The following is a 50,047-nucleotide window of genomic DNA, read 5'->3' on the forward strand; positions in this document are numbered from 1 at the left end:
CGCCGAGCGACGGCGCAATCTGACCGTCTCTCGGCGAAGAAGCCGTCATTCGACGAGCTCGCCGATCTCCATCCACCGCTCCTCGAGCGCTTCGCGCTCGGCATGTATGGCGCGCAACTGACCGTCCAGCTCGGTGGCTCGCACCGGGTCGGTCGCGGCCTCGACCAGGGCGGAGTGCAACTTCTCCTCCTGGGTCGCCAGCTTGCTCAGGCTTCGCTCGATCCGGGCCATCTCCTTGCGGGCCTCGCGTTGCTCAGCAGCGCTGCTGACCGGGCCGCGGCTCGTCGGCGCCGACGGTGCTGCGGCAGCGGATTGCTTTGCGGCAGCGTGCAATTCAAGGTATTGCTCGACACCGCCCGGCAGCTCGCGCAGCTTGCCGTCGCCGAGCAACGCGATCTGCCGGTCACACATCCGCTCCAGCAGGTAGCGGTCGTGCGACACCACGACGAGCGTGCCGGCCCAGCCGTCGAGCACGTCCTCCAGGGACGTCAACGTCTCGATGTCGAGGTCGTTGGTCGGCTCGTCCAGCAGCAGCACGTTGGGCTCGGTCATCAGCAGCCGCAGGATCTGCAACCGGCGACGCTCACCACCGGACAGGTCACCGACCCGCGTCTGCTGCCGCGGCCCGGAGAAGCCGAGTCGCTTCGCCAGCGAGGACGCCGAGACCTCCTTGCCGCCGAGCATGATGAAGCTCTTGACCTCGGTGATGGCGTCGATGACCCGCATGCCGTCGTACTTGTCGAGCTCGCGTACCTCCTGGGTCAGGAACGCCAGCTCGACGGTCCTGCCCTGCTTGCGCTTGCCCGCGTCCAACGGCCGGCTGCCCTCGATCGCCCGCAGCACGGTCGACTTGCCGGCACCGTTGACGCCGACGATGCCGGTCCGCTCCCCCGGCGCCAGGCGCCAGGTCTGCTTGTCCAGCAGCTTGCGATCACCCAGCTGCACGGTGGCGTCGATCAGGTCGATGACGTCCTTGCCGAGGCGCGTGGTCGCGAAGCGAACCAACTCCACCTCGTCGCGTGGGTCGGGCTCGTTCTTGATCAGCTCGTTCGCGGCGTCGATCCGGAAGCGCGGTTTCGAGGTGCGCGCCGGCGGCCCGCGGCGCAACCAGGCGAGTTCCTTGCGCAGCAGGTTCTGCCGCCGGTCCTCGGTCGCCGCCGCGATGCGCGCTCGCTCGTTCTTGGCCAGCACGTATGCCGCATAGCCGCCGTCATACTGCTCGACCCGGCCGTCGACGACCTCCCAGGTGCGATCGGCGACCGCGTCGAGGAACCACCGGTCGTGGGTGATCGTGACGAACGCGTTGTCCGGCCGCGCGCGGCGTTGCACCAGATGGTCGGCGAGCCACTGCACACCCTCCACGTCCAGGTGGTTGGTCGGCTCGTCCAGGAAGAGCAGGTCGGGATCGTCGATCAGCAGCTTCGCCAGCGCGATCCGCCGGCGCTCGCCGCCGGACTTGGTGCCGACGACCGCGTCCGGGCCGCCCATCGCGGTGAAACCGACTCCACCCAGCAGCCCGCCGAGGATGTCGCGCACCCGGGGGTCGCCCGCCCATTCGTGCTCGGCGCGATCGCCGAGCGTGGCGTCGCGCACCGTCGCCCCGGCGTCGAGTCGGTCGTCCTGACTGAGCATGCCCAGAGTCAGGCCGCCGACGTTCGTGACGCGTCCCGAATCGATCGGCTGCGTCCCGGCGAGCACCCGCAGCAGCGTCGACTTGCCACCGCCGTTGCGCCCGACGACGCCGATGCGGTCGCCGGTGCCGACACCGAGCGAGACACCGTCGAGCACTTGGTTGGTGCCGAGGGCAAGCGAAATGCTCTCAGCAGCAATGAGATTGGGCATCAGGTCACAATCGATCGAGTATGGCGGGAGGACGTGTCAGCGGGAGCGCACGTCATGCACGACGTGCGCTCCGTGCACCGGACCGGTGGCGCTGACGACTTCGTCGCAGATGGTGCTCGCGGTGAGTCCGACCATCAGGTCGAGTGCGGAGTTGCGGTCGGCGCAGAGGAAGGCGACGGTCGGGCCGGAGCCGGACACGAGCGCGGCGAGGGCACCGTTGTCGAGGCCGGTGGTCATGGTGTCGGTGAGCCGCGGCATCAACGAGCAGGCGGCATCCTGCAGGTCGTTGTGCAGGTTGTCGGCCAGCGCGTCGACGTCACCGGCCCGCAGCGCCGCCATCAGGTTCGAGTTCGGGGCCGGCTCGGGCACCACCTGCCCCTCGCGCAGCCGGTCGCACTCGGCATAGACCGCAGGCGTCGACAGGCCGTCGTGGTGCAACGCGAAGACCCACTCGAAGGTGCCCCTGCTGAGCACGGGCACCAGGTGCTCGCCGCGCTGCGAGCCGATCGCGGTGCCGCCCTCCAGCGCGAAGGGGACGTCGCTGCCCAATTCGGCCGCCATCTCCTGCAACTCGCGCGGGCTGAATCCCGTCTCCCAGAGCGCGTCGACCGCGACGAGCGCCGCGGCGGCGTCGGCGGAACCGCCCGCCATACCGCCGGCGACCGGGATGTTCTTGGCGACCTCGATCGCCAATTTCTCATCGGTGCCCACCCGGCGGGCGATCAGCCGGGCCGCACGCATCGCGAGATTGGTCCCGTCGTCCGGCACAACACCCGCACCCATGCCCGTGGTCGTCACCGACCAGCTCTCGGCCGGTCGCACCGTCACATGGTCGACCAGGTCGACAGCGTGGAAAACCGTTGACAGAGAATGATATCCGTCGTCCTCAAGCGGTCCGATGCGCAGCTCAAGGTTGACCTTGGCGGGCACCCGGACCGTGACCGGAGCCGAGGACGTCACTTCCATGCCCGTCACCCTATGCGTTCGTCAGTCGGCGGGTCGTGCCTCCCCGTCGACTGACTCACCTGTGCCGGATCCGGCGGACTCGTCCGCTGCTCCGCGATCGCCGCGAACTGCCCGATCGTGAGGCGTTCGCCGCGCAGCGACGGGTCGATGCCGGCTGCACGGAGCATCCGCTCGGCCTCGACCGGTGAGCCGGCCCACCCCGCGAGCGCCGCCCGCAACGTCTTGCGCCGTGCCGCGAAGGCCGCGTCCACACACGCGAAGACGTCCTTGCGAGCGGCGGTGGTTGTCGGCGGCTCGCGATGGGTCATCGACACCAGACCCGAGTCGACGTTCGGCGCCGGCCAAAAGACGTTGCGCCCGACACGGTCGGCGAGGCGCACGTCGGCATACCAGGCGGCCTTGACACTGGGGACGCCGTAGACCTTGTTGCCGGGTGTCGCGGCGAGCCGCTCGGCGACCTCCAGTTGCACCATGACCAGCACCCGGCGCAGCGTCGGAAAGCGCTCCAGGAAGGACAGCACCACCGGCACGGCCACGTTGTAGGGCAGGTTGGCGACCAGCGCGACGGGCTGCGGGTCGGGCAGCTCGGTCAGCGTCATCGCGTCCTGCTGCACGACGTCGAGCCGGCCGGCCAGCTGCGGCGCGAGGTCGCCGACCGTGAGCGGCAACTGCGTCGCCAGCCGCGGATCGATCTCGACCGCGGTCACGTGTGCGGCCGCCTCGAGCAGCGGAAGGGTCAGCGACCCCAGGCCGGGGCCGACCTCGACGACGCTCTCGTCGGGGCCGACCCCGGCCAGCCGCACGATCTTGCGCACCGTGTTGGGGTCGATGACGAAGTTCTGCCCCCACTGTTTGGTCGGCCGCAGCTCGAGGCGCTCGGCCAACGCGCGCACCCGTGGGGCGGTGAGCAGGGTCGCGGCGTCGTCGGTCACCCGCCCGACATTAGCCGCAATCGCTCAGCGGGCTGCCATCCGTCAGGACCGCAACGACGCGATGGGCGAGTAGTGGCTGGCGTCGCCCTTGCGGATCGAACTCCGCACGCCGTCCACGCTGACCGGCACCTCGCCGGCGAGGGTGATGCGGTGCAGCCGGCGGTGCTGCTGGTCGTCGTAGTCGTCGACCGCGTAGTGCTGGGTCGCCTGGTTGTCCCAGATGGCCAGGTCGCCCAGACGCCAGTTCCACCGGACGGTGTTGTCCAGCCGGATGACGTGCCGCTGCAGGAGCCGGAACAGGTCCCGCGAGTCGTCGCCCGACAGGCCGACGAAGTGCCGGACGAAGTGGCCCAGCAGCAGGGTGCGCTCGCCGGTGACCGGGTGGACACGCACCACGGGGTGCTCGGTCTCGAACTCGAGGTGCCGGAACTCCTCGCGGTATGCCGTCTCCTTGACATCGACACCACCGAGTCGCTTCTCGTCGTGCTCGGCGGCGTAGTCGTAGAGGTTCGAGTGGACCGCCCAGAGTCGGTCGACGAGCGCTTTGAGCGCCGGGTGGAGCTGTGCATAGGCGCGAGTCGTGTTGGCCCACACCGTTGTTCCGCCGTATGGCGGGAGCTCGATCGCCCGCAGCAGCGACGCCGACGGGATGCGGTCGACGAATGTCACGTCGGTGTGCCAACTGTTGGCCTTGCTGTGGTCGGAGTCGATCGGCAGCACGGCGTCACCGTCGCCGGAGACCGTCGGATGCGGTTTCGTCGGCGTGCCCAGCAGCGACGCGAACGCACGCTGGTCCGCGTCGTCGACGTGCTGGTCGCGGAAGAAGATCACCTGATGGGCTGCGAGCGCCTGCTTGATCTCGGCGATCTGTGCCGCGGGCACGTCGCCGCCGATCGTGACACCGCCGATCTGCGCTCCGATGTGTGCGCCGACCTGGCGCACGGTGATCTGGTCGTAGCCCGGCAGGGGCGCCGCATGGGTGGCGATGGTGTCGGTGGTGAGTGCGTCGAGCTGGATGGTCATGGTGTTCCCTTCTGATCTTTGCGGTGGTTGGGGTGTTCGGTGTTCCCGGGCTCAGGTGCGCCAGCGGGAGAAGCGGCGCTCGACGAGGACGAGCAGGTGGTTGAACGCCAGGCCGATGACCGAGATGGTGACGATGCCGGCATACATCTGCGGGATCTGGAAGTTGTTCTGCGAGGCGATGATCAGGTAGCCGAGACCGGCCTTGGCGCCGACGAATTCGCTGGTGACCAGGACGAGCATCGACACCGCGCCGGCCAGCCGGACGCCGGTGAAGATCGCCGGTGCCGCCGCGGGCAGGATCACCTTGAGGAAGAGCTTGCGGCTGGACAGCCCCAGCGACCGGGCCGACCGGATCAGCATCGGGTCGACGTCCCGGGCACCGCTGATGGTGTTGTAGAGGACGGTCCAGAAGCAGGCGTAGGCGATGATCATGATCTTGGAGAAGTCGCCGATGCCCAGGATCAGCGTGAACACCGGCAGCAGCGCAACGGCCGCGGTGTTGAGGAAGATGATCAGCAGCGGGTTGAGGATCTCCGACAGGGTGCGATACCAGGCGATCAGCAGGCCGAGCGGTATGCCGGTCACGATCGCGATCGCGAAACCGGCGAGCGACCGGTGCAGGCTCGCCGAGATGTCGGTCCACAGCACGCCGGAGCCGATGAGGTCACGCAGCGCCTGCAGCACCGAGGTGAACGGCGGCAGGAACGCCTCCTCCACCCAGCCCAGCTTCGGAGCGATCTGCCACAGGACGAGGAAGACGACGATCGCGATGCTGCGCTTGGCAACCTTCCCGGCGCCGCGCCCGATCGCTGCCACTCGACGCGGCCGGCGCCTGGGAAGCGGTATGACGGGGGCCGGCGCCGCCGAGTCGCGCTCGTCCGACAGCCGCGTCGCGCCGGTGGTGAGGGTCTGGCTCATGACGCCGCCCCCGCGATGGCGACGGTGTGCTGGCTTCGGGCGACCTCGTCCTGCAACAGCTTCCAGATCTCGTGCCGCTGCTCCACGAACGCAGGACTCGAGCGGCGGTCCTCGGCAGCTGCTGCTCCCGACGAGCCGGTGACGTGATCGGCGTCGTGGTGGCCGTCGTGCTGGATTTCGACGATCTCCTTGATCCGGCCCGGGCGCGACGTCATCACCGCGACGCGCTGACTCAGGTAGACCGCTTCCTCGATGGCGTGGGTGATGAAGACGATGGTGGTGCCGGTGCGCCGCCAGATCCCGAGCAGATCGTCCTGGAGCGCCTCGCGGGTCTGCGCGTCGAGCGCTGCATACGGCTCGTCCATGAGGAGCACACCCGGCTCGTACGCGAGGCTGCGGGCGATGGCGACCCGCTGCTTCATACCGCCGGACAGCTCGTGCGGGTAGCGGTCGGCGAACGCGGAGAGGCCGACGAGTTCCAGCATCTCGCGGGCCCGCTCGGCTCGCTCGCGACGCGGAATCCTCTTCTCCTCCAGGCCGAATTCGATGTTCGCCTGCGCCGTTCGCCACGGGAAGAGTGCGTACTGCTGGAAGACCACACCGCGGTCGAGCCCCGGCCCGGTGACGGGCCGGCCGTCGAGGGTGACCTCGCCGGTGGTCGGCGTGGTGAGCCCGGCGACGAGGTCGAGCAGCGTCGACTTCCCGCAACCACTGGGGCCGACCAGACTGATGAACTGTCCTGCCGGCACGTCGAGAGTCACGTCATCGAGGGCGACGAACCTGCCACCGGTGGCCCGGTCCGGGAAGGTCTGGGTGAGGTGCTTGATGCTGATGGCACTGGTCATGCGGTTCACTTCCCCGTCTTCGCGTAGGGGTTGAATTCGTTGGTGTAGAGCTTCGAAGAGGCGGGCACCGTCTGCACCGAGCCGGTCGCGAGCAGCCAGCTCTTCCAGTGGGCGAAGTCCTTGTCGGCGATCACGCCGTGCTGCGCAGGAATTCCCGAACTCAGCCAGTACTTGATGCTGGTGGTGTCCTCGTTGCTCCGCTTGCGCGCGTTGATGATCTTGGTGAACTCGGCGAGGACCTTCTTGCGAGGAGTGGTCGTCTCCCACTCGATCGCCCTGGCCACCCCCGCGGTGAACGCGCGGACGGCGTCCGGGTGCTTCTCGAGGAAGTCGGTCCGGAAGACGTACTGGCCGCCGTTGAACGGCCCGTACTCGTCCAGTTGGGTGAACAACGGGCGGATCCCGCCGTGTGCGAGGGCGAGCTGCTGGAACTGTCCGGAGAGCGACGCGACGTCGATCTGGTGGTGTCGCAGGGCGTTCTCGATGTTGGGCGGCGGCAACGGCACGAGCTCGACCTTCTTGATCTGCCCGGCCGACAGCCCGGCCGTGCGGAGCTGGTTGAAGATGTCCGCTTCGTTCTGGCCACCCAGGGTGTTGACGCCGACCTTCTTGCCGATCAGCTGCTTGGCGCTCGTGAGCGGGCTCCCCTTGAGGACGTAGTAGCCGGTGAACGACTTCGCGTCGCCGCCGTAGTAGTTGATGACCGCCTTGATCGGTGCACCGGAGCTGACCAGCTTCTCGACGGCGCCGCCGAACGCTCCACCGAAGTCGGTCTGGCCGGTCGCGGCGGACTGGATGTCCTGCGGGCCGCTGGTGGTGTTGCCGACCCAGTCGAGCTTGACCTTGCCGTCGAAGTAGCCGAGCGCGTCGGCCAGCTCCGGCAGCGTCACCTGATCGTTCCAGCCCTGGTAGCGCAACGCCGGGACACCGCCGCCGGCCGCTCCCCCGGAGGTGGTGCAGCCGGTCACGACTGCCGTCGCGGCGGCGGCCAGGACTGCGAGCACGAGGCGGGCGCGTTTCGGGCTGCGCAACCGGCCCACATGGTCTGTCGTGGAGGGGCGTTTCACGGGAATTTCCTTCGGATTGTTGGAGATCGGTATGCCGCGCTCAGTTGCCCGCGGCAAGGGGGAGGTCGGTGCGGTAGACGCTCTCGGGCCGCGACAGCCCGTAGTGGTCGCGCAAGGTGGCGCCGGAGTATTCGGTGCGGAACAGGCCGCGGTCCTGCAGGATCGGCACGACCTGGGAGATGAAGGCGTCGAGCAGCTGGGGGTAGAGCGGCGGCATCACGTTGAACCCGTCCGCCGCGCCGTTCTCGAACCACTCCTGGATGGTGTCGGCGATCTGCGTGGGCGTGCCGTGCACGACGTTGTGGCCGCGGCCGCCGGCGAGCCGGTGCAGCAGCTCGCGCAGTGTGGGGCGGTCCCGCTCGACGATGTTCGCGACGACCTGCTTGCGGCTGCGGCTGTTGTCGAGCACGCTCCCGGCACCGCCGAAGATCTCCGCCGGCACCCGCTCGTCGAGTTCGAGATGCCGAAGGGAGACGCCGGCGAACTTCTCCAGCTGGGTCAGGCCGAAGGCCGGGACCGTCAGGCTGTTGAAGTGGTCGTGGAGGTCCTTGGCCTCCTGTGCGGTGTCCGCGATGAACGGGCTGATGCCGGGCAGCACGAGCACTCCGTCGGGGTCGCGGCCCAGCGATCGGGCCTTGCCCTTGATGTCGGCGTAGAACGCCTGCGCATCACCGAGCGTCTGGTGCGCGGTGAAGATTGCCTCGGCGTTGCGCGCGGCGAAGGCACGACCCTCGTTCGACGAGCCGGCCTGGACGTAGACCGGCCGGCCCTGCGGTGAGCGCGGCGCGTTGAACGGCCCCTTGACCCTCAAATGCGTTCCGACGTGGTCGATCTCGTGCACCTTGGTGGTGTCGAGGTAGTCGCCCGAGGCGCGATCGGCGATGACGGCATCGTCCTCCCAGCTGTCCCAGAGCTTCGTGACGACGTCGATGAACTCCTGGGCGCGGCCGTAGCGTTCCTCGTTGCTCGGCACCGCCTCGAGTCCGAAGTTGCGGGCGGCGTCCTGGCTGAAGGTGGTCACGATGTTCCAGCCGGCGCGGCCGCCGGAGATCCGGTCGAGACTGGCGAAGAGCCGCGCGAGGTTGTACGGCTCGTAGAACGTCGTCGAGGCGGTGGAGATCAGCCCGATCTTCTCGGTCACCGTCGCGATGGCGGTCAGCAGCGTGATCGGTTCGAACTGGTTGCTCGGCCGGTGGCCGGTGCCGTACCAGGCCGGGCCGTCCGCGAGGAAGACCGCGTCGAGCTTCGCGGTCTCCGCCCGGCGGGCGATCTCCTGGTAGAACGCGATGTCGTCGATGCGATCCAGCGCGCTGTCCGGATGACGCCACGAGGCCTCGTGGTGACCGGTGTCGTGCAGGAAGGCGTTCAGGCGCAGTTGACGGTTGCGGGTCACGAGCACTCCTCGATGGCGAGCTAGAACGTTTATTTATTCTTTGAGTAACTTAGGGTTATGTCTCTGGGCGACCAAAGCGGTTGCCGCATCGTGGAAGGACACTCAGCCGACGCGGTCCAGGACCTGGATCCGCTTGCCCACCTCGGTCGCCGCATGCCGCAGCGGAGGCAGCACCCGCACCGCCAGTTCGTCGGTCAGCCGCTTGCTGCGCGCCCGCACCCCGAGCGCGGCGACGACGCCGCCGCTCCCCAGCACCGGCACGGCGATCTCGCGCACACCGTCGACCCGTTCCGCATCGGCGGAGGCGAATCCACGCCGCCGCACCTCGGCAAGCTGGGCGACCAGCTCGGCATACGAGGTGGAAGTCCGGGCGGTGAAGGACTCCAGCTCGCCGAGCCGGCGCACGGCCGCGGCGGGCCCCTCGGGGGAGAACGCCAGCAGCACCTTGCCCATCGCGGTCGCGTGCAACGGCTCGCGCTCGGCCGGCAGCTGGCACGCAGAATGCTCGACGGGCGGCCTCGCCGACGCGACCCGAACCACCGTCGAGCGACCCTGCACCCCCAGGCTCACGGCGAGCCCGACGCCGGCGGCCACGGCATACAGCTGCGGCATGACCTCATCGACTGCCGAGTCCGAGCGGTGTACGAGAGCCTGAACGCGCGGTCCGACCCGGTAGGCATCGGCATCCCGAACCAGGTAGCCATTGCGGCACAGCGCTCCCACGATCCGGTGCGTGGTGCTCAACGGCAGCCCCGACTCCGTGGCCAGGTCGGTCAGCCCCAGAGCCCTATCGCCCTCGAACCGGCCGAGGACCGCCAGCGCCCTGTCGATGGCCTGCGAGCCCGATCTGGTCGTGCCGGACATGGACTTCCTCACCGTTCGTCGCGTCGCGAAATGACGTGAGGGGCCCGCGGCCTCCGGCCGAGCCGACAACCGGAGCGCTGCGGGCACCATCGCGCTTATGGACTCCCCGGGCGTCGGGGTCCATCAGGTGGTCACCTGGAGCACCCCACCGCGATGGAGGGTTGCCGGACAGCAAGCCAGGGCTTGACGCTGTCGCTCGTCACCTGCGAAGAACATAACGCAATGTTTCTTCTCTCACAACCATGTGTCATGCACTACTAACCAAGTAGGCAAAGTGGAGTACGCACTCACCGTCAATCGGGACGCGCGCCGCCCCCATCATCGAGAGCCTGCGTCCATCGGTCGTGGTCGTCCCAGGTGTCGACGTCCCGCCATACATCGTCGACGGGCACGTCGACCAGTCGTAGCTCGCCGAGCAACGCGCGCATCGAGCGATTCGCCGGGTCACCGAGGGCTTGCGCGGCGGACCGGAGCGCACGCGACCGATATCGTCCGAGCAGCCACTGCCGCCGCCCTGCCGGCTCGGTCAGCACGACGCCGTCGGACTCCCCCGCGTCCGCCCCCAACAGCTGTATGGCGCGCACCGCGCCCGGCAGGTCGCAGGCGATCAGATAGGTCCACGGCGCCGGCTGCCGGATCGCGCGCAGCCCGGCGACCACTGCGGCAGCCGGTCCGGAGCCCGGCGGCTCCTCCACGACCCGGAGCGCCCGTGCGGGCAGCTCGGCCGACGTGCGACCGACCACGACGAGGGTCCGCGCATCACGCACAGCTTCCAGCGGTCGGGACACGAGCGACCGCCCGGCGAGTTGCACGGCGGCCTTGTCGACGCCACCCAGCCGGGATCCGGCCCCGCCGACCAGCACGATCGCGTCGAACGCGACGGGCTTGCTCACTTCTTCTGCAGCGTCGGCTTGTCCCAGCCACGCTGCGGCGCCCGCGAACCGGTGCCCTGGCCGGGTCGTGCGTCTCGCGAGCGATAGACGATGTAGGGCCGGGTGAGGTAGCCGACCGGCGCGCTGAAGACGTGGACCAGCCGGGTGAACGGCCACAGCGCGAAGAGCACCATCGCCACCAGGGCGTGCAGCTGGAAGCTCCACGGCGCATCAGCCATCAGGTCGGCGTCGGGACGGAAGGTCCAGACGCCACGGAACCACAGGCTCACCCCGTCGCGGTAGTTGTAGTCGCCGCCGACGTGGAAGAGACCGGATGCCAACGTGTTCCAGACCCCGAGCACGATGGCTGCGGCGAGGAAGACGTACATCACCTTGTCCATCTTCGTGGTCGCCGAGAAGACCGGCCCGGTGACCCGGCGCCGGTAGACCAGGATGACGAGGCCGGCGAGTGCGATGAGGCCGGCAGGGATGCCGCCGGCGAGCGCGATCACGTGGTACCAGTGCTCGGAGATGCCGAGTGCGTCGGTCCAGACCTTCGGGATCACCAGGCCGATGATGTGACCGCCCAGCACGCCGAGCATGCCGAAGTGGAACATCGGGCTGCCCCAGCGCAGCAGGTTGTTCTCGTAGAGCTGCGAGCTGCGGGTCGTCCAGCCGAACTTGTCGTAGCGGTAACGCCAGAAGTGCCCGACGATGAAGATCGCGAAGCACAGATAGGGCACGATCACCCAGAGGAAGAGAGCCATCAGGACACTCCTGTCTTCGGCATACCGAGATCGACCGGGGCCGGTCGAGGGTTGAGTCGCGGATCCAGGCTGTATGGCGAGTTGTCGATGCCGATCTCGATGCCCACGTCCTCCGAGGGCGGGCCTGCGGCGATCAGCTCGGCGAGTGCGATCTCGTCGTCCTCACCGAGCGACGGCAAGGTCGCACGGAGTGCGTCCAGCACTGGTAGCCAACGGGATTCGCGGCGCACCAATGCCCGATGCAGCAGCTCGACCCCGACGCGGTAGTGGTTGAGCAGCTTCCATGCCGCCTCTCGACTGGTGAACGCCCCGAACTCCAGCAGCACCGGCAGGAAGTCGGGCAGCTCACTGCTGTCATCGGCGAGCTCGACCCCTGCGTGCCGGTAGGCCTGCTTGAACTCCACGAGTTCCACGCCCCGTCGACGGGTGTCGCCGCTGCTGAAGTAGGTCAGGTGCAGGCTGCACTTGCGCGTCACGTCGAAGGTGTCGACGTAGTCGGCCTGCAGGTCGGCGAGTGGGATCGCCGAGGCGTCGTCCAGGAAACCCAGCAGCGGGCCGCCGATCTCCGGCGGCAGCTGTTGTGCAACCTCGCATACCGTCGAAAACCGTTGCGGCGCACCGTCATCGGGGTACTCCAGCAGTAGCGACACCGACTGCCAGGCAGCGGCCAGCACGTCGTCCGGCAGCTGCGCCCGCGTGCGACGGTGGCGGCTCCAGCGCAGAGATTTCATCGCTCGGGCTCCTGGTCTCGTGAGCTCGGGTCTCGATACGCTCCCCCGCTTCGCTCCTCCGCTACTCGACCCGCGGAACTTCGCTCCTCCGCTACTCGACCCGCGGAATCGGGGAAGAGTCCTTCCGGCATACCGCGGCCGTCCCAGTTGAGCAGGTTGACCCGGCCCGCCTTCGAGCCGCCGGTGACCAGCGTGTCGTGGTCGGAGGTCTGGCGTTCCTTGAGCATCCGGAAGTTCTCGATCGCGACCGGGGTGAGTGCGCCCTGCCCGGATCCCTCGCCGAACGGACTGCCCTGGTCGTAGTCGCCGACCGCGCAGTCGGTCGCCAATTCCTCCAACCCATGCGCTTGTTCGGCATGCGCCGTCGGTATGACGTAGCGCTCGTCATACTTCGCGATCGCCATCAGCCGGAACATTTCATACATGTCCTCGGCACTCATGCCGACGGACGCGGCGATCTCCTCGTCGGGCTCGCCACCGAGGTTGATGTCGCGCATGAAGGACCGCATCGCGGCCATCTTCCGCAGGACGGCATCGACCGTCGGAACGTCGCCGGCGGTGAAGAGATTGGCGAGGTATTCGACCGGGATCCGCAGGGCGTCGATCGCGGCGAAGAGATTGCCCCGGTCCTCGGCGTCGTAGCCGGTGTCCTTCACGACATCGACCACCGGCGAGAGCGGCGGGATGTACCAAACCATCGGCATGGTGCGGTATTCCGGGTGCAACGGCAGCGCGACCCGGTAGTCCATGATCAGCCGCCGGACCGGTGAGTTCTTGGCCGCCTCGATCCAGTCGCCGGGTATGCCGTCCGCCTCCGCAGCGCGTTGCACCTCCGGGTCGAACGGGTCGAGGAAACAGCCGACCTGCGCCTGGTAGAGATCCTGGTCGTTCTCGACCGACGCCGCCTCGAGGACCCGGTCCGCGTCATACAGCATGATGCCGATGTAGCGCAGCCGGCCGACACAGGTCTCCGCACACACCGTAGGGATGCCGACCTCGATCCGCGGGTAGCAGAACGTGCACTTCTCGGCCTTGCCGGTCTTGTGGTTGAAATAGACCTTCTTGTAAGGACATCCGCTGATGCACATGCGCCAGCCACGGCACTTGTCCTGGTCGATCAGGACGATGCCGTCCTCCTCGCGCTTGTAGATCGCACCGCTCGGGCAGGATGCCGCGCACGCCGGGTTGAGGCAGTGCTCGCAGATGCGCGGCAGGTAGAACATGAAGGTCTGCTCGAACTCGAACTTCACCTTGTCCTCGATGCCCTTGAGCATCGGGTCCTTGACGGCGTGCTCACCGGACCCGCCGAGGTCGTCGTCCCAGTTGCCGGACCATTCGACGTTCATCGGCTTGCCCGAGAGCAGCGAGTAGGGCCGTGCGACCGGATAGTTCCTGGTGACCGGCGACTCCAGCAACGTCTCGTAGTCGTAGCTCCACGGCTCGTAGTAGTCGCTGATGCTCGGCAGTTTGGGGTTGCTGAAGATCGTCGCGAGCTTCTTCAGCCGGTTGCCCGACTTGAGCGTGAGCCGGCCGCCCGGACGCCGCTGCCAGCCGCCCTTCCACTTGTCCTGGTCCTGCCAGCTGCGGGGATAGCCCAGACCCGGCCGGGTCTCGACGTTGTTGAACCAGACGTATTCCATGCCGGCCCGGTTGGTCCACGCCTGCTTGCACGTGACCGAGCAGGTGTGGCAGCCGATGCACTTGTCGAGGTTCATGACCATCGACATCTGCGCCATGACTCGCATCGCGAAAGCCCCTCTCCCTACTCGTATTCCACGGGTGTGGTGCGTTTGCGGATCATCGTGACCTCATCGCGGTTGCTCCCCGTGGGACCGACGTAGTTGAAGAAGTAGGACAGCTGCGCGTAACCACCGATCAGGTGGCTCGGCTTCATCATGATCCGGGTCATCGAGTTGTGGATGCCCCCGCGCTTCTTGTCCCGCTGGGTCAGCGGGACGTCGATCAACCGGTCCTGGGCGTGGTGCATGTAGACCGTCCCCTCCGGCATCCGGTGCGACACGATGGCGCGGCAGGCGACCACACCGTTGCGGTTGACCATCTCGACCCAATCGTTGTCGCGGATGCCGACCTTGGCGGCGTCCTTGTCGGAGATCCACACCGTCTGCCCGCCGCGGGACAGCGACAGCATGAAGAGGTTGTCCTGGTATTCGGAGTGGATCGACCACTTGTTGTGCGGCGTCAGATAGCGCACCGACACGCCCAGTTCGCCGGTCGCGCCGATCTCCGCCTCCCCGAAGAGCCGGGTCATGTCCAGCGGCGGCCGGTAGGTCGGCAGCGCCTCGCCCATCGCCAGCATCCAGTCGTGGTCGAGGTAGAAATGCTGTCGGCCGGTGAGGGTGTGGAACGGCTTGAGCCGCTCGATGTTGATGGTGAACGGGCTGTAACGACGGCCGCCGGTCTCCGAACCGGACCACTCCGGTGTCGTGATGACCGGCTGTGGCGCCTTTTGGGTGTCGGCGAAAGTGATTCTCCTGCCTTCACTTTCGGCCGCCAGGTCATGCATCTGATGCCCCGTGCGCTTCTCCTGGGTGCGGAACCCCTGGGTCGCCAGGTGCCCGTTCGTGGCACCGGAGAGCGCCAGGATCATCTGCGCGACGTCGACGTCGGTGTCCAGTCGCGGTCGTCCGGCGGCCGGGCCGGTCGCCACGAGTCCGTGCTCGCGGCCGAGCGACTCGAGCTCGGCCGAGACGTCATACGTGATGCCTTTGCAGGAGGTGCCGAGCGTGTCCAGCAACGGACCGATCGACGTCATCTTGTCGTAGACCGCGGTGTAGTCGCGTTCGACCGGGATCAGCGCCGGCATCGTCCTGCCGGGGATCGGATCGCACTCGCCGAGTTTCCAGTCGCGCACGATGCCGTGCGGCGTCGCCATCGCCTCAGGAGTGTCGTGCCACAGCGGCTTGGCGACCAGGTCGGTGCGCGTGCCTAGGTGGTCAACCGCCAACTGCGAGAAGCGCTTTGCGATCTCCTTCCATGCGTCCCAGTCCGTCTTGCTCTGCCACGGCGGGCTGATCGCCGGGTTGAACGAGTGGATGAAGGGGTGCATGTCGGTGGTGTTGATGTCGTGCTTCTCGTACCACGTCGCCGCCGGCAGCACGATGTCGGAGAAGAGCGTGGAGCTGGTCATCCGGAAGTCGATCGTCATCAGCAGGTCGAGCTTGCCGTCGACGATCTGGTCGGCCCACTCGATGTCCCGGGGACGCTGCTCCGGCGGCGCCTGGCGGGCGGTCACGGCACCCTCGGCCCCGAGCAGATGCTCGAGGAAGTATTCGTCGCCCTTGGCGCTGGAGCCCAACAGGTTCGAGCGCCACAGGGTCAGCACCCGGGGGTAGTTCTCGGGGTTCTCCGGGTCCTCGAGCGCGAACTTCAGCTCGCCGGACCGCAGCTTGTCGACCACCCAGTCCTTCACGTCGACACCGTCGGCCGCGGCCAGCTCCGGGATCTCGATCGAGCTCCGGTCGAAGGTCGGGTATGACGGTGACCAGCCCATCCGCGCGGACTTCAGCAGCAGATCCATGACGGTCTGTCCCGGGAAGGCACCCATGCCCGCGCCGAGCGTGTCGGCCACGAAGGTGTCGTAGCGGTATTGACCGGTGTGGACGTACCAATACGCCGTCTGGTTCATGTGTCGCGGCGGGCGGGACCAGTCGAGTGCGAACGCGGCGTGCTGGAAGCCCATCAGCGGGCGGACCTTCTCCTGACCGACGTAGTGCGCCCAGCCGCCGCCGTTGCGACCCTGACAGCCGGTGATCGTGGTGAGCATCAGCATGGCCCGGTAGACCAGATCGGAGTGATACCAGTGATTGGTGCCAGCACCCATCAGGATCATCGAACGGCCTTGCGTATCAACGGAATTGCGAGCGAACTCACGCGCGATCCGCGCGCACGCCTCCGCGGGGACGGACGTGATCTCCTCCTGCCAGGCCGGGGTGTACGGCACCCGGGGGTCGTCATACCCCTGCGGCCAGACCCCTGGCAGACCCGGTCGTCCGACGCCGTACTGCGCCAGCAGCAGGTCGAAGACCGTGGTGACCACGTGCTCCCCCACACGTAGGACGGGGACGCCGCGTTCCTCCAGCACCGCCTGGCCGCCGGGCGCGTCGAAACGTGGCAGCCGGACGGCGACCGACTCGGCGTCGTCGGACAGGCAGCTCAACTGTGGTCGCAGGCCCTCCAGGTCGAGGTTCCACTTGCCGATGCCCTCGTCGCCGAAGCGATGACCGAGTGTGCCGTTCGGGACCGCAGGGGCGCCGGTCGCAGTGTCGAGGACGACCGGTTTGAAGAGCGCGTTCTCGCTTGTCCGCGCAGGGTTTTCGAAGTCGGCCGCCACCAGGTTCTTGCCCGGCTTCCAGCTGCCGTCTGGCTGCTGCTCCAGCGTGATCAGGAACGGCAGGTCGGTGTATTTCTTCACGTAGTCGTCGAAGAAGTCGACGTGCCCGTCGACGAAGAACTCCCGCAGCACGACGTGTCCCATCGCCATCGCGAGCGCCGCATCGGTGCCCGGTGCCGGTGCCAGCCACTCGTCGGCGAACTTGACGTTCTCGGCGTAGTCGGGACTCATCACCACGACCTTCTGGCCGCGGTAGCGCGCCTCGGTCATCCAGTGCGCGTCCGGGGTGCGGGTGAGCGGCACGTTGGTGCCCCACATGATCAGGTAACCGGCGTCCCACCAGTCACCGGACTCGGGCACATCTGTCTGGTCACCGAAGATCTGCGGGCTGGCGACGGGGAGGTCGGCGTACCAGTCGTAGAAGCTGAGCATCGGTGCGCCGATGAGTTCGTTGAAGCGGGCGCCCGAGACGTAGCTGACCTGGGACATGGCCGGGATCGGTGAGAAGCCGGCGATCCGGTCCGGCCCGAAGCGCTTGATCGTGTAGACGTGGGCGGCGGCGATCATCTCCACGGCGTCCGCCCACGACGCACGCACCAGCCCGCCCTTGCCGCGGTCCTTCTTGTAGCGAGAAGCCTTTTCGGGATCCTGCACGATCGAGGCCCAGGCGAGCACCGGGTCGCCGTACTGGGCCCGCACCTCCTGGAACATCGTCAGCAGGGTCGCCCGGACGTAGGGGTAACGGACCCGGGTCGGTGAGTAGGTGTACCAACTGAACGCCGCACCGCGCGGGCAGCCGCGCGGCTCGTAGTCCGGCTTGTCGGCGCCGGTGCTCGGGTAGTCGGTCTGCTGCGCCTCCCAGGTGATGATGCCGTCCTTGACATAGACCTTCCACGAGCAGGAGCCGGTGCAGTTGACGCCGTGGGTGGACCGCACGACCTTGTCGTGGCTCCACCGGTCGCGGTAGAACGAGTCACCCTGGCGTCCGCCCTCGGCATACATCGTCCGGTGATCAGCGGAAACCGTCGCCCGGGTGAAGAACCGGCGGGTGCCGACCAGTGCGTCGGCGAGCGGGCTGTCCAGTCCTGTCATTGAAAGGCCTCCTGCGGACTCGATGCGGCAACAGATGCGGCAACAGTGGTGCGCCGTATGACGGTCAGGGTCAGGACCAGCGTGAGTGCTGCGCAGATGGCGAGCAGCCACATGCCGATGGCGTAGGACCGGGTGGCGCTGTAGATGTAGGCCATCACCAGTGGTGGTACGAAACCGCCGAGTCCGCCTGCGGCTCCGACCAGTCCGGTCACACCACCGACACGAGCCGGCTCGGTCACCTGCGCGATCAGCGCGAACGTCGCACCCGACGACGCACCGAGCGCAGCGGCCATGACCAGGAAGACGGGTGTGCCGAAGCCGCGCAACGGCGGCTCACCCGACGCGATCGCCGCACACACCGCAACCACGCCGAAGCAGGTAACGAGGACCGGGACCGAGCCGAGCCGGTCGGCGAGTGTGCCGCCGACCGGGCGCATGATCACCGCGATGACGACGAAGCCAGCCATCTTGTTCGCGGCGTCGGCCGCGCTGAGGGTGTAGGCGTTCTTCAGGTAGAGCGGCAGGAAGACCGAGAACGCAACGTAGCCACCGAATCCGATGGTGTAGAGCACGCCCGCCTGCCACGCGATCGGCAGCTTCGCCGTCGAGAGGAGCCGTTCGGCGAGCGGGGTCGTGGGCGCGATGCGACCCGGCGCATCCCGCATCACGAACCAGGCGACGACAGCGTAGACCGCCAGTGCGAGGGCCACGATGACGAAGGGTGTGGACTGTCCGTGCGCCTTGAAGATGTTGACGGTCGTGAGCGCACTGATCGCTGTGCCACCCATTCCGGCACCGAACACACCGATCGCCATACCGCGCTTCTCCGGCGGGAACCAGCCGTTGACGAACGGCACACCGACCGCGAAGGTCGTGCCTCCCAGGCCGAGGAACACACCGGCGACCAGCAACGCAGCGAACGAACTCTGCGCCCAGAAGCCGATGACCAGCACCGGGATGATCGTCACGGCGGAGATGAGCGGAAACATCACGCGGCCGCCGAACCTGTCGGTCAGCGCACCGGCAGGAATGCGGCCGATCGAACCGACGATCACGGGCACCGCGACCATCAGGCTGGCCTGGCTGGCGGTCAGCGGATGCCCGTCGGAGAACGGCAGGAAGCTCAGTTGCTTGTCGTATGCCGCCGCCCCGAGTTTGGCGCGGTCGGGGCTGAACAACGGGCCGAGCGGACTGATCAGCGCCCATGCCCAGAAATTGACGGCGAATCCGACTGTCACAATGGCGAGTTGCACCCACGGGCCACCCCGCGAGACGGGGGCCGGTGTCACGGTCGGCGATGGTGCAGTCATGTCACTCTCGTTTCACCCGGGGGCCGAATCGATGTGTCAGAAGCAGTCAACCACAAACTACTACCGCGCGTAGTAGTATTTCTCGCGAAGCGCGCATCCGGTTCCGGTCACTTCGCACCTCCTGACTCAACTATCGCGCAGTTGCCTGCAACTATTGGCGATTCGAGGCAAATCGTCCGACGACGCACCCGGCCGACGAACGACGAAACCGGGCCCCAGCCCCGAAAGGACTGTGGCCCGGTTATGAGTCGGGTGTCGCGGTCGCTGCTCAGGCAGCCCAGCCGCACTGCCACGGGCTGAGCCCGCGCGAGGCGTACACCTTGTTGGCGATGGTGATCTGCTGCTCACGGGTCGCCAGGTCGGCACGAGCGGCGAACTTGCCGCCGCCGGCACCCAGCCAGGTGCCGCTGTCGAACTGCAGTCCTCCGTAGTAGCCGTTGCCGGTGTTGATGTGCCAGTTGCCGGTCGACTCGCACTGTGCGATGCGGTCCCACATCGCGGCGCGCGACAGGTCCAGGCCGCCGGTGTTGGTGGCCTTCTGCGCCGAGTAGCTGATCGGCTTCGGCGCGGCCTTCTTGGTGCCGATGACGAGCACGCGGCTCACCGGCTGCTGCGTCACGACGCGCTTGACGAGGGTCGTGCGCGCAATGACCGAGCCCGCCAGCTGCTGCCGCCAGGTGGTGGTGGCCTTGCCCGGGGCGCCGTTGCGCGCCACGCGGGTCTTGCCGCTCGCGAGGGTCGCGTCGTACTTGCGCACGGTGTCGAAGCTCACGGTCTGAACGGTGGTCGCCAGCCGGGTGCGGACGGTCGGACGAGCCTGCTCGCGCGACACCTTCTGGGGGGTTGCGCGGGCGGTGTGCGTGACCTTCTTGGCGTGCTTCGTGGTCGACGGCGTCGCACTCGGGGTGGCCGAGGATGACGTGCTGGTCCGGGCGCTGATCGGGGCGCTGTTCGCACCGGTGCCGGCTCCGGCGTTGCAGGCGGTCAGTCCCACGCCGGCAACAACAGTGGTCGCTGCGATGGCAGCGGTTTTGGTCAGGCGGTAAGTCAAGGATTCTCCGATGTCGGGCTGTCCCGTCGAGCGGCGAGGCGCACGTCATCAGCCGATGGAAAATGCTGGTCCGTGCGGGCGAACGGCTCGTGCCTGGCTCGCCCGGCCGCGTCTCGCGCAGCCGTGTTCGAGATGCCTACTCTCGGGTTGAACTCAATTACCGTGACGCACGGACGACCCGAAGGTCAAATTTTGGTAACGATAGGCCCGTCACACTTGCATGTGACGTGGATCGCGTTATAAGCGCGGATCAGGTATAGGGCCGTTGCGGATGGTCATCCGGACCAGGGCCCGTAGACCTGCTCACTGTTGTCCGACAGCGCCTGGCACAGGGTGGGTACGTCGACCGCGAGCACGTCGGCCATCGCCCGCACCGTCAACGGGATGAGGTATGGCGAGTTGACCGCACCACGGTGCGGCGAAGGTGTCAGGTAGGGCGCGTCGGTCTCGACCAGCAGCCGCTCCAGCGGCACGATCGCGAGCGCATCGCGCAGGTCGCCGGCGTTCTTGAAGGTCACGGTGCCGGAGAAGGACAAGTAGTAGCCACGCTCCACGCACTGCCGCGCGAGGTTGATGTCACCCGAGAAGCAATGCATGACAGTGCTTTTCGGCGCGCCCTCCTCCTCGAGGATGCGCATCACGTCGTCGTGCGCGTCACGGTCGTGGATCTGCAGGGCCTTGTCGGTGCGCTTCGCCAGGTCGATGTGCCAGCGGAACGAATCCTGTTGCGCGGCAACGCCTTCCGGACCTGTGCGGAAGTAGTCCAGGCCGGTCTCGCCGATGACGCGCACGCGCGGATGGGCCGCGAGCTGCTCGATCTCGTCCCACGCGGCCGGCAGCTCGCCCGCATCGGCAAGCGTGGCCGCCTCGTTCGGGTGGACGGCGACGCCGCCGAGCATCTGAGGATGCCGGTCGATCTGCTCCACGGTGAAGCGGGCGGCCGGCAGGTCACAGCCGATCTGCACGACCCGGGTGACGCCGACGGACTTCGCCGCCGCCAGCACCGACTCGACGTCCGGCGGCTCGTTGCCGTCGCGTGAGATGTCGAGGTGGGTGTGGTTGTCCACCACCGGGATCGGCAGGGGTTGCGGCGCAGGCGGCGGCCCGGAGGGCCGGCTCTGGCGCTGCCCCTTCGTCATACGGCGAACGGGTCAGCGGGGTCGATCTCGTCCAGTTTCGCGAAGATCGGCGTCGGCTTGGCGACCGGCGCACCGACGCGCACCGGGCGTGACTCCCAGCGCGGTGTGCCGGCGTAGTCGCCGGTGATGATCGGATAGCCACGGCTGTCGTCGTCCAGGTCACTCACCTGTTCGATGCGCGGCATCGGCATGAATTCGCCTGTCGCACCGAAGACCCGGGCGACCTTGTTGCAGCTGTGCGGCAGGAACGGCGCCAGCATCGTGTTGAGATCGGTGATCGCCTGCGCCAGGGTGTGCAGCACCGTGCCGAGGCGCTCGCGCTGGTCGTCGCCCTTGAGCCGGAACGGCTCGGTGTCGGTGACGTACTTGTTGGCCAGCCGCACCAGTCGCATCACCTCGGCGATGGCGGCCTTCTGCCGTTGCGCCTCGAGCAGGCCACCGACCGTGCCGAAGCCCTCCGTGATCGCGCCGAGCAGCTCCTCGTCGATGGGCTCGAGCGCCGCGGGTGACGGCACCTCCCCGAAGTTCTTGGCGATCATCGACGCGGTGCGGTTGACCAGATTGCCCCAGCCGGCGACGAGTTCGTTGTTGTTGCGACTGACGAACTCCGGCCAGGTGAAGTCGCTGTCCTGGGTCTCCGGACCGGCCGCGCAGATGAAGTAGCGCAGCGCGTCCGCGCCATACCGGGCGATCATGTCCTGCACGTAGATGACGTTGCCGCGCGACGTGGAGAACTGCGCGCCGGACAGGTTGAGGAAGCCGGACGCGACGACCTCGGTCGGCAGGTTGAGCTCGCCGTACTCCCCCGGCTCACCGCCCTTGTCGCCCTTGCCCATGTAGCCGAGCAGCTCGGCCGGCCAGATCTGGGCGTGGAAGGTGATGTTGTCCTTGCCCTGGAAATAATAGGTTTTCGCGGCCGGGTCGTTCCACCACTCACGCCACCGCTCGGGCTCACCGACGCGCCGCGCCCACTCGATCGATGCCGACAGGTAGCCGATGACCGCGTCGAACCACACGTAGAACCGCTTGCTGTCCCAGCCCTCGACCGGGATCGGGATGCCCCAGTCGATGTCGCGAGTCATCGCGCGCGGATGCATGTCCTTGGCCAGGCCCTTGACGAAGTTGATCACGCCGGGACGCCAGGTTCCGGTCGCGTCGACCTCGTCCAGCCACTCCTGGAAGGCACCGGCCAGCGCGGGCAGGTCGAGGAAGAAGTGCTGGGTCTCGACGAACTCCGGCACTTCGCCGTTGATCTTGGACTTCGGGTTGATCAGATCCGACGGGTCCAGCTGGTTGCCGCAGTTGTCGCACTGGTCGCCGCGGGCCTCGGGGAATCCGCAGATGGGACAGGTGCCCTCGAGGTAGCGGTCGGGCAGCGTGCGGCCGGTCGACGGGCTGATCGCCGTCGTGGTCGTCTGCTCGATCATGTAGCCGTTGGCGTGGATCTGGGTGAAGAGGTTCTGGACGACCTGGTAGTGGTTGCGTGTCGTGGTCCGCGTGAAGAGGTCGTAGGACAGGCCGAGATCCAGCAGGTCCTGCGCGATGATCGCGTTGTACTTGTCGACGATCTCCTGGACGCCGATGCCCTCCTGGTCCGCGAGAACGAGGATCGGAGTGCCGTGCTCGTCGGTGCCGCTGACCATCAGCACGTCGTGGCCCGCCATACGCATGTAGCGACTGAAAACATCTGCGGGGACGCCGAACCCGGCGACATGGCCAATGTGGCGGGGCCCGTTGGTGTAGGGCCACGCGAGCGCAGACAGAACCTTCATGGTGAGCAATCCTAGGCGGGGGCGGGTCGCGCCCTCGACTCAGTTACCCGCGGCGGTGTTTGCGCACCCGCCACGGCACTGACACGATCCTGCGCAGTCGAAGGCTTCGGCTGCTGTTCGCTCGACCGTGGAGGTCTGGGATGTTCGCTGTGCTCACGGGTGCCGGGTTGTCGGCCGCCGCCGGACTGAATGCCTACATCCCGTTCCTGATGGTCGGGTTGCTGTCGCGGTTCACCGATGTGATCACCCTGCCGGGCGGGTGGCAGTGGATCGAGTCGTGGTGGGCGCTGGGCATCGGCACGTTGCTGCTGATCAGTGAGCTGGTGCTCGACAAGATCCCGGTCGTCGACAGCATCAACGACGTGGCGGGCACGGTCATCCGCCCGGCCACCGGCGGAATCATCGCAGCCGCAACGCAATCGGCCAGCGCGCTGGACCACTCGTCATTCCTGCAGGACCACGAATGGATCGCGTTCATCGGCGGGCTCGTCGTCGCGGGCGTGGTGCATGTCGGGAAGTCGACCGCCCGACCGGCGATCAACCTCGGCTCCGCCGGCTTCGGCGCACCGATCGTGTCGACCGCCGAGGACGTCTCGTCACTCGGCCTGTCGCTCATCGCGGTCTTCGTGCCGATCCTCGTGGTCGTCGCGCTGATCGTGCTGGCGTGGGTGTTGTGGAAGTACGCCCGCCGGATGCGCAGCTTCGCACGAAGGAGGCGGGATGCCGAGCACGCGACCTGATCGGCCGCAGTTCCTCGGCACCTGGTGGGAGAAGACGATCGCAGTGGTCGTGCTGATCGCCGGAGCGCTGCTGGTGCTGCAGTGGTGGCAGGGCCGGCAGCCCTCCGGACCCGCACGCCCCGGTATGGCGCCGGCGACGGTCGTGTCCGAAGATGCCACCAAGGACGGCCGGGCCGAGCTGACCGTGCGTTACTCCGTCGACGGCCACTCCCACAAACTCACGAAATCCGTTGATGCTGCTGCATTCTCGGCACAGGGCAAGGTCGCATGGGTGTGCTACGCACCGGGTGACGCCGGGGATGCGTCGATCCGGCTGCCGCAGGATCCGCTCTGCGGCCAGAAGTGACAGCCGTCAGCAGGACGGTGTCACGCGCTGCCGGTGATCCAGTTTCACCAGGGTGACGGTGCCGCGGCGCCATACCAGCGCGCCCTCGCGAATCAACTTGTCCTTGGCGCATTGCGGCACCTGGTAGAGCCACTTCGGCTTGCTGGTGAACATCACGTAGTCGACCGACGGGTGCTGGTCGGGGCGCAGTGAATAGGCGTCGTATGCCGGGACCAGGTAGGCACCGACGTCGGCCTGGGTCGCGACCCGCGCATCCTTGGGCAGGTGGTCGGCCGCGAGCGAGCGGATGTTCGTCACGACGGGAGCGGCCCGGAAGAGCGAGGCCGGCGCGACCGATCGGTCGGCCATCTCGGAGACGGCCAGGCCGAAACCGGCGAGCACTGCAACGCCGACCGTCGCTATCTCCCATACCGCCGGGCCTGGTTTCGATACGGGCTCGTTCCTCGCCCTACCCTTCGATACGCGCTCGTTCCTCGCGCTACTCAGGGCGGCGCTCAACCCGCGGTGGGAGGCGACGACGTCGACGAAGGCGAGCAGGCCGATCGGCCAGAGGATCACGTCGTAGTGGAAATCAAGCGCCCAGTAGTGGATGTTCGACGACACCGCACGCCACAGCAGGGTCGGTATGGCGAGCAGGGTGAGCTTCGAGCGCACGCCGACCACGAGAGCGAGCACGACATACATCAGCACCGGCAGCAGGCGCTGCGGGCTGAGGCTGTGATCCTCCGGGACGGGCAGCTTGTTGCTCTTGCCGATGCCGAAATACGCGAGATAGCCGGTGCCGCTGCCGGGCGCGAACGCGCCGATCACCAGCATCGCGGCGATCACGCCGGCGAAGCCGATCGCAGCCAGGATGAGTGGGCGGCGCCAGCCCTCGCTGCGGTACATCCACCACCAGCAACAGCCCGCGGCGAAGACCGTCAGCCCGAGATCCTCCTTGGTCAGCACCAGCCAGACGGCCGCCCCGACCGCCCAGCCGAAGCGGTGCTGCAGCAGCGCAATACACAGCACTGCCAATGCGATTGCGGCATACGCGACCTCGTGCACATCGAACATCGCGGTGGTCAGCACCGCGCGCGAGAAGATGCCGACGACTGCGATCAGCACCGCGACCTTCCAGCCCGCGCGACGCCGTGCGTAGCCGACGATCACCCCGAGCGCGGCACCGAGCAACACCGACTGGGTGATCAGCAGCGCGGGCGGCGTCGGCCAGATGCGCCATACGAGGCCCCAGGTCGCCAGCAGCGGGCTGAAGTGATCGCCCAGCAGCGACAGGCCGCGGATGTGCGAGACCGGCCAGTGCCCCCGCGACCAGGCGTCGGCGCCCTGCGCAAAGATCCCGAGGTCGTAGTCGGCGCTGTTGCCGGCGTTCCACCGGCCGAGCGCGAGCACCGCGAAGAAGACACTCGCCACGACCGCGGACCCGGCGCCGAGCAGCCACGCCGGTCGTCGGGTGTCGGGTGCCAACGAGGGTGTCGACGAGGGCGACAACGCGCGTGTCAACGAATCAGCGGTCGGTGATGGCTGCGTCATACAGCGCCTTCTTGGACAGCCCGGTCTGCTCGGCGATCTCGGCGCACACCGTCTTCAGCCGCTCCCCCGCCGCCACCCGCTCCTGTATGGCGGGCAGCACGTCGTCGACCGAGGTCGTCACGGCGGGTGCACCACTGACCACCACGGTGATCTCGCCGCGGGCGCCCTCGAGCGCCCACTCCGCCAGAGCGGCCAGTCCGTCGCGACGGACCTCCTCGTAGGTCTTGGTCAGCTCCCGGCATACGGCGGCGACCCGGTCACCCCCGAATGCGTCCGCCATCGCGGTCAGCATCTCGGCCAGCCGGTGCGGGGCCTCGAAGAAGACCATGGTGCGCTGCTCGGTGACCAGGCCGGCCAGCCGACGGGCGCGCTCGCCGGCCTTCCGGGGCAGGAATCCCTCGAAACAGAAGCGATCCGTCGGCAGCCCCGACACCGCGAGCGCCATCAGCACCGCGGACGGGCCGGGCACGCAGGTCACCCGCACACCCGCCTCGACGCAGGCGTTGGCCAACCGGTAGCCGGGATCGGACACGGACGGCATACCCGCGTCGGTGACCAGCACGATGCGGGCACCGCCACGCAGCTGCTCGAGCAGCTCCGGGGTGCGGGCGCGTTCGTTGTGCTCGTGATAGCTCAGGACCCGGCCGTTCGGCGTCACCGCGAGCTCGTCCAGCAGGCGCCGCAACCGGCGGGTGTCCTCCGCGGCCACGACATCCGCGCCGGCCAGCTCGGTCGCCAGTCGTGGGGCGGCGTCGCGCGGGTCCCCGATCGGAGTCGCAGCCAGCACCAGCACACCCTCGCTCATGCCCGGCAGTCTCGCACGGCCCGCGTGCCCGCTCGCCATGCCCGCGTCGGTGCCTAGGAACGTAGCTTCCTCGGTTAATGTGACCCGCGGGTTCGTTCCTCACCTGCGGGTCACATTGTTGGTGCTGAATGCCGTCCTGCGGCCGGACGTGCCCCGGCAACCGGGAAAGGGGAGATCAGTGACGGTCACGTTGGCACGGGAAACCGACGCCGCCGCCGCGGGCGACCCGCTCGCCGACCGCCGTGCCGTGCTGCGCAGGCGGCTGCTCGGCGCACCACGAACGGCCGAAGCCAAGCTGTGGGCCTTCCTCGGGCCGGCGATCGTCACCGTGATCGGCGGCGTACTGCGCTTCTGGAATGTCGGCCGCCCCCATCAGCTGATCTTTGACGAGACCTATTACGTCAAAGAGGGCTGGTCCATGTTCCTCTACGGCTTCGAGCACAAGCAGGACAAGTCGACCGGCATCACCAACAACCCCGACGGGTTGTTCACGATGGGCAACCCGCACGTCTTCGGCACGCAGGCCGACTTCGTCGTGCACCCACCGCTGGGCAAATGGTTCATCGGCCTCGGCGAGAAGATGTTCGGCATCGACTCGTCGTTCGGCTGGCGTTTCGCCGTCGCGCTCTTCGGGACACTCGGCATCTACCTGGTCGGCCGGGCTGCCTGGCACCTCTTCCGCTCGCCGGTGCTGGCCACGCTCGCCTCGATCCTGCTGTGCTTCGAGGGCACCGAGTTCGTCATGTCGCGGACGTCGATCCTCGACATCATGGTCATGTTCTGGGCGCTGGCCGCCTTCACGGCGCTGCTGGCCGACCGGACCCGCACCCGCCGCATCCTGGCCGACAAGGTGGCGGCGATGCAGGTCGCCGGCACCTGGGACAAGGCCTCGCTGGCCGGCCCCTGGCTGGGCTGGCGTCCGTGGCGCTGGGTCGCCGGGCTGTGCATCGGCGTGGACATCGCCACCAAGTGGTCCGGGCTCTATTTCCTCGCGGTCTTCGGCCTGATGACGTGCTTCTGGGATCTCGGCGCGCGGCGCGCCGTCGGCGTCCGCCGCTACTGGTCGGCGACGTTCCTGAAGGATGCACTGCCCGCCTGCGTGAGTGTCCTACTGGTCTCCATCGGCGTCTACGTCGCAAGCTGGTTCGGCTGGATCGCCAGCAGCGACGCCTACGACCGGCAGTGGGCCGCCGACAATCCCGCGACCCAGAACTCCGGCTTCTCCCCGGACAGCTCACTGTTCGCGTGGATGCCGGACTGGCTGCGCTCGCTGTGGGAATACAACTCCCAGATGTTCACCTCGGCCTCGGACATCACGTCGTTCCACCCCTACATGTCCAACCCGTGGTCCTGGTCGCTGCAGACCCGGCCGACATCGTTCTTCTACGAGGGGCCCAAGAAGGGCGATCCGGGATGTGACGTCGCCCAGTGCAGCAAGGCCATCAGCTCGCTCGGCACGGTCAGCATCTGGTGGCTGGGCACCATCGCCCTCGTCGTACTGGTCTTCTACTGGTTGCTGCGTCGCGACTGGCGCTCCGGCGGCATCCTGGCCGGTGTAGCAGCCGGGTGGCTGCCATGGTTCCTCTACCAGGACCGCACCATCTTCACCTTCTACTCGGTCGCTTTCGCGCCATACATGGTGCTGGCCTGTGTGTTCCTGCTGGGGCTCGTGCTCGGCCGGCCGGGGGCCGGCGAGCAACGGGTGCTGATCGGCAAGGCCGCAGTCGGTGGATTCACCATCCTGACCGTCGGTCTGTTCATCTTCTTCTGGCCGATCTGGACCGGTCAGGTCATCCCCTACAGCCATTGGCAGTGGCGCATGTGGCTGCCGAGCTGGGTCTGATCAGCGCGCAGCGCGGCGCAGTCGAAGCGCCGAGACCAGGAAGAAGATCCCGCCGAGGGTCGCGTAACCGGCGAGGCTCGCGAGCGACGGGTCCGGCCGACCGGCCTGTATGACGAATGTCGTGCCGGCAACGGCCGAGATCGCTCCGCTGGCGATCATCGCCCACTGGCCACCCATCCGGCGTCGCCCGAGGGCGACGACCAGTTGCACGACGCCGGCCGTGATCGCCCAGGCGCCCCAAACCCGAAGAACCGCAGGGAAACCCGAGCCAGCAGCGACCGCCAGCCCGACGGTCGCGAGCGCGCTCAGCGCCATGTTGATCCGCAGCGGCGCGGCGAGCCGCGCAGCATCTGAGGACCGGACGTCGACGACGGCCGCAGCCACGTCGAACAGCGGATAGACCAGCAGCAGGATGACGCTCGCGACGTTGATCGTCGACGCCGAGATCGCGAACAGCACGGCCCAAAGAACCGCGAAGCCGAAGCGGACGAGGTACAGGTTGCGCAACCCGGTCGAGTCGGCGGCTGAGGCGTCGTCGATGGCGGGGTTCGCTGGGGTCGTGGTCCGACCGCTGACGGAAGTGGACATCGAATTCTCCTTCACAGGTTCGACCGTCCAGGTAGAACGATCGGTCTTGCTGAGTGTGGAGCGGTCGCCGTCGGATGTCAAGACCGATCGTTCTGTCTGCTACTCTCGGTGCTCACTACACGAGGGAGAGATTTGGTATGTCGGAAGCGCGCTCACGGCTGCTGCAGACGGCCAGCCGGCTCTTCTATGCAGAGGGGCTGCACTCGGTCGGCGTCGATCGCATCATTGCCAGCGCACCGGTCACCCGCGCCACGTTCTACCGGCACTTCCCGAGCAAGGACGACCTCCTCGTCGCCTATCTGACCCAGGCGGATGAGGCGATCCGCGCCCAGGTGGCAGCGGCGCGAGCCGACGATCCCACGCCCGACGACGTGATTCGAGCCGTCGCCCGCTCCATCACCGACACCATCAGGAGCAAGGGCTTTCGCGGTTGTGCGTTCCTCAACGCGGCAGCGGAGTACCCCGATCCGAAGCATCCCGTGCACCGGGCGGTGCTGGAACACCGCGACTGGTTCCTGACCACCGTCACCGAGCTCTTCGCGGCCGCCGAGGAGATCGATCCCGGGCCCGCAGCGCGGCACTTCGTCATGCTGCGCGACGGCGCCATGACCGCCGGATGTCTCACCGATCCCGAGCCGGTCTGTGACACGTTCCTGCGCGGTGTCGAGGGCCTGCTCAGCTACCGCAGCCACCGCAACGGCTGAGCGCCTCAGCCGTCGACGGGCACGATCTTCACCCCAAGATTGACGCCTACCGTCGCACCGTGGTGCGCAACATTTGCACCGCACGACGCCCCGTCCTGGTGACTCCGTCCAGACGGGGGCTTACGGAACGGCGCCGGCCTGCTGAGACAAGACGCCGTCGTGACCTGATTGCACCGTTTGTGGAACGGCCTGCGGGAGACACGGGACTACCCCTGCGCGCGGCCCTGGATACGGCCGCCGCCCATCGGGGCGGCTTACGACCGGCCAACGCCGGCGGCTGCGGTATGTCGAGCAAAGACAACCCGACCCAGTTGATCGCAACGAAAACGAGTCGACCCAGTGCTCGTCTCCCGTTCCGGATTCGCTCAACCTTCACGAACCGCTGGCCACAAGGAATGCCTGCACGGACGATCGATGATCCACTCCGCGTGGCCATCCGCACCGGACATGGCGATGACGACGTCCTGCCACTCGTGTGACCGCTGCAGGGCAAAGCTACCCAACCTGACGGCCTTGTGGACAACCGTAGCCACACGAGGGGGGATGTGGATAACACTCGAGCGCGAAAAGCGTTGTATAGCAGCCTAATTCATGGCATAATCGAACACATGAACGATGCATCGCAGGGCGCGGGAACGGGCACTATTGGCGCCCTCGACGCGTCTGCGGTGCGTGCATTCCACGACCGGCTCGACGGTCCGGTCACCGGTGGTGATCTGCTCGCGGAGTTGCGGGCGTGCGAGGAGTTGAAGAACGCTCTGGCCGCGCGCCAGGCACGTCTTGCGGTGGCCGTGCACGAGAACCAGTCGGCACGTGATGTGCCGCGCGGCATCTCGAAAGCGGATACCGCCCGAGAGGCCGGCTCCCGAATCGCCCTCGCTCGCAGGTGCGCGCCGCACCTGGGATCCCGGCTGCTCGGCCTCGCGCACGCCATAGTCGAGGAGATGCCACACACCCAGAAAGCGCTGGCTGCAGGGTTGATCACCGAGTGGGACGCGACCGTGCTGTGCCGGGAAACCGCATGCCTGTCGCGTGAAAGTCGGACCGAGGTGGACGCGGCCATCGCCGACCAACTCGGCGAAGTCAGTCACCAGCGGCTTGAGGCCGAGGCCAAGAAGCACGCCTACCAGGCCGACCCCGCCGCCGTCACCGCACGCCGGGCGCGGGCCGAGACCGAACGCCGGGTCACCCTGCGGCCGGCACCGGACTGCATGACCCGACTGAGCGCACTGCTACCGGTCAAGGACGGCATCGCCTGCTTCGCGGCACTGTCCGCGTTCGCCGACGCCACTGCAACCCCGGACCATCCACGCGGGCACGTGATGGCCGACACCCTGGTCGGGCGTGTCACCGGACGCTTCCCCATGGGTGCGAAACAGCCTATGGACAGTGCCGGTTCGTCCGCCGCCTCCAAATCGACCACCGCTGGGGATCCGTCCGCGGCGGACGAGCCGACCACCGCTGCGGAGTCGCCCGATGCGGCTGCAGCAGCTGACGAGGCCGCCTCTGCCGTCGCTCCCGGGCAGCCTGGCGCGATGGGGACGGACAGTCCACGACCTTCGGACAGTTCGCGATCTTCGGGCAGTTCGCGATGCTCCACGGACTCCCCGAAGCCACAGGTCCGGATCAATCTGCTGATGCCACTGGGCACCCTGACCGGCGACGTGCCGGCCTACCTGCCCGGCTACGGCCCGATCCCGGCCGACCTGGCGCGGGAGTGGCTGACCGACCCCGACCTGGCGGTCCAGGTGCGGCGCCTGTTCGCCTTCCCCGACTCCGGCGACCTGGTCGGCATGGACTCCCGAGCCCGCACCTATCCCGGGCTGTTGGCCGAGTTCATCCGGTTGCGCGACCAGACCTGCCGCACGCCGTACTGCACGGCACCGATCCGACATACCGACCACATCCGATCCCACGCCGACGGCGGATCGACCAGCGAACGCAACGGCGACGGCCTCTGCGAGTGGTGCAACTACGCCAAAGAACACCCCGACCACCACGTCACCGGTCACGCCGGCGAAACCACCACCACCGTCGGCACCCTCACCGCGACCAGCCGCCCGCCCGCGCCACCAGGAATGCCACCACCCACCACGTCATACATCGAACGAACCCTCATGGACGTCACCTGGAAACACTGGACCAGCTAATCCGTAGCGGCACACCGCGTAGCGCACAGCCCTGCACGAGCGCGCCCAGCACAGCCCACCCCGCGAGCCCGCCCGAGCCAGTGGACGTTCCACATGCGGGTCCCATGGACACACGGTCGGGCAAGGACCCGGCCACTCTGGCGTCTCGCTTCACCCTTTCCTGCCGCTCTACGTCAGCGCAGGAACTGCTCCACGTGGCCGGGCACGATCTGGGCCGCGAGTTTGCCGACCTGATCCTGCGGCAGGTCAAGCACCGGGTAGTCCTTGTTGCCGGCGGCCGTCGCCAGACTCACCGTCGCGACGCCCGCCCGGCGCTGGAAGAACGACCGACGGACCGTCACACCGACCGCCCCGCGGCGCTCGATCACGTTGGTGGACAAGCCGATCGAGCCGGATCTGGTGATCAGGAACCGGTCCGTGACCGCGTGCCCGAGCCAGTGCGCACGACTTCGGCCGAGCAGCACGCCGCCGGCGATCGGCAGGACGGCACACACCCCGAGCGCCGGCAGGTTCCAGACCACTGCGGCGGCGATGAGCAAAGCCACCAGCACGACAGCACCCGCCAGCGCGCGCGTGTACCGACGGCGCGTAGCGGCAGCACCATGCGATCGCAGCGGTATGCCGACAACCTTCCCTCCGAGCACCGCGTCGGCCGTCCCCGTGACGACATCCGCCGGGGACGGCGGCGTCAGCGTCGTGCTCATCCCGCGACCGTCCTCCTTCACACCCGTCGTGATCGCCGACAGGTGCGCACCGCCGGCCCAGCGCAACGGCACGGGGCGATGCACCTCGACACCACGCAGTCGACGGATCTCCAGGGAGGTTGCGCGCGTCGTGAGCAGGCCGCGAGAGACGTGATAGGTGCCGCCCCGACCGTCGCGAGTCAGCCGAAAACCATGGAACGCCAACAGATAGCCCAAGAGCGCGAGCACCACGATCACGACGAGCGCCCCGACGAGCACGGCCAGCACGGCGGCGATGACACCGATTGCGGCAAGTCGGTCCACGGTGCCGGCGACCAGCCCGTCCTCGCCCCAGCCGATGCCGGACTCGTTGAGGAACTGCGAGCCCACACCGACGATCGCCAGCGCTGCGACCAGCCCGGCAGGACCAAAGGGTGCATATCGGATCCACGCCGGATTGAGTTGGTAGACAACGGTTTCCGGCTGGTATGCCGCCGTGGGATGCGACGCACCACCGACGTCGCCGTGCGAGCCAGGGGAAGCACCTACCGGCTCCGGTGCCCCTTCGGCCCCCCGGTGCAGCAGCTCGCCGCGCAGGGCGGCCGCCTCGGAACTGGTCAATCCTTCCAGTTTCAAAGCCTTCTCGCCGGCGCCGGTGCCGATCTGAACCTCCGCCAGACCGAGCGCCCGGTGCATGACCGACGCCGTCACATCGACCGACCGCACCCGGTCCATCGGGGCCGACACCGTCGTGGTGTTGAGCACGCCGTGGCGCAGTTGCACCTGGTCCGCGGTGAAGCGGTATCGGGTGCTGAACCAGCGCAACACCCCCAGACCGATCGCGCCCGCTGCCGCGAGCAGACCCCACCAGTTCTGCCCTCCGGTCGAGCCCGCCACGACAACGGCGACGAGCGCGGGGAGGAAGCGGATGAGTTCCTTGACCGGATGGATCAGCAGCATGCGCGGGCTCAGCCGGCGCCATACGCCCGAGTCCGTCGGCTGTTCGCGCGCACCACTCTCCCCTGGGGAGATCTCTGCACGCTCCTCACTCATGTCGCGTCGCCCTCACTGGCGGCGGTGACGACCGTCAGGTCGTGCACGATGCGGTCGGCCACGTCGGCGTCCAGCCCCTCGATGCGCAGCTCGCCCTTCGCCGACGCCGTGGTGACCGTGACCGAGCTCAGCCCGAACAGCCGCTCGAGCACACCTCGCTCGGTGTCGACGGTCTGCACCCGTGAGATCGGTGCGATGCGTTGCTCGATCGTCAGCAGGCCGCGCTGGGTGTAGACCGCGTCCTCGGTCACCTCCCAGCGATGAATGCGGTAACGCAGAACGGGTGCGATCAGCGTCCCGCACACGAAAACAACTGCGATCACTGCGATTCCGAGCACAATCCAAATACTCGAGGGGTGCGCCAGGAACAAAGTCACCACACCCGCCACCACCAGGATCACACTGACGATGCCGCCCTGCACCGCCCACATCGTTCGTGCGCGGGAAGCCACGAGTTCGGCGGGTGGGCGCAGGTCCATCCTCTGACCTTCTCACGGCTGTCCGACGGGCGCTGGCGAAGGTGGGACGCGCCAGTGCCGTCAGGTGAATCTCTTGTGTTTGCAATGTTTCCCCAAATTTTCCCCAAGGCTGGGGTATGTCGCTCCCAAGGACTCCGTATGGGAACGTTCAATGTTCGCCAATTCTTCGCCAGTGCCACCCCTCGGCCCGATCCATCTGTCCATAGTTCTGGCGCAAGCCCAACCCCGGACTTGCGCCAGTCACGCACGACGTGACCTTCGATGGAATGGATGTATATGCGAGTCAACAAGACAGCAATGCTCTTCGGCATCGCCGCTGTGTCGACGAGTTGTGTCATCGGCACCACCTCCGCCCACGCGGCGACGGCACCGTCAGCCAGTCACCGCGCCAGCGGCGTGAGTAACGAACAGGTCGTGGACTCCTTCCTGAGTTCGCACCCCACCTCGATCGCTTCGTCCTCGAGTGACGAGTACGAACTGATCGGCACGACGACGAGCGCCGACGGCACGTCGCACTTCCGCTACCAGCGGACCTACAAGGGGCTGCCCGTCGTCGGTGGCGACTTCGTCATACACGCCAAGGGCGGAAAGGTCGTCGGCCAGTCCGGTAACCAGCGCAAGGCGATCTCGGTCTCGACCACACCCACGGTCGCCGCGGACGCCTCACGCAGCCACGCGGTCGGCAGCGCTCACGTCTACAACGCCAAGGGCGCGACCTCCCCCAAGCTCGTCGTCGACGCCGCCGGCAGCAAGCCGGTGCTCGCGTGGATGACCGTCGTCACCGGCGTCCAGGCCGACGGCATCACACCCAGCCACAAGGCCGTGCTCGTCGACGCGCAGACCGGCAGGACGATCCGTTCCTCGGAGATGGTGAACTCGCTGATGTCGGCGCAGGCCTCCAAGAAGGCCATGGCGCGCAACGGCGTTCACAAGCCCGCGACGCTCACCACCAAGGCGCCGGCGAACCTCAAGCCGGTCAGTTGGGGGTCGCTGGGCAAGGGCCACGGGCACAACGCGGGCGTGGCCGCGGACGGCACCGGCAAGTCGTTGTTCCTCGGTGACGTGAACCTCACGACCACGCAGGGCAGCAGTGGCTACGAGATGACCGATCCGAACCACGGCGGCAACTCGGCCTGCGACATGAACAACGCCGAGGTCGGCAACTGTGCGCTCTTCACCGACGACGACAACGCGTGGGGTGACGGGACGAACAGCGACCGCGCCACCGCGGCAGTCGACGTCTACTACGGTGCCGCGGAGACCTGGGACTACTACAAGGACGCCTACAACCGCAACGGCATCTTCGATGACGGCAAGGGCGTGCCCTCTCGCGTGCACTACGGCAGCGGCTACGTCAACGCGTTCTGGGACGGCTCGCAGATGACGTATGGCGACGGCGACGGCGACAACGCGCCGCTCGTCGCGATCGATGTCGCCGGCCACGAGATGTCCCACGGAGTCGCCGAAGCGCTCGCGAACCTCGGCTACGACGGCGACGTCGGCGGGATCAACGAATCCAACAGCGACGTCAACGGCACGATGGTCGAGTTCAAGGCGAACAGTTCCGTGGACAAGCCGGACTTTTTGATCGGTGAGACCATCGACATCAATGGCGACGGCACCCCGCTGCGCTACATGGACCAGCCGAGCAAGGACGGCTCGTCACTCGACTGCTGGTCGTCCGCGACGCAGAACGAGGACCCGCACTACACCTCCGGTGTCGGCAACCACGCGTTCTTCCTACTGGCCAACGGCAGCGGCGAGTCCGAGTGGGGCAACAGCCCGACCTGTGACGACAGCACGGTGACTGGCATCGGCAAGGACAAGGCCGCCACCATCTGGTACGACGCGATCAAGGACTACGGCACCTCCAACATGTCGTATGCCGACCTGCGCGCCGGCATGATCAAGTCCGCTGACGCGCTCTACGGCGCGGACAGCACCGAGTCCAAGGCCGTTGCCGCGGCCTGGAGCGCGGTCAGCGTGAGCTGACGACCCCAAGCGCCCTGAGGAGCCCGTGAGCTGCGCCCTGAGGAGCCCGTGAGGTACGAGCGGGCGTCTCGAAGGGGTACGAGCGGGCGTCTCGAAGGGGCCGATCGACGAGCCCCTCCGGTTGCTTCCTCCCGTGGCCGGAGGGGTTCGTCATACCCACTCCGCGGGTCGAGACCTCGCACCCGTTGCATGATGAAGGCATGAGCAAGCACGAGGTCCAGGTCCGCAGGGTGTATGACGCACCGGCGCCGTCCGACGGCACGCGCGTGCTGGTCGATCGGCTCTGGCCCCGCGGGCTCAGCAAGGACAAGGCCGAGCTGGACGACTGGTGCAAGCAGGTCTCGCCCTCGACCGAGTTGCGCAAGTGGTACGCGCACGATCCGGACAAATTCGAGGAGTTCGCCGAGCGCTATCGCGCGGAGCTGGACGACCCCGAGCGGGCGGAAGCGCTCGACGGGCTGCGCGAGCACGCGGCCACCGGCACCCTGACGCTGCTGACCGCAGCCAAGCGCGACGATATCAGCGAGGCCACCGTGCTCGCCGAAATCCTCACGGCCCATTAGCCATTCGGAATCTTCCCGAACCGGCATTCGTCATTTTTTCGTCAAGAAACGCACCCAATTCCGGCAAAGCTCTTGCGCACGGCCATCCAGCGGCACAACACTCAGCCGTCGCCGAGAGACAGATCCTGCTCGGCACGTCTCTTGAGGAGTGCACATGCGCAAAATCCCCTTGCTCGCCGCCATCAGCCTCGCCGCATCCGCCGGCGCGCTCGGCAGCGTCGTCCCGACAGCCCACGCGGCGACGGGACACAGCCCCGACGTGCACTCCGTGCACTCATGCGCCACCGCAACGGCCGGCTCGGCTGCCTGCGACGCGATCCACCTGGTCAATGGCGCCGGGCAGAACGTGAGCAACACCGGCCGGCTCCAGCCGGCCGCGGCCGCGCACGGCAAGCCGGTGCAGCCCTCGGCGATCTCGGGCAAGACGCCCACCGACATCCAGAGCGCTTACAAGCTCTCCGGACTGAAGTCGGGCGGACGGACCGTCGCCATTGTCGACGCCTACGGCTACCCCAACGCCGAACGTGACCTGGGTGTCTACCGCAGCCAGTTCGGGCTGTCGTCCTGCACGACGGCCAACGGCTGCCTGACGATCATGAGCCAGACGGGCAGCACGACCAACCTCCCCCGCACCGACGTCGGCTGGTCGCAGGAGCAGGCCCTCGACCTGGACGCCGTCTCGGCCGCCTGCCCCGACTGCAAAATCGTTCTGGTGCAAGCGAAGTCGGCGTCATTCGCCGACCTCGGAGCAGCCGTCAACCAGGCGGCCAAGGTCTCCGGTGTCGTGGCGATCTCCAACTCGTACGGCGGCGGCGACGCACCCGACTCGACATACGGCAGCTACTACAACCACTCGGGTATCGCGGTGACCGCCTCGACCGGTGACAACGGCTACCAGGGCGCGAGCTTCCCGGCCTCGTCGCATTACGTGACCGCCGTCGGTGGCACCTCGCTCAAGACCGCCTCGAACTCCCGCGGTTGGACCGAATCCGCTTGGAGCGGCTCAGGTTCCGGCTGCAGTACGTCGAATGTCGCACCGTCCGGCCAGGACTCCGCGGTCACGCACTGCTCCGGCCGCGCGATGGCCGACGTCTCCGCGGACGCCGACCCGAACACGGGGCTGGCGGTCTATGCACCGACCTCGAGCCGGTCCTCCTCGTGGGCCCAGTACGGCGGCACCTCGCTGTCATCTCCGCTCGTCGCGTCGGTCTACGCGCTGTCCGGCAACACCAGTGGCTACGCGAACACCAAGCCCTACGCCAACCCGTCGGGACTGTTCGACGTGACGACCGGTAGCAACGGCACCAACCAGTACTGGTCGAACGCCGGCACCGGCTGGGACGGCCCGACCGGGCTCGGCACGCCGAACGGCACCGCCGCCTTCTGATCGATGGAAGATCCCCGTCGGGCACGCCGCCCGGCGGGGATCTTCTGTTTCGTGGCGTATCGAAACCTCAGTTCGGCGCGACGTCTCGCATTCCACGCCACCAGCTGCCGACCGCGGCAGCAGCGACGAAGCAGACCAGCAGCACGATGACACCGGCACTCGGACCGGCGCCGTCCGCGTAGTCCGGCACGTGCGCGAACACAGCCGTTGTCGCCAGCCAGTGCGGCGCGTGCAGCACCGATCCCATCAGCACCAGGACGCCGGAGCCGGCGACCGGCACCCAGGCGAGTGGCCCCCACCGACGCCGAATCCCGATGACCAGAGCGGTGATTCCGGCCAGCGCCAGCACCGCCGGCCACTGCCCAACGACATAGGCGAAGCAACGACCGGCTCCCCCGGACAGCTGCGTGAGCGTCACCAGTGAGCCGACACCGCCGGCGACCAGGAGCATCGCCAGCGAACCGGCGACCGCGACGGCGACCTGTGCGAACAGCGGGCTGCGTCGCGGCGCTCCGGCCGTCAGCAGGTTCTCCAGGGTGCCGTCCGCCTCCGCCGTCGCGTCGCCGAGGACCGTGAGCACCGCATAGCAGCCGACCAGCAGGCCGATCATGACGCCGGCGAAGGAGAAGAAGACCGCATCGAGCTGGTCTTGCCCGGTCAGGTCACGCATCAGCTTGGCGGTGGACTCGTCACTGGTCAGCAGGTCGATGAGGCTGCCGCTCATACCACCGAAGAGCGCGGCGACCGCAGTCACGATGGTGGTCCACGCGAGCCATCGCCCACGTTCGAGCCGCCACGTCAGCGCGAGCACGGAGTGGACCAGCAGCCGGTCATCGGAGGATGCCCGGGCGTGCAACGGAGCGGCGGCATACTCGCGGTTGCGACCGGCCCGCCATACGAACAGCGCCATCAGCGCACAGACCGCGGCGAAGATCAGGACCGCCCACCACCTGTCATCGGTGTATGGCGCCTCGGCGTCGATCCAGGCCAGCGGGCTGACCCAGCGCAGCGAACTGACGCCCTGCACGTTGGCGATCGCGCGTATGCCGAAAGCCGTTGCCAGCGTGATGAATCCGAGCAGCTTCGCCAGCCCGCCGCTGTCGGCGAGCTCTCCCGCGAGCAGGCCGGCAAGGCCGAAGAACAGGCCGCAGCACGCGGTCACCGCTCCGAGACCGAGCGCGCCCTGCCAGGTGAGCTCATCGACGACAGCCGTCTCGGCCAGCAGCACCGCGGCGACCGCCGCGCCGAGACCGACCGTCACGGTCGCGATCGCTGCGAGGGCGGCGCGCAGCCGGGACGACGCCGGATAGCCGCACGCCTGCACGAGTTCCGCGGTGCCGGAGTCCTCCGTGCCACGCCCGAAACTGACGCCGAGCAGCAGCGAGAGCACCGCGGTCGCGATGACGAGGTAGGTGCCCATCTCCCACGCCACGAGCTGCCCGATGGTGCCCGGCTCCGGCAGCGGGCCGTAGAGCAGCCGTGTCGCGGCGTTGCTGCCCATGCTGCTGATCAGGTGTTCGCGCTGGTCGAGCCGCGGGTAGGTCGAGGAGTATGACGGCGCGACGATCGTCAGCAGGGCGAGCAGTGGGATCGCCCAGGCCAGGATGCGCCGGCGGTGCGTGCGCAGCATGACCCGTGTCGGGCCGATCCGCCGACTCATCGCGACGCCACCTTGTAGTGCCGTAGGAAGAGGTCCTCCAGGCTCGCGGGAGTGCAACGCACATCCGTCGGGTGCGCTGCCAGCAGACGCCGCAACACCGCATCGATGTGCTCCTCGGGCACACTCGCTTCGAGGCGTATCGCGTTGTTCGGCAGCTGTTTTCGCTCGATCTCCGCTGCCCCGAGCAGAGCCGCCACGTCGGCGGCGACGCGATCTGCGGTGTCCCCCGACACCACTGCGCTGATCGTCGACGCCGCCAGGTGACGCAGCTGTGACAGCTCACCGGTCTCCACCAGGCGACCGTCCTTGATGATCGTGACCGCGTCGCAGAGTTGCTCGACCTCGCCGAGGATGTGACTGGAGAGCAACACGGTGCGCCCGTCCGAGACCGCGCGCTCGACACATTCGCCGAACGTGCGCTCCATCAGCGGATCCAGCCCGGACGTCGGCTCGTCGAGGATCAGCAGCCCGGTGCGCGCCGCGAACGCAGCGACGAGGATTACCTTCTGCCGGTTTCCCTTGGAGTAAGCCCTGATTCGCTTGCCCGGGTCGAGTGCGAAGGCCTCGATGAGCTCGCGCTCCCGGTCGTCGTCGTAGTCGCCACCGGCCGCGCGGCGCAGTCCGGCGAGCACGTCGAGCGCCTGTCGCCCGGTCAGGGTGGGCCACAGGGCGACGTCGCCGGCGACATACGAGACGTCCTTGTTGATGGTCGCGCTGTGGGTGGCGGGATCGCAGCCGAGCACCCTGACGGCACCGGAGTCACGGCGGTAGAGCCCGAGCAGGACACGAATGGTCGTCGTCTTGCCGGCGCCGTTGGGCCCGAGGAAGCCGTGGACCGTGCCGCGTCCGACCCGCAGGTCGAGCCCGTCGACGGCGTGGAAGCTGCCGAAGGTCTTGGTCAGCGCCCGCACCTCGATGACGTTGCCGGTCTCCGGCACGTCCACCTCGCGGGGCCGTTCCTGGGTGGCTGAACTGCTCACGGTGTCGCTCCTTGCAGTGATTCCGGCTGCAGATCGTGCTGCCGGAGGCCGGCCTCGAGCGCTTGCTGGAAGCGTTCTTGCAGCGCCTTGGGGAAGAGTTCGGTGGTCGCATAGCCGACGTATTCGCTCGAACTGAACGACGCCTGCTCCAGCAGTGCCATGGCCTGCTCCAGGGACAGGCCCAGTGACGCAACGAATTCGACTGCGTGCTCGGCCATTTCGTCCACTCGATGGTCGATCTCGTCCGCGGACAGCGAAGGCATCGCCCGGTCGAGATCACGGAACTCGGCGAAGAGCGGCAGGATCAGGTCGAGCTGCCCCTCGGTGAGACGCTCGGCGAGCTCGATCACCATCGGCGGCAATTCGCCGCTGTAGCAAGCAAATTCGACGACTTGACGTTCGGCGGCGATCATCGCTGCGACGTCGTCATCAGGGGCCCGCGCGATCAGCATCTCGTACATCCGATGCACCGGTCGTGGCATCGGCGACACCGGCCCGCCGTCCGCCGTTGTCCGCAGCAGCCGGACCAGTTGGTCCCGTTGGCTGTTCAGTTGCGCGAGGCGCTCGTCGACGCCGCTGAGGGCGATCGCCAGGTCGGTGCGTATGGCGGCCAGCTCATCCGGGTCGTCAGCCTGCTCCTCGAGCATCGAGCGCACCGCCGCCAGCGGCACGCCGGAGTCGACCAGCCAGCGGATCCGCAGCAGCCGGGCCAGGTGCGCCATACCGTAGTCACGGACGCTGCCACGCTCCGCAGGGACGGGCAGCAGTCCGATCTGGTGGTAGTAGCGGACGGTCCGCACGGTGGTGTCGGTCAGGTCCGCCAGTTCTTTGACTCGCATGTGTCGATCATTGACTGTGACGTAACGTCACAGTCAAGACCGCGGTGCCGGAGATCGCCGGTGACAATTGCATCCATGGGGGCTGTGAGTCCGCTGACGGCCGGCCGTACGACTGTCTTGACAGGCGTCTCACAGCGGGAGAACTGTGGCTCGGTGCACTCAGCACGCCCGAACCGGAGGCATCACCATGACAGCTTCACAGCCCCGCACCCACCGCATGCTCTTCGGCACCGGACTGGTCGCCGCGGCAGCACTCGCGCTGGCCGCGACCGCGCCGGCATCCGGCAGCCCGGGCGATCACGCGGGTAAGCCCCGACTCGCTCACGCGTTCGTCATCATGGAGGAGAACCACGCCCAGGATCACGTCATCGGTGACCCGAACATGCCCTTCACGAACAGCCTGGCCGCGTCATACAACCAGGCGACGAACTACTACGGCGTCACGCACACCAGCGAGCCCAACTACATCGCTTCGACCAGTGGATCCAACTGGGATGTCAATAACGACAACGGCTGGAACCCCACCGCGACGAACCCGGCGACGAACCACTACGACCACACCAACATCGTCGACGAGCTCGAGGGCGCACACATCAGTTGGGGCGCCTACATGGACGGGATGCCGTCGGCCGGCTACCTGCCCGACCAGTGGCCCGCGACCGGTGGCGCGCTCTACGCGAGCAAGCACAACCCGTTCGCGCTCTACAACGACGTGCGCACCGATGCTGCCCGGATGTCACACGTGAAGCCGATGAATTCCCTTGCTACCGACCTGAATTCGGGACACGCGCCGCGCTATGTCTGGATCAGCCCCGACCAGTGCAACGACATGCACGGCGGCGTCTACGGCGCGATCGCCGGACACCCGGAGACACCCTGCCCCTACAACGACGCACCCGGGGACGCCAATGACGAGGCCCTCAAGACGAAGGCGGACGCCTTCCTGAAGACGACCGTCAACACGATCATGCACAGCAAGGCGTGGACGCCCGGCAGCGTCATCTTCATCACCGCCGACGAGACCGACTACGACGGCGACAGCCCGTCGAACAACTTCTACCTGTCCACGGCCGGGTGCTGTGACTCGCCGGTGCTGCCGGCAGGTGACCCGGCGGTCAGCCCGACCTGGCCCGGCGGCGTGTATGGCGGCGGGCTCGTTCCGATGATCGTGGTGACCAAGGACGGCCCGCGGCACGTCACGGACAACACGGCATACAACCACTACTCGATGCTGCTCACCATCGAGCAGGGCTTCGGCCTGACGAAGCTCGGCTTCACCTCCGACAGCCGGCAGGTGAAACCGATGTGGTCACTGATCAGTAACCACTGACGGTCAGCCTCGACCCGCGAGGCCGTGCTCGTAGGCGTACACCACCGCCTGCACACGGTCCCGCAGGCCGAGCTTGGCCAGGATGCGGGCGACGTGGGTCTTTATGGTGGCGTCGGAAACGTAGAGCGCGGAGGCGATTTCGGCGTTCGAGAACCCGCGCGCAAGCTGCACCAGGACCTCACGCTCCCGCCCGGTCAGCCAGGCCAGCTCGGCCGGCGTCTCGGCGACTGGCGCCGGCAACCGGCCGAACTGCTCGATCACCCGGCGGGTGACCGCGGGGTCCAGCAGGGCGTCCCCGGCCGCGACGGTGCGGATCGCCTGGATGAGCGTCTCAGCAGGTGCGCTCTTGAGCAGGAAGCCGCTGGCTCCGGCACGCAGCGCCTCGTAGACGTAGTCGTCGATGTCGAAAGTGGTCAGCACGATCACCCGGCAGTCCGGTTGCGCCTGCGTGATCCGGCGGGTCGCGGCCAAGCCGTCGAGTCGTGGCATCCGGATGTCCATCAGCAGCACGTCGGGGCGCACTCGTTCGGCGAGACCGACCGCAGCCCTGCCATCGCCCGCGTCGGCCACGACCTCGATGTCCGCCGGCTGCTCCAGCAGCAACCGGAATCCCGCTCGGACCATGTCCTGGTCATCGGCCACCACCACCCGGATGGCGTTGTCACGGACCACCTGGTCGCTCATCCCGGCGCCACCGGCAGATCCGCCGACACCAAGAATCCCCCGGTCGCCGGCGGCCCCGCGGTGAACGTTCCGCCATACAGTTCGACCCGCTCGCGGATCCCGGCCAGCCCGTGCCCGCAGCCTTCGGCCGACCCGATCGGCTCGCGGCCGTCGTCGGCGACCCGGATGCCGAGCGCGGAGTCGTCATACGCCAGCCGAATGCTGACCGACGCCGCACCAGCATGCTTGCGCACGTTGGTCAGCGCCTCCTGCACCACGCGGTAGGCGCACAACTCCAGCCCGGGATCCAGCGGTATGACGGTGCCGTCGACGACCAGGTCGACCCGGGTGCCCAGCTGCCGGGTGTCCTCGAGCAGGTCGGGCAGCTGCTCGAGTGTCGGCAACGCCTCCAGCTCGGCCGCGGGATCCGCTGGTCGTAGGACGCCGAGCATTCGGCGCAGCTGTGAAATCGCCTGGCGTCCCTGTATTTCCGTCCGCGCGAGAGCTTCGCGTTCGACCTCGAGATCGCCGCCGAGCCGGCTGCGCACCGCTCCGGAGTTGAGGACCATCACACTCACCGCATGCGCGACCGTGTCGTGCAACTCACGAGCGAGACGGAGTCGCTCGTCGAGGACGGCGGCCTGGGCGTACTGCTCCCGGACCATCTCGGCGCGAGCAGCACGATCCGCTGCGCGTCGAGTCCGCTCGATCTCATGGCGCAGCGCGGCTCCCGCGGCCGCCGGGGCGCCGACCCAGAGTGCGATGAACGGGTAGTTGGCGACGGTCTGATCCTGCTGGGGCAGCCCGAGGAGCGAGAGCCAGGCGAGGGCGACGATCGCTGCCGCAACGACGGCCGCACGACGCAGTGGCAGGTGGCGGCCCACCGAATACGCAGCAACGAGAACGGCGGCCAGCAGTGCGAGCCCGTCGAGTTGCAGGCCGACAACTGTCTTGAACGCGAGGCCACCGGCGCACACGAGCGCCGCGGTCGCAGGCAGGATGCGTCGCCAGGCGAGCGCACCCGGGGACAGCGCGGCCACCGCGAGATTGACCGCCACAGGTCCGTGATCCACGCCCGTGACGACCTCGATGACCGCCCAGACAACGAGCCCTGCGGCGATCATCAGGTCGAGAGGTCTCGGCCGCTCCATCCCAGAATTCTACGAACGCGACACACCATCCACGTCATCATTCCGGGCGATATTCCGGCGCCCGGTCGGCCGTCCGGGCGACTCTCCTTTCGCGCTGCCGGGCGACGACGGCGGGCACCCATGCCGCGCACACTCAATCCATCTCCCTACCCATCTCATCTCGATGAAAGGCATTGAAATGGCTATCTATTCGACGACCGAAGTCGCAATGGAACACACGACATCCGACCCTCGGGAACGGATCGGCCTGGTCACTCTCGTGACCGGCGCCGCCCTGCTCGCAGTCGCCCGACTGCTCGCCGATCCCGGCGGCTCACCCGCCGACCGGATCGAGCAGATGACACATCACGACGTGCAGGTGACCGTCAGCGCGTTGTGCGCGGTCACCGGGTTCGCCGCGCTGATGGCCGGACTGCTGACCGTCGCCTCCGCGGTGCGAGGACGCGGCGCCATACTCGCGGCCGTGGGGAGCGGCCTGGTGATCGCCGGCGGCGTCGGCTTCGCGGTGCTCTCCGCCGTCGACTTCAGCACGCTTGCGGCGACTCATGCGGGACCGCGCTCCGCGATGGTGTCCTATCTCGGTGCGCTCGACAGCAGCCCGGGCATCCTGATCGTGACCGGACTCGCGATGGTCGGGTACATGTTCGGCCCGTTCGTGGTCACGCTGGCCGGTCGCCGGGCCGGGTTCGTGCCGCGCTGGCTGCCGTGGGCGACGCTCGCCGTCCTGATTCTGCAACCGGTCGCCGAGGGTGCCGGCGGCCCGTCGCTGACGCGGTATGTCGACTCCGTCTTCCAGCTCGCCCTGGTGGCCATCTGCTGGGTACTGGCCCGGTGCACGGGCGATCGACGCCGACTCACAGACCGCTGAGGAAGGCGAGCAGTCCGGCGAAGTAGGTGTCCTGGTCGTCATACATCGCCATGTGGCTGCCGGACGGGCAATGCAGGTGACGCCCGGCCGGTAGCCGCCCGGCCATCGTCCGCATGAACTCCGGATCCATCGTGTCGTGCTGTGCGCCGATCACGAGTGTCGGCACGGTGATCGAGCCGAGGTCGTCGGTCCGGTCCCATTGCGCGAGGGTCGCGTCGCTGGAGATGCCGAGCTCGCTGGGGCCCTGCATCTTGCGGTAGATGACCGGGTTGATGTGGTCCATCCCGCGCTGCGCCGGGTCCGGCCACTCCCCCGCGGGCATCCGCAGCACGTGGTGCACGTAGTGCTGCTCCAGCAACAACTCCTCGTAGACCGGGTTGTCGACGTCGCCGTCGGCTTCGAGTTGCTTGATCCGGGCCAGCTTCGCCTGGTCCATCGCGGGCATCAGGACCCGCTCGGCATAAGCGTTGTATGCCGGGACGCTCGACATCATGTTGGAGATCACCAGGCCCTTGAGGTGCTGCTGGTGCCGCAGGGCGTACTCCGTCGCGAGGATGCCGCCCCACGAGTGTCCGAGCAGCACGAAGTTGCTCGCGTCGAGGCCGAGTGCGGTGCGCACCTGCTCCACCTCATCAACGAATCTGTCGAGCTCCCAGAGTGATTCGTCGTCGGGCCGATCGCTGCGCGTCGAGCCGAGCTGGTCGTAGTAGTAATACTCGACGCCGGCCGCCGGCAGGAAGCTGTCGAAGCACTCGAAGTATTCGTGCGTGCAGCCCGGACCGCCGTGCAGCAGCAACACCTTCAGTTCCGGGTTGTTGCCGACCCGCTTGGTCCAGACGTTGTACTGCCCGGACGGAGTCGTCACCGGGATCATTCGTGCGCCGCCGCTGCGGCGGTCGTCCCGCTCGCGGTAGTCGAGGTATGGCGTGATCGGGCTCGTCGGTTGCACCATGCGCTCCATCCTGGCACCGACCCGGTGGCTCCATGCGGTGTATCGTTTGATACATGATGCGGATCAGTGAGGACTCGACCGCGAGCGCGGAGCGGCTGTGGACGTACCTCGGCGACGTCGAGCACTGGGGTGACCGGCTGCCGACGTTCGATTCCGTGCGCCACGTGGGCGGCCCGGTCCCGACGAATGTCGGCAGCCGCTTCGAGGTGCGCCAGCCCGGTCTGGCCAGGGCGACCTACGAGATCACCCGCTGGGAGCCGGACCACGGCTTCACCTGGGTCGGCCGGATGCCGGGCGTCGCCACGACCGGCATACACGACCTCGAGCCGGCCGGTCGGGGCTGCCGGATCACGCTCGGCATCGAATGGTCCGGACCGCTCGCCCGGGCAGTCCGCCTGCTGATGGCGTCCAAGGCGCGGCGGATGATGCAGTCCGAGTGCGAGACGATCGTCCGGCTCGCCGAGCGGGATTGAGGCGTGTCCGGCCCTCGAGAAGTGTTGCTGGCCAAGGCAATCGGCTACTTCGCCGAGCACGGCGTCCGGGACACCAGCCTGCGCACGCTGGCCGCCGCCATCGGCACCAGCCAACGCATGCTGCACTATCACTTCGGCTCCCGGGAGGACCTGCTGGTCGCGGTCATCGAGTCGGTCATCGAGGCCGACGCGGCGATGCTCACCCAGCTCTTCGCGAACGAGCCGGATCCGTTCGAGGCCGGCCGGGAGAACTGGCGGATCACCGCCGAGCACGCGCAGACCTTCGGCGCGCTCTACTTCGAGCTGTCCTCACACGCGATGTACGGGAAGCCGTATGCGCGCGACCTCGGCCACGCTTTCGTCACGCGCACCCAGGAGGCGTTCGAGGCGGCATACGCGAGCCTGACCGACCCGGCCACCGCACGGCGGCTCGCCCGGCTGACCCTCGCCGTCGGCCAGGGGTTGATGTTCGACATGCTCGTCGACGGTGACCGCGCCGCGTCCGACGCTGCCATCGAGGAATTCATCACGCTGCTGCGAACACGGCTCGGCCAGACCGGTGAAACCTCTGCAGTCGCAACCTGATCACCCGACAGCCGGCATTGCACGAAGACACCTCACTGCTGAACGGACGCGCTGTGAGCGATGCGAAACAAACGGTGACCGTTGAGCAATGAGGCCGAAACGACAACTCCGTAGCGTTGCCCACATCAGCGAATCCCATTCGTGATCCACGAGATCCACCCGATGATGGAGGCAGCGACATGGATGCACGTCAGATCGAACTGGTGCAGGCAAGCTTCGCGAAGGTTGTGCCGATCGCCGACCAGGCAGCCGTGATCTTCTACGACGAGCTGTTCAAGCTGGATCCCTCCCTGCGCGCCCTCTTCGCCGACGACCTCACCGAGCAGCGGGCGAAGCTGATGAAGATGCTCGGGACGGCGGTCAACGGCCTGCGCGACTGGGACGTCATACAGCCGGCCGTCGCCTCACTCGGGGCTCGCCACGTCGGTTACGGCGTCACGGCCACGCACTATTCGACCGTGGGGGCCGCGCTGCTCAGCACCTTGGAGAAGGGGCTCGGCGACGCGTTCACCCCGCAGGTGCGGGCTGCCTGGGCCGAGGTCTACCAGGCATTGTCGAGCACGATGATCGCCGCCGAGAAGCTGCCTGCCTGACCGGTCAGCTCGACGCCGCTCCCGGGACTCCAACCGTCGACCGGTGCGGCCGGCAGAAAGTGCGGAGAATTTCTCGCACTTTCCGCCGTTGCGGGCCTCAGCGGGCGCACAATGTGTGACGGTCGCCCGCCGCGGTGACCGCGACTCGACTCGGGGAGAGCCGCTCCTTTCCTTGATTGGGAGTTCTCGTGTCACGCACTCGAACACTTCGCACCGCCATGGCCATCACGGGTGTCACCGCGCTCGCGAGCATCGGTGCTGTCAGCGCACAAGCCGCGCCGGCATCCGGCCGTACCCACCTCGCCGGCTCGCAAGCACCCTGGGCCACCGCTTCGCATCGGGTCGGCTCAGCCCAGGGCACCGACAAGGTCACCTTCCGGATCTATCTGCCGAACAAGGCGGATGCGGCCGGATACGCACGTGCCGTCTCCACGCCAGGCAATGCGCTCTACGGGAAGTTCCTCACGCCGGCGCAGTACCGGAAACGGTTCTCGCCGACGGCCGGCCAGGTCTCCGCAGTGAAGTCCTGGCTGCGCTCCCAGGGAGCGCAGGTCGGCAGCGTGCCCGCCAACAACAAGTATGTCGAGGCGACGACGACCGTCTCGAACGCCGCGAAGATGTTCCAGACCGGCTTCGCCGAGTACTCCTTCCAGGGCCACCGGCTGCGCGCGAACACGTCGCCCCTGAGCGTGCCCGCCTCCGTGGGCGCGGTTCAGGCGGTCGTCGGTCTCGACGATTCGGCCACCCTGGCGCGTGCCGATGTGGTGCCGCCGCCCCCGGTCTTCAAGAACGCGCAGCCGTGCTCGGCCTACTGGGGCGACAAGACCGTACAGAACACGGCGACCCCCGACGGCACCAAGCTGCCGGCCAGTCCCTCGACGTTCGCGCCGTGCGGGTATGCCGGCGCGCAGTTGCAGGGCGCCTACGGCATGTCCGGCGCGATCGCCTCCGGCACCGACGGATCCGGTGTGACGGTCGGCGTGATCGACGCCTACGCGTCACCGACGATGAAGCAGGACCTGGACACCTACTCGGCCAGGCACGGCCTGCCCAAGCCGAACCTCAAGGAGATCGTCCCTCCGGGCACCTACAACCGCGCGGTCAACAAGAAGCAGGACCCGCAGGGCTGGGCCGGCGAGGAGGCACTCGACCTCGAAGGCGTGCACACCATGGCGCCGGGCGCGAACCTCGTCTACATCGGTGCCCCGAACAACTACCGCGACCTCGACGCGATCATGAACAAGGTCGTCGACAACCACCTGGCCGACATCGTCAGCAACTCCTACGGGTATGGCGGGGAGGCACTCCCGACGGGCTACATCAAGCCGCAGCTGGACACCCAGATCCAGGCGGCCGCCGAGGGCATCAGCCTCTTCTTCAGCTCGGGTGACAACGGCGACGAGACCGGAGGTGTCGCGGGCGCGACCCCGACACCGGACTGGCCGGCGTCCAGCCCGTATGTCACCGCGGTCGGCGGCACCTCGATGGGCGTGAGCGCGACCAACTCGCGCATCTTCGAGCTCGGCTGGCAGACCGGCAAGAGCACACTGAAGAACGGCGCGTGGGACCCCGCCCAGCCGGGCAACTACATGTACGGCGCCGGCGGTGGGACCTCGCGACTGTTCGCCCAGCCGGACTACCAGAAGGGCGTCGTCCCGAACTCGATGAGCCAGACGTATGGCGGCGCGCCGATGCGCGTCGTCCCCGACGTCGCAGCGCTCGCCGACCCGACGACGGGCATGCTCGTCGGCCAGACGCAGATGTTCCCCGACGGGCACAGCGAGTACTCCGAGTACCGGATCGGCGGCACCAGCCTCGCGTCGCCGCTCTTCGCCGGCATGTTCGCGCTCGCGGTGCAGAAGCATGGCGCATACGGCCTGGCCAACCCGACCCTGTATGGCGCACGGTCCGCGTCATACGACGTCACCAAGGCCGACCTGGCGCAGTACCCGGGCACCGTCCGGTCCGACTACGTCAACGGTGTCGACGCATCGGACGGCTACTCCTACACCGCCCGGTCGTTCGACGACGACGGCCCGCTGACGATCCACGTGCAGCAGGGGTATGACGACATCACCGGCGTCGGCTCCCCGGCCGGCACCGCCTGGCTGGACGCGGTCACCAAGTAACAGTTGAGAACCAAGAGAAGCGG

The 50,047-nt window shown here is 67.7% G+C and carries 43 protein-coding genes and 1 riboswitch; of the genes, 14 read left to right on the plus strand and 29 right to left on the minus strand.

What is annotated here, in order from left to right; translation table 11 throughout:
- Window positions 1-45: 45 nt before the first annotated feature.
- The 18 genes from VG502_RS18285 to metG form a co-directional block, all read right to left on the minus strand.
- Window positions 46-1,842 (minus strand): ABC-F family ATP-binding cassette domain-containing protein, encoded by a 1,797-nt coding sequence (locus tag VG502_RS18285; RefSeq protein WP_325551521.1) that lies wholly within the window; start codon window positions 1,840-1,842, stop codon window positions 46-48.
- 36 nt (window positions 1,843-1,878) lie between these two features.
- The gene (locus VG502_RS18290; RefSeq protein ID WP_325551522.1) at window positions 1,879-2,808 is read right to left on the minus strand and encodes a 4-(cytidine 5'-diphospho)-2-C-methyl-D-erythritol kinase; all 930 of its coding nucleotides are present in this window, start codon (window positions 2,806-2,808) and stop codon (window positions 1,879-1,881) included.
- A gap of 5 nt (window positions 2,809-2,813) precedes the next feature.
- A complete protein-coding gene (gene rsmA / locus VG502_RS18295; RefSeq protein WP_325551523.1) occupies window positions 2,814-3,740 on the minus strand; it encodes a 16S rRNA (adenine(1518)-N(6)/adenine(1519)-N(6))-dimethyltransferase RsmA in 927 nt (308 codons plus the stop codon).
- Between the two features lie 42 nt (window positions 3,741-3,782).
- Window positions 3,783-4,763 carry a TauD/TfdA dioxygenase family protein gene (locus VG502_RS18300; RefSeq protein WP_325551524.1) on the minus strand — a complete coding sequence of 327 codons (981 nt, stop codon included), beginning with the start codon at window positions 4,761-4,763 and terminating at the stop codon, window positions 3,783-3,785.
- 51 nt (window positions 4,764-4,814) lie between these two features.
- Entirely contained in the window at window positions 4,815-5,681 is an 867-nt protein-coding gene (locus VG502_RS18305) for an ABC transporter permease (protein ID WP_325551525.1), read from the minus strand.
- Complete coding sequence (locus VG502_RS18310) at window positions 5,678-6,526, minus strand: ABC transporter ATP-binding protein (RefSeq protein WP_325551526.1); 849 nt, start codon at window positions 6,524-6,526, stop codon at window positions 5,678-5,680. Before VG502_RS18310 ends, VG502_RS18305 begins: the two co-directional genes overlap by 4 nt.
- A gap of 5 nt (window positions 6,527-6,531) precedes the next feature.
- Window positions 6,532-7,593 (minus strand): ABC transporter substrate-binding protein, encoded by a 1,062-nt coding sequence (locus VG502_RS18315; RefSeq protein WP_325551527.1) that lies wholly within the window; start codon window positions 7,591-7,593, stop codon window positions 6,532-6,534.
- A 40-nt stretch (window positions 7,594-7,633) separates the two neighbouring features.
- Window positions 7,634-8,986, minus strand: a complete 1,353-nt coding sequence (locus tag VG502_RS18320) for an LLM class flavin-dependent oxidoreductase (protein WP_325551528.1) — start codon at window positions 8,984-8,986, stop codon at window positions 7,634-7,636.
- Window positions 8,987-9,088: 102 nt separating this feature from the next.
- A complete protein-coding gene (locus VG502_RS18325; protein WP_325551529.1) occupies window positions 9,089-9,850 on the minus strand; it encodes an IclR family transcriptional regulator in 762 nt (253 codons plus the stop codon).
- Window positions 9,851-9,936: 86 nt separating this feature from the next.
- Window positions 9,937-10,054: riboswitch (SAM riboswitch) on the minus strand.
- 89 nt (window positions 10,055-10,143) lie between these two features.
- Entirely contained in the window at window positions 10,144-10,743 is a 600-nt protein-coding gene (mobA, locus tag VG502_RS18330; RefSeq protein WP_325551530.1) for a molybdenum cofactor guanylyltransferase, read from the minus strand.
- Window positions 10,740-11,489 (minus strand): respiratory nitrate reductase subunit gamma, encoded by a 750-nt coding sequence (narI, locus tag VG502_RS18335; RefSeq protein WP_325551531.1) that lies wholly within the window; start codon window positions 11,487-11,489, stop codon window positions 10,740-10,742. Before narI ends, mobA begins: the two co-directional genes overlap by 4 nt.
- Window positions 11,489-12,220 carry a nitrate reductase molybdenum cofactor assembly chaperone gene (gene narJ / locus VG502_RS18340; RefSeq protein ID WP_325551532.1) on the minus strand — a complete coding sequence of 244 codons (732 nt, stop codon included), beginning with the start codon at window positions 12,218-12,220 and terminating at the stop codon, window positions 11,489-11,491. The genes narI and narJ overlap by 1 nt, the downstream gene beginning before the upstream one ends.
- On the minus strand, window positions 12,217-13,965 hold the full coding sequence (gene narH / locus VG502_RS18345) for a nitrate reductase subunit beta (protein ID WP_325551533.1): 1,749 nt from the start codon (window positions 13,963-13,965) through the stop codon (window positions 12,217-12,219). Before narH ends, narJ begins: the two co-directional genes overlap by 4 nt.
- A gap of 17 nt (window positions 13,966-13,982) precedes the next feature.
- Window positions 13,983-17,663 (minus strand): nitrate reductase subunit alpha, encoded by a 3,681-nt coding sequence (locus VG502_RS18350; RefSeq protein WP_325551534.1) that lies wholly within the window; start codon window positions 17,661-17,663, stop codon window positions 13,983-13,985.
- Window positions 17,660-18,973: an MFS transporter gene (locus tag VG502_RS18355; RefSeq protein WP_325551535.1), complete on the minus strand. Its 1,314-nt coding sequence runs from the start codon at window positions 18,971-18,973 to the stop codon at window positions 17,660-17,662. The genes VG502_RS18350 and VG502_RS18355 overlap by 4 nt, the downstream gene beginning before the upstream one ends.
- Window positions 18,974-19,241: 268 nt before the next feature.
- Complete coding sequence (locus VG502_RS18360) at window positions 19,242-20,024, minus strand: resuscitation-promoting factor (protein WP_325551536.1); 783 nt, start codon at window positions 20,022-20,024, stop codon at window positions 19,242-19,244.
- 275 nt (window positions 20,025-20,299) lie between these two features.
- Window positions 20,300-21,163, minus strand: coding sequence for a TatD family hydrolase (locus tag VG502_RS18365; RefSeq protein WP_325551537.1), 864 nt, complete (start codon window positions 21,161-21,163; stop codon window positions 20,300-20,302).
- A complete protein-coding gene (gene metG, locus VG502_RS18370) occupies window positions 21,160-22,935 on the minus strand; it encodes a methionine--tRNA ligase (RefSeq protein ID WP_325551538.1) in 1,776 nt (591 codons plus the stop codon). The genes VG502_RS18365 and metG overlap by 4 nt, the downstream gene beginning before the upstream one ends.
- Window positions 22,936-23,075: 140 nt before the next feature.
- Here metG and VG502_RS18375 point away from each other — a divergent pair, with 140 nt between their 5' ends.
- Together VG502_RS18375 and VG502_RS18380 are read left to right on the plus strand one after the other, a co-directional pair.
- Window positions 23,076-23,675, plus strand: a complete 600-nt coding sequence (locus tag VG502_RS18375) for a DUF4126 domain-containing protein (RefSeq protein ID WP_325551539.1) — start codon at window positions 23,076-23,078, stop codon at window positions 23,673-23,675.
- Window positions 23,656-24,021, plus strand: coding sequence for a hypothetical protein (locus VG502_RS18380; RefSeq protein ID WP_325551540.1), 366 nt, complete (start codon window positions 23,656-23,658; stop codon window positions 24,019-24,021). The genes VG502_RS18375 and VG502_RS18380 overlap by 20 nt, the downstream gene beginning before the upstream one ends.
- A 6-nt stretch (window positions 24,022-24,027) precedes the next feature.
- On the opposite strand, the gene VG502_RS18385 is transcribed toward VG502_RS18380, so the two are convergent.
- The gene (locus tag VG502_RS18385) at window positions 24,028-25,554 is read right to left on the minus strand and encodes a DUF2079 domain-containing protein (protein ID WP_325551541.1); all 1,527 of its coding nucleotides are present in this window, start codon (window positions 25,552-25,554) and stop codon (window positions 24,028-24,030) included.
- Window positions 25,529-26,359: a 16S rRNA (cytidine(1402)-2'-O)-methyltransferase gene (gene rsmI, locus VG502_RS18390; protein ID WP_325551542.1), complete on the minus strand. Its 831-nt coding sequence runs from the start codon at window positions 26,357-26,359 to the stop codon at window positions 25,529-25,531. The genes VG502_RS18385 and rsmI overlap by 26 nt, the downstream gene beginning before the upstream one ends.
- 178 nt (window positions 26,360-26,537) lie before the next feature.
- Between rsmI and VG502_RS18395 the strand changes: the two genes are divergently transcribed.
- Window positions 26,538-28,202: a dolichyl-phosphate-mannose--protein mannosyltransferase gene (locus tag VG502_RS18395; RefSeq protein ID WP_325551543.1), complete on the plus strand. Its 1,665-nt coding sequence runs from the start codon at window positions 26,538-26,540 to the stop codon at window positions 28,200-28,202.
- Here VG502_RS18395 and VG502_RS18400 read toward each other — a convergent pair whose 3' ends face one another.
- A complete protein-coding gene (locus tag VG502_RS18400; protein ID WP_325551544.1) occupies window positions 28,203-28,790 on the minus strand; it encodes a hypothetical protein in 588 nt (195 codons plus the stop codon).
- A 137-nt stretch (window positions 28,791-28,927) separates the two neighbouring features.
- Between VG502_RS18400 and VG502_RS18405 the strand changes: the two genes are divergently transcribed.
- Both VG502_RS18405 and VG502_RS18410 read left to right on the plus strand, forming a co-directional pair.
- Entirely contained in the window at window positions 28,928-29,494 is a 567-nt protein-coding gene (locus VG502_RS18405; protein ID WP_325551545.1) for a TetR/AcrR family transcriptional regulator, read from the plus strand.
- Between the two features lie 608 nt (window positions 29,495-30,102).
- Window positions 30,103-31,644 carry an HNH endonuclease gene (locus VG502_RS18410; protein ID WP_325551546.1) on the plus strand — a complete coding sequence of 514 codons (1,542 nt, stop codon included), beginning with the start codon at window positions 30,103-30,105 and terminating at the stop codon, window positions 31,642-31,644.
- Between the two features lie 173 nt (window positions 31,645-31,817).
- On the opposite strand, the gene VG502_RS18415 is transcribed toward VG502_RS18410, so the two are convergent.
- Together VG502_RS18415 and VG502_RS18420 are read right to left on the minus strand one after the other, a co-directional pair.
- Window positions 31,818-33,380 carry a PH domain-containing protein gene (locus tag VG502_RS18415; RefSeq protein WP_325551547.1) on the minus strand — a complete coding sequence of 521 codons (1,563 nt, stop codon included), beginning with the start codon at window positions 33,378-33,380 and terminating at the stop codon, window positions 31,818-31,820.
- On the minus strand, window positions 33,377-33,859 hold the full coding sequence (locus VG502_RS18420; RefSeq protein ID WP_325551548.1) for a PH domain-containing protein: 483 nt from the start codon (window positions 33,857-33,859) through the stop codon (window positions 33,377-33,379). The genes VG502_RS18415 and VG502_RS18420 overlap by 4 nt, the downstream gene beginning before the upstream one ends.
- A gap of 276 nt (window positions 33,860-34,135) precedes the next feature.
- Here VG502_RS18420 and VG502_RS18425 point away from each other — a divergent pair, with 276 nt between their 5' ends.
- From VG502_RS18425 to VG502_RS18435, 3 genes are all read left to right on the plus strand, one after another.
- Complete coding sequence (locus tag VG502_RS18425) at window positions 34,136-35,851, plus strand: M4 family metallopeptidase (RefSeq protein WP_325551549.1); 1,716 nt, start codon at window positions 34,136-34,138, stop codon at window positions 35,849-35,851.
- Window positions 35,852-36,051: 200 nt separating this feature from the next.
- Entirely contained in the window at window positions 36,052-36,414 is a 363-nt protein-coding gene (locus VG502_RS18430; RefSeq protein ID WP_325551550.1) for a DUF488 domain-containing protein, read from the plus strand.
- A 154-nt stretch (window positions 36,415-36,568) separates the two neighbouring features.
- Window positions 36,569-37,801: a S53 family peptidase gene (locus tag VG502_RS18435; protein ID WP_325551551.1), complete on the plus strand. Its 1,233-nt coding sequence runs from the start codon at window positions 36,569-36,571 to the stop codon at window positions 37,799-37,801.
- Between the two features lie 67 nt (window positions 37,802-37,868).
- Here VG502_RS18435 and VG502_RS18440 read toward each other — a convergent pair whose 3' ends face one another.
- From VG502_RS18440 to VG502_RS18450, 3 genes are read right to left on the minus strand one after another with little or no spacing between them, the layout of a single operon-like run.
- Window positions 37,869-39,461 (minus strand): hypothetical protein, encoded by a 1,593-nt coding sequence (locus tag VG502_RS18440; protein ID WP_325551552.1) that lies wholly within the window; start codon window positions 39,459-39,461, stop codon window positions 37,869-37,871.
- Entirely contained in the window at window positions 39,458-40,441 is a 984-nt protein-coding gene (locus VG502_RS18445; RefSeq protein ID WP_325551553.1) for an ABC transporter ATP-binding protein, read from the minus strand. The genes VG502_RS18440 and VG502_RS18445 overlap by 4 nt, the downstream gene beginning before the upstream one ends.
- Entirely contained in the window at window positions 40,438-41,280 is an 843-nt protein-coding gene (locus VG502_RS18450; RefSeq protein ID WP_325551554.1) for a MerR family transcriptional regulator, read from the minus strand. The genes VG502_RS18445 and VG502_RS18450 overlap by 4 nt, the downstream gene beginning before the upstream one ends.
- Window positions 41,281-41,467: 187 nt before the next feature.
- Between VG502_RS18450 and VG502_RS18455 the strand changes: the two genes are divergently transcribed.
- Window positions 41,468-42,610, plus strand: coding sequence for an alkaline phosphatase family protein (locus tag VG502_RS18455; protein ID WP_325551555.1), 1,143 nt, complete (start codon window positions 41,468-41,470; stop codon window positions 42,608-42,610).
- A gap of 3 nt (window positions 42,611-42,613) precedes the next feature.
- Here VG502_RS18455 and VG502_RS18460 read toward each other — a convergent pair whose 3' ends face one another.
- Entirely contained in the window at window positions 42,614-43,294 is a 681-nt protein-coding gene (locus VG502_RS18460; RefSeq protein ID WP_325551556.1) for a response regulator transcription factor, read from the minus strand.
- Window positions 43,291-44,424: a sensor histidine kinase gene (locus VG502_RS18465; RefSeq protein ID WP_325551557.1), complete on the minus strand. Its 1,134-nt coding sequence runs from the start codon at window positions 44,422-44,424 to the stop codon at window positions 43,291-43,293. Before VG502_RS18465 ends, VG502_RS18460 begins: the two co-directional genes overlap by 4 nt.
- A 178-nt stretch (window positions 44,425-44,602) precedes the next feature.
- On the opposite strand from VG502_RS18465, the gene VG502_RS18470 reads away from it, so the two are divergent.
- The gene (locus VG502_RS18470) at window positions 44,603-45,292 is read left to right on the plus strand and encodes a hypothetical protein (RefSeq protein ID WP_325551558.1); all 690 of its coding nucleotides are present in this window, start codon (window positions 44,603-44,605) and stop codon (window positions 45,290-45,292) included.
- Here the strand turns inward: VG502_RS18470 and VG502_RS18475 are convergent.
- The gene (locus tag VG502_RS18475) at window positions 45,279-46,244 is read right to left on the minus strand and encodes a proline iminopeptidase-family hydrolase (protein WP_325551559.1); all 966 of its coding nucleotides are present in this window, start codon (window positions 46,242-46,244) and stop codon (window positions 45,279-45,281) included. The genes VG502_RS18470 and VG502_RS18475 overlap by 14 nt on opposite strands.
- A gap of 53 nt (window positions 46,245-46,297) precedes the next feature.
- On the opposite strand from VG502_RS18475, the gene VG502_RS18480 reads away from it, so the two are divergent.
- The 4 genes from VG502_RS18480 to VG502_RS18495 all read left to right on the plus strand — a co-directional run bounded on the left by VG502_RS18480 (window position 46,298) and on the right by VG502_RS18495 (window position 50,024).
- A complete protein-coding gene (locus VG502_RS18480; protein ID WP_325551560.1) occupies window positions 46,298-46,717 on the plus strand; it encodes an SRPBCC family protein in 420 nt (139 codons plus the stop codon).
- Window positions 46,718-46,720: 3 nt separating this feature from the next.
- Window positions 46,721-47,302, plus strand: coding sequence for a TetR/AcrR family transcriptional regulator (locus VG502_RS18485; protein ID WP_325551561.1), 582 nt, complete (start codon window positions 46,721-46,723; stop codon window positions 47,300-47,302).
- A 179-nt stretch (window positions 47,303-47,481) separates the two neighbouring features.
- Window positions 47,482-47,895, plus strand: a complete 414-nt coding sequence (locus VG502_RS18490) for a globin family protein (protein WP_325551562.1) — start codon at window positions 47,482-47,484, stop codon at window positions 47,893-47,895.
- Window positions 47,896-48,083: 188 nt separating this feature from the next.
- A complete protein-coding gene (locus tag VG502_RS18495; protein WP_325551563.1) occupies window positions 48,084-50,024 on the plus strand; it encodes a S53 family peptidase in 1,941 nt (646 codons plus the stop codon).
- Window positions 50,025-50,047 lie beyond the last annotated feature (23 nt).

This window comes from Flexivirga sp., assembly GCF_035551235.1.
Classification (GTDB): domain Bacteria; phylum Actinomycetota; class Actinomycetes; order Actinomycetales; family Dermatophilaceae; genus Flexivirga.

Coding starts and splice junctions, on each gene's coding strand:
- VG502_RS18285 (WP_325551521.1), bottom strand. CDS start 1,842: ATGCCCAATCTCATTGCTGCTGAGAGCATTTCGCTTGCCCTCGGCACC.
- VG502_RS18290 (WP_325551522.1), bottom strand. CDS start 2,808: ATGGAAGTGACGTCCTCGGCTCCGGTCACGGTCCGGGTGCCCGCCAAG.
- VG502_RS18300 (WP_325551524.1), bottom strand. CDS start 4,763: ATGACCATCCAGCTCGACGCACTCACCACCGACACCATCGCCACCCAT.
- VG502_RS18305 (WP_325551525.1), bottom strand. CDS start 5,681: ATGAGCCAGACCCTCACCACCGGCGCGACGCGGCTGTCGGACGAGCGC.
- VG502_RS18310 (WP_325551526.1), bottom strand. CDS start 6,526: ATGACCAGTGCCATCAGCATCAAGCACCTCACCCAGACCTTCCCGGAC.
- VG502_RS18325 (WP_325551529.1), bottom strand. CDS start 9,850: ATGTCCGGCACGACCAGATCGGGCTCGCAGGCCATCGACAGGGCGCTG.
- narI (WP_325551531.1), bottom strand. CDS start 11,489: ATGGCTCTCTTCCTCTGGGTGATCGTGCCCTATCTGTGCTTCGCGATC.
- narJ (WP_325551532.1), bottom strand. CDS start 12,220: ATGAAATCTCTGCGCTGGAGCCGCCACCGTCGCACGCGGGCGCAGCTG.
- narH (WP_325551533.1), bottom strand. CDS start 13,965: ATGCGAGTCATGGCGCAGATGTCGATGGTCATGAACCTCGACAAGTGC.
- VG502_RS18350 (WP_325551534.1), bottom strand. CDS start 17,663: ATGACAGGACTGGACAGCCCGCTCGCCGACGCACTGGTCGGCACCCGC.
- VG502_RS18355 (WP_325551535.1), bottom strand. CDS start 18,973: ATGACTGCACCATCGCCGACCGTGACACCGGCCCCCGTCTCGCGGGGT.
- VG502_RS18365 (WP_325551537.1), bottom strand. CDS start 21,163: ATGACGAAGGGGCAGCGCCAGAGCCGGCCCTCCGGGCCGCCGCCTGCG.
- metG (WP_325551538.1), bottom strand. CDS start 22,935: ATGAAGGTTCTGTCTGCGCTCGCGTGGCCCTACACCAACGGGCCCCGC.
- VG502_RS18375 (WP_325551539.1), top strand. CDS start 23,076: ATGTTCGCTGTGCTCACGGGTGCCGGGTTGTCGGCCGCCGCCGGACTG.
- VG502_RS18380 (WP_325551540.1), top strand. CDS start 23,656: ATGCCGAGCACGCGACCTGATCGGCCGCAGTTCCTCGGCACCTGGTGG.
- VG502_RS18385 (WP_325551541.1), bottom strand. CDS start 25,554: ATGACGCAGCCATCACCGACCGCTGATTCGTTGACACGCGCGTTGTCG.
- rsmI (WP_325551542.1), bottom strand. CDS start 26,359: ATGAGCGAGGGTGTGCTGGTGCTGGCTGCGACTCCGATCGGGGACCCG.
- VG502_RS18400 (WP_325551544.1), bottom strand. CDS start 28,790: ATGTCCACTTCCGTCAGCGGTCGGACCACGACCCCAGCGAACCCCGCC.
- VG502_RS18405 (WP_325551545.1), top strand. CDS start 28,928: ATGTCGGAAGCGCGCTCACGGCTGCTGCAGACGGCCAGCCGGCTCTTC.
- VG502_RS18410 (WP_325551546.1), top strand. CDS start 30,103: ATGAACGATGCATCGCAGGGCGCGGGAACGGGCACTATTGGCGCCCTC.
- VG502_RS18415 (WP_325551547.1), bottom strand. CDS start 33,380: ATGAGTGAGGAGCGTGCAGAGATCTCCCCAGGGGAGAGTGGTGCGCGC.
- VG502_RS18420 (WP_325551548.1), bottom strand. CDS start 33,859: ATGGACCTGCGCCCACCCGCCGAACTCGTGGCTTCCCGCGCACGAACG.
- VG502_RS18425 (WP_325551549.1), top strand. CDS start 34,136: ATGCGAGTCAACAAGACAGCAATGCTCTTCGGCATCGCCGCTGTGTCG.
- VG502_RS18430 (WP_325551550.1), top strand. CDS start 36,052: ATGAGCAAGCACGAGGTCCAGGTCCGCAGGGTGTATGACGCACCGGCG.
- VG502_RS18435 (WP_325551551.1), top strand. CDS start 36,569: ATGCGCAAAATCCCCTTGCTCGCCGCCATCAGCCTCGCCGCATCCGCC.
- VG502_RS18440 (WP_325551552.1), bottom strand. CDS start 39,461: ATGAGTCGGCGGATCGGCCCGACACGGGTCATGCTGCGCACGCACCGC.
- VG502_RS18450 (WP_325551554.1), bottom strand. CDS start 41,280: ATGCGAGTCAAAGAACTGGCGGACCTGACCGACACCACCGTGCGGACC.
- VG502_RS18455 (WP_325551555.1), top strand. CDS start 41,468: ATGACAGCTTCACAGCCCCGCACCCACCGCATGCTCTTCGGCACCGGA.
- VG502_RS18460 (WP_325551556.1), bottom strand. CDS start 43,294: ATGAGCGACCAGGTGGTCCGTGACAACGCCATCCGGGTGGTGGTGGCC.
- VG502_RS18465 (WP_325551557.1), bottom strand. CDS start 44,424: ATGGAGCGGCCGAGACCTCTCGACCTGATGATCGCCGCAGGGCTCGTT.
- VG502_RS18470 (WP_325551558.1), top strand. CDS start 44,603: ATGGCTATCTATTCGACGACCGAAGTCGCAATGGAACACACGACATCC.
- VG502_RS18475 (WP_325551559.1), bottom strand. CDS start 46,244: ATGGTGCAACCGACGAGCCCGATCACGCCATACCTCGACTACCGCGAG.
- VG502_RS18480 (WP_325551560.1), top strand. CDS start 46,298: ATGATGCGGATCAGTGAGGACTCGACCGCGAGCGCGGAGCGGCTGTGG.
- VG502_RS18490 (WP_325551562.1), top strand. CDS start 47,482: ATGGATGCACGTCAGATCGAACTGGTGCAGGCAAGCTTCGCGAAGGTT.